The organism is Streptomyces sp. NBC_01089 (genome assembly GCF_045162975.1).
GTDB lineage: Bacteria > Actinomycetota > Actinomycetes > Streptomycetales > Streptomycetaceae > Streptomyces.
In genome coordinates this window covers 6,671,550-6,725,000 of record NZ_CP108660.1, presented here as the reverse complement: position 1 = coordinate 6,725,000, position 53,451 = coordinate 6,671,550, and the positions used below count along the sequence as shown (strand labels likewise).

Genomic DNA, 53,451 nt, shown 5'->3' with positions numbered 1-53,451 from the left:
GTCCGATGGGCCGTTCCGATAGCAGTGCCCGTGTCAAGCGGCTCGGACTACATTAGGTGTCCCGACCGGCCGAGTCAAGCCCACTTCCTGCGCGGAACATGTGCCCGGTACGGGCTGACCGTGGGATCGCCGTCGATCCAGAAACGCCATGGCTGGTGCGCCCCCTCCCCGCCAACTCCCGTGCGGGGGCCGCTGCGTACCAGGCCGGCGACGGGCGGCGTACCCGTGAGGATCGCGAGGACGGTGTCGTCGGCCGCACAGACATCGGCGCCATTCAGCGAGCGGTCGACGTCAAGACCGGTCGCGAGGCGGGCCGGGCCCTTCGCCAGTTCCCTGTCGTGGCGGGCCGCGGGGCGGCGTACACGTACCAGCTCGGCGCCCGCCGTCACCTCTCCCGCGCGGAGCAGCACTCCGCTCGCACTGCCGTCGGGGCCGCAGACCAGGTTCATGCAGTGCCACATGCCGTAGGTGAAGTAGACGTACACATGGCCGGGCGGACCGAACATGACCTCGTTGCGGGGCGTCCGCCCCCGGTAGGCGTGCGAACCCGGGTCGGCTTCCCCCGCGTACGCCTCCACTTCGGTGAGGCGCAGCTCCATCGGGCCGTCCGGCGTGCGGCGGACCAGGGTGCGGCCCAGCAGGTCCGGGGCCACCTCCAGTACGGAGCGCTCGAAGAAGTGGCGTGGCAGGGGCGTACGGTCCGGACTGGCGCTCATGGCTGACGAGCGTAACGGGGAACGGCCGGCGGGGCCGCGCGAGGACGCGTATGTAATGGGGGGGCAAGATCAAAAAGGATCGATGAGGTGAGAGGAGCGCGGTGGGCATGGGGTTCAGGAGACTGCTCGCGAGCTTGGGGGCCGGCGGTGCTTCGGTGGAGACGGAGCTGTCCGAGCCGAACGTCGTACCGGGCGGTGTGGTCCAGGGGCGGGTGAGGATCCAGGGCGGCGCGGTCGACCAGCGGATCGAGGGGCTTTCCGTGGGGCTCCAGGGGCGGGTGGAGATCGAGAGCGGCGACCACGAGGTCAAGCAGGACATCGAGTTCACCCAGCTGCGGCTGGGCGGGGATCTGGCGATCGCCGCGGGCGCCCTGCGTGTGGTGCCCTTCGGGCTCGAAATACCCTGGGAGACCCCGATCACGAACATCGCGGGTCGGCCGCTGCCCGGTATGCACATCGGGGTGACGACGGAGCTGGAGATCGCGCGGGCGCTGGACTCCGGGGACCTGGATCCCATCCAGGTGCATCCGCTCCCGGCCCAGCAGGCGGTTCTGGATGCCTTCGGTGAGCTCGGCTTCCGCTTCGTGAGCGCGGATCTGGAGCGCGGCCACATCCGCGGCACGCGCCAGCTGCTCCCCTTCTACCAGGAGATCGAGTTCTGCCCGCCGGAGCGGTACCGGGGTCTCAACCAGGTCGAGCTGACCTTCGTCACGGACGACCGTGAGATGGACGTGATACTCGAAATGGACAAGAAGCCGGGCCTCTTCAGCGAGGGCAGCGACTCGTACCGGGCGTTCCAGGTGGGTCTGCACGATTTCCGGGAGACCGACTGGACGGGATACCTCCATCAGTGGCTGGCCGATGTGGGTGGCCGGCGGAACTGGCTCTAGTGTCGGATGCGGAACTGACAGCTGATGCAGGAGGTGCCGTCGTGACCGGGCTCAGTAAGCCGCCGCTCCCCCATGACTTTCATCCGCCGGTGCCCTCGTTCACGGTGGTGAGCGAGGACATCGCGCCGGGGTCGGTATTGAAGGACGCTCAGGTGTACGCGGCGGGGAACACCTCGCCGCAGCTGCGGTGGGAGGGGTTCCCGCCGGAGACCAGGAGCTTCGCCGTGACCTGCTTCGATCCCGACGCGCCCACGGGCAGCGGGTTCTGGCACTGGTCGCTGTTCGACATCCCGGCCTCGGTGACCGGGCTTCCGGCGGGCGCGGGCAGTGGTGCGTTCAACGGGCTGCCGCCGGGCGCGGTCCAGGCCCGTAACGACTACGGTGCGAAGGAGTTCGGCGGCGCCGCGCCGCCGGCCGGTGAGAACCACCGCTATGTCTTCACCGTGTACGCGGTGGACACCCCGCAGCTCGGGATCGACTCGGACACCCCGCCTGCCGCGGTCGGCTTCAATCTGCGTTTCCATACGCTGGCACGCGCCCAGCTCATCGCCGAGTACGCGGCTCCCGCCGAAAGCTGAAGCCCGCGCGTCTGTTTGCCCTGCCCCGGTCTTGGAGAGATCAGGGCAGGGCCTTTTTTATTGCGTTGTCCATCGTGGCGTGCCCGGCCAGAGTTGATCCCAGCCCCACCGGGGGTGGGCCGGCACACGGAGGTGGGCACCATGCGGGACACACTGGTACTGAACGCCAGCTTCGAGCCGCTGTCGACGGTGACGCTCAACCGCGCGGTGGTCCTGGTGCTCCAGGACAAGGCCGTGGTCGAGCAGGCCCACCCCGGACTGCGGGTGCGGGCGGCCGCTGTCGAGCTGCCGGTGCCCCGCGTGATCAGGCTCTGCAGATATGTCCGGGTGCCGTTCCGAAGACAGGCACCGTGGTCGAGACGGGGGGTGCTGGTCCGCGACCAGCACCGATGCGCGTACTGCGGGCGGCGGGCGACCACCGTCGACCATGTGGTGCCGCGTGCCCAGGGCGGCCAGGACACCTGGCTCAATACGGTCGCCTCCTGCGCCGAGGACAATCACCGTAAGGCGGCCCGTACGCCGGAGCAGGCCGGGATGCCGCTGCTGCGCAGGCCCTTCGTGCCGACGCCTGCCGACGCGATGATGCTGGCGCTCGGGGCCGGTGACCGTCGGGCGCTGCCGGACTGGCTCCCGCAGACCGCGTAACCCCCGGCCGCCGCAGACCGCGTCAGCCCGCCCCGGAGGTCCGGAGGCGGGCTGATTCTCGTGGTGCGCGGAGGGTCCGCGGCGGTTGTTACTCGGAGGGGCGCCTGGCGGCCGGCGGGGCCGGCGACTCCTTGCCGGTGTTGAAGCCGGGGACGTTCTCGCCGAGGTTCCCGAAGGCTCCGCTGAGTCCCTTGAGTGCGTCGCCGATCTCGCTCGGCACGATCCAGAGCTTGTTGGCGTCACCCTCGGCGATCTTCGGGAGCATCTGGAGGTACTGGTAGGCGAGCAGCTTCTGGTCCGCGTCGCCCGCGTGGATCGACTCGAAGACCGTACGGATGGCCTGGGCCTCGCCCTCCGCGCGCAGCGCCGACGCCTTGGCCTCACCTTCGGCCCGGAGGATGGCCGACTGCTTCTCGCCCTCGGCGCGCAGGATTTCGGACTGCCGGACACCTTCGGCCTGGAGGATCGCGGCGCGCTTGTCCCGGTCGGCGCGCATCTGCTTCTCCATCGAGTCCTGGATGGAGGTGGGCGGCTCGATGGCCTTCAGCTCGACACGGTTGACGCGGATGCCCCACTTGCCGGTGGCTTCGTCGAGGACGCCGCGCAGTGCCGCGTTGATCTCCTCACGGGAGGTCAGGGTCCGCTCCAGGTCCATGCCGCCGATGATGTTGCGGAGGGTGGTGACGGTGAGCTGCTCGATCGCCTGGATGTAGCTGGCCACTTCATAGGTCGCGGCGCGGGCGTCGGTCACCTGGTAGTAGATGACGGTGTCGATGTTGACGACCAGGTTGTCCTGGGTGATCACCGGCTGCGGCGGGAAGGGAACGACCTGTTCCCTGAGGTCGATCCGGTTGCGGATCGAGTCGATGAACGGAACGACGATGTTCAGCCCGGCGTTGAGCGTGCGTGTGTAGCGGCCGAACCGTTCGACGATGGCGGCGCTGGCCTGTGGGATCACCTGGATCGTTTTGATCAGGGCGATGAAGACCAGCACCACCAGAATGATCAGAACGATGATGACGGATGGCATCGTGCTCCCCGTGCCCTTCGATTGCCGGCAGTTCCCGATGATCGATCTTCGCAGACCTCGGTCTGCCGTGTGTGGGGTTCTGTCACAGGACGACCGCTGTCGCTCCGTCGATCTCCACGACGTCCACCTGCTGACCTGGCTGATAACTGCTGTCGCCGTCGAGGGCCCGCGCCGACCAGACCTCTCCGGCGAGCTTGATACGGCCTCCGCTGCCGTCGACCCGTTCCAGGACGACGGCCTGACGGCCCTTCAACGCATCGATTCCGGTGGCCAGTTCGGGCCGCTGGGACCGGTGCCGGTTCGCGATGGGGCGTACGACGGCGATGAGCGCGACGGACACGATCACGAAGACGAGGACCTGGAGCACCGGTCCGGCGCCGAGCCCGGCGGCGGCCGATGCGGCGACCGCTCCCACGGCCAGCATCCCGAATTCGGGCATGGCGGTGACGACGAGCGGGATTCCCAGCCCCGCGGCCCCGATCAGCCACCACACCCATGCCTCGATGTCCACGGGGTCATGGTAGGGCTGCAGTCCCCTCCGGGGACAGGGCGCAGGGGTCTTTCGTCCGGGGGTGCGGAACCTCTCAGCCGAGCGGAAGGCCCTGCGCGGTCCAGCGGTTGCCGCGCTGTTCGACGACGAGCGGCAGCCCGAAGCAGAGCGAGAGGTTGCGGGAGCTCAGCTCGGTCTCCATCGGACCGGCGGCCAGCACCTTGCCCTGACGGATCATCAGGACGTGGGTGAAGCCCGGGGCGATCTCCTCGACGTGGTGGGTCACCATCACCATCGAGGGGGCGTACGGGTCCTTGGCCAGCCGGCCGAGACGGCGTACGAGGTCCTCGCGGCCGCCGAGGTCGAGACCGGCGGCGGGCTCGTCGAGCAGCAGCAGTTCGGGGTCGGTCATCATCGCGCGGGCGATGAGGGTGCGCTTGCGCTCACCCTCGGAGAGGGTGCCGAACTTGCGGTCGAGGAACTCGGTCATGCCCAGGCGGTCGAGGAAGGCGCGGGCGCGCTGCTCGTCGACCTCCTCGTAGTCCTCGTGCCAGGTGGCCGTCATGCCGTAGGCCGCGGTGAGGACGACCTGGAGGACGGTCTGCCGCTTGGGCATCTTCTCGGCCATGGCGGCGCCCGCCATACCGATGCGTGGGCGCAGCTCGAAGACGTCGGTGCCGGGCTTGCCGAGCTGCTCGCCGAGGATCGACGCGGTGCCCGTGGTCGGGAAGAGGTAGCTGGACGCGATGTTGAGGAGGGTGGTCTTGCCCGCGCCGTTGGGGCCGAGGATCACCCAGCGCTCCCCCTCTTTCACCGCCCAGGAGACGTCGTCCACCAGAGCACGTCCGTCGCGGACCACCGATACGTCCAGCAGCTCCAGTACATCGCTCATGAGCGCGTTGTCTCCCCATGCAGTCTCGGTTCGCGCGTGCGCCTGTGGGCGCAGCTCCCTAAGGGAAAACCTACGCCACCTGAGAAGTTCACCGGCGTCTAGGTCCGTTCCCTACGCTGGGGTCATGTTCACGGAACCACGCTCAGGACGGCTGGCCGCATGGGGAAATGCCCTGTTGGCCGGAATTGTATCGCCGGATGACGCCGCACTCGCCATCGTCGGCGGGGACGCGGTGCACCGGGTGGAGGGGCTGCCGGGCGAGGAGGGGCCGGTCGGGCTCACGCTGGCGCTGGGGCGGCTGCGGGCACTCGGTGTGACCGGCTTTCGGGTGGCGATGCCCACAGCGGGGCATCCGCTGGGCCTCAGCGGACCGCCGGAGTTCAACACGCGGGCGCTGGAGGCGGAGGAGGCGGTCACCGCCTTCGGGGTGTCGCTGGGGCTGGTGCCCGAGCTGTACGAGGCGGGCCCGGAGGGCGATCTGCACCGTGAGGTGGTCTGGCACTGTCTGCCGGTCCGTGAGGCGCCGCCGGCCGACGTACCGTCGCTCGGCGAGGCGGAACGGGAGCTGGCCGAGGCGCTGCGGGAGGCGACGGCGGTGCTGTCGGGGCTCGATGTGGCGGGTGGCGGGCCGGCCGCCGAGGCGGCGATCGACGCGTACCGGGCCCGGGCGGAAGCGGGGCCGGGTGAGCTGCTGGCGCCGGGCTATCCGGCGCGGGCCGTCCGGGTGCTGGAACTGGCCCGGCGGGTCGGGCTGCTCGTGTCGGTGGCGTACGAGCACGGGCCGGGCGGCGCGGTGAGCGCGTCGGAGATGGCGGCGCGGGGGAACGCGCTGCGGCCGGTGGAGCGGGTGGCCCGGCGGGCGCAGGTGGCCGCGTACAACGCGTATGTGGAGGAGCGGGAGCGCGGCTGACGGGATCGCTCTGCGGGGTGGAGGCGGTGCGGCGGGGCTGCGCGCTCTCCGGCAGAGCCGAGTGGGGGGGGGCAGCCTCCCGGCCCCGTGTGCCGCCGCGCCGAAGCACCGGACGGCCCCCCGGCACAGTGTCCGGGGGGCCGTCGGCCGCTGGCCGTGGTGGGTCAGCCGTTGATGCCGTGGTTGGCGAAGGCCGGGTTCAGGACGCCGATGACGGAGACGGTGTTGCCGACGGCGTTCACCGGGACGTGCACCGGGGCCTGCACCACGTTGCCGGAGACGACGCCGGGCGAGCTGGTCGCCGCGCCCGAGGCGTGCGAGGCGGCGGACGCCGCGCCGGCTCCGGCGGCGAGGACGCCACCGGCGACGAGGGTGACGGCAGCGGCCTTCTTCAGGTTCTTCATTTCAGGCTCCTCCTAGCTGGCTGCGGCCGGCGCCGCAGCACGCATGGAGAACGGCCCACACTCCATCCGGATACGCCATGTGGGTGACTTACACCCGACGGTATGAATCTCACACCGGAATATGACGGTCCGCTCGGCCCGTCGGCCCCGCTCCGCCCGCTCAGCCCGCTCAGCCCGCCGCTCCGTTCCGTACCGCCCAGAGCGCCGCCTGGGTCCGGTCCGCCAGGTCCAGCTTCATCAGGATGTTCGACACATGCGTCTTGACGGTCTTCTCGGAGAGGACCAGCGCCCGGGCGATCTCCCGGTTGGAACGTCCGTCGGCGATCAGCCCGAGGACCTCCCGTTCGCGCTCGGTGAGCACGGTGCCCCTCCCCTGCCCGCCGCCGGGCTCCTGGGAGAGCAGCGCGCCGGCCACTTCGGGCTGGAGGAGTACGTGCCCGGCGTGGACCGAGCGGATGGCGTCGGCCAGCGCGTCCGGGTCGACGTCCTTGTATACGTACCCCGAAGCCCCGGCGCGCAGGGCGGGGACGACCGTGCGCTGCTCGGTGAAGCTGGTGACCACCAGCACCCGCGCCGGATTGGCCAGCTCGCGGAGCCTGCGCAGCGCCTCGATGCCGTCCATGCCCGGCATCTTGATGTCCATCAGGACGATGTCGGGGCGCAGCTCCTCGGCGGCGGCCACCCCTTGCTCCCCGTCCGGTGCCTCGCCCACGACCTCGATGTCGTCCTGGATCTCCAGAAAGGTGCGCAGGCCCCTTCTGACCACCTGGTGGTCGTCGACGAGCAGGACGCGGATGGCCGCCTTCGGCCTGGGTGCGGTGTCAGCCACCGGGCACCTCCATCTCGATCGTGGCGCCCTCTCCGGGCGCCGATTCCACCCGGAGCCGGCCTCCGACGCCGCTCGCCCGGTCCCGCATGGAGACCAGCCCGAGGTGCCGGCCGGCCCGCCGGACGGCCGAGGGCTCGAATCCGGTGCCGTCGTCGGCGATCCGCAGGACCGCGCCCGGGCCGAGCCGCCGGCTCTCCAGTACGACATCGATCCGCCCGGCGCCCGAGTGGCGCAGGGCGTTGTGCAGTGCCTCCTGGGCCACCCGCAGCAGCGCCTCCTCCTGGGCGGCGGGCAGCGCCCGCACCTGCCCGCTGCGGAAGGTGACATGGGGGCTGTGCGCGCGGTCGAGGACCTGGATGTGCGTGCGGAGTGTGTGGACCAGGCCGTCCTCGTCGAGGGCGGCGGGGCGCAGTTCCACGACGGCGGCGCGGAGTTCGTCGGCGGCCTCAGCCGCGAGGTCGGCGACCTGCTGGAGCTCGCCCTTGGCGCGGGCCGGGTCGCGGTCCACGAGGGTGGCGGCGGCCTGGGCCGTCAGCCGCAGGGAGAAGAGTTTCTGGCTGACCGCGTCGTGGAGTTCGTGCGCGAGCCTGGAGCGTTCCTCGGCGATGGTGAGCTCGCGGCTGCGCTCGTAGAGGCGGGCGTTGGTGAGGGCGATCGCGGCGTGCTGGGCCAGTATCGTCAGCAGCTCCTCGTCCTCCTCGGTGAATCCGCAGCGGCCGGTGCGCCTGGGGCAGCGCTTGTTGGCGAGGAAGAGCGCGGCGATCGTCTCGTCGCCGTCGCGGACGGGCAGGCCCAGGAAGTCCGACATGTCGGGGTGCGTGGACGGCCAGCCGCCGAAGCGGGGGTCCTGGCGTACGTCGTCGAGGCGCTGGGGTTTCTCGTCGTGCAGCATCGCGGCGAGGATGCCGTGCTGGCGCGGGAGCGGGCCGATGGCCTTCCACTGGGCGTCGCTGACGCCGTCGACCACGAACTGGGCGAAGCCGCCGTGGTCGTCGGGGACCCCGAGCGCCGCGTACTCGGCGTCCAGCAGTTCACGTGCAGAGACCACGATCGTCTTGAGGACGTCGCGGACCTCCAGATGTCTGCTCATGGCGAGCAGCGCGGTGCTCACCGCTGACAGGCCGGACGCGGGTCGATGGGACATGGCCACACGGTACCGGCGGGTCGGCCGGGCCGTATCGGGCTGTGGACAACTCCGGCCCGGTCCTTCGGGACCAGGTCAGGAGGGGCGTGAGGACTAGGCCGAAGTGCCTTCGGGGCCGGGGCCCGCGGACGAGGTGCGGGGCGGGGGCGCGTTCCTACGTTGATGGCTCGAAGCGGGAGAACCGAAGGACCACCGACGGAAGAGGGTGTGTCATGGCCGTGGCAGTCATCACGGGCGGATCGAAGGGGCTGGGGCGGGCACTCGCGGAGGGGCTCGCCGGGCGGGGCTGGGATCTGGTGATCGGCGCGCGGACCGGTGAGGTGCTGGACGGCGCCGCGCGGGAGCTGGCGGTGCACGGCACCCGGGTCGTGGCCGTGGCGGGGGATGTCACCGACGCCGCGCACCGGGTCCGGCTGGTCGCGGCGGCGCGCGCTGGGCGGGCTCGATCTGCTGGTCAGCAATGCGAGCGCGCTGGGCGCCGAGCCGCTCGTACACCTCGACGAGCTGCCGCTCGACGGGTTGCGGGCGGCGCTGGAGACCAATGTGGTGGCAGCGCTGGGGCTGGTGCGGGAGTCGCTGCCGCTGCTGCGGGCGGCCGGTGCGGGGGCGGTGATCACGGTGAGTTCGGACGCCGCTGTCGAGGCGTACGGCACCTGGGGCGGGTACGGGGCGTCCAAGGCCGCGCTCGACCAGCTGTCGGCGGTGCTCGCGGCCGAGGAGCCGGGGCTGCGGGTGTGGACGGTGGACCCGGGTGACATGCGGACCGGTCTGTACGCGGCCGCGGTGCCGGGCGACGGGGCGGAGCGGCCGGCGCCTTCGACGGTGGTTCCGGCGTTTCTGCGGCTGCTCGACGAACGGCCGGCGAGCGGCCGGTTCACCGCGGCGGCACTGGCCGGTGAGGCGCGATGAGCGCCCGGCAGGCCCTGCGGATCCCGGACCATCCGGCCGCTTCGGTGCCCGCCGAGGAACGGGGGCGTGGGCGGGACGACGTACGGATGATGGTGTCGCGCGGCACCGCGGTCTCCCATCACACCTTCCGGGAGCTGCCCTGTCTGCTGCGGGCGGGGGACGTGCTGGTGGTGAACACCTCACGGACGCTGGCCGCCGCGGTCGACGGGACGGACGCCGCGGGGGCCCGTGTGGTGGTGCACTTCTCCGCCCCGCGGGGACGACGGCCGGTGGGCGGTGGAGCTGCGGGAGCCGGTGCGGGGCGGGACCACCCGGCGGCGCGCGGGCGGGCCTTCCGGGTCCGTGGTGCGGCTGCCCGGCGGTGTACGGCTCGTCTGGGAGGAGCCGCTGGTCGCCGGTGAGGAGCGGCTGTGGTGGGCGCGGCCGTCGGTGGCCGGTGTCGCTGAGCTGCTGCGGCGGTACGGCCGCCCGATCCGGTACGCGTACACCCGGCGTGACCAGCCGCTCTCCGCGTATCAGACGGTGTTCGCGCTGGACGCGCCGGACGGGGCGGGTTCGGCGGAGATGCCGAGTGCCGCGCGGCCCTTCACCACCGGTCTGGTCGTGGAGCTGGTGAGCCGCGGGATCCAGTTCGCGCCGGTGGTGCTGCACACCGGGGTGGCGTCGGCGGAGGCGCACGAGACGCCAGGTCCCGAGCGGTTCGAGGTGCCGGCGGCCACCGCGCGGCTGGTCAACGCGGCGCGGGCGGGCGGCGGGCGGGTCGTCGCGGTGGGGACGACGGTGGTGCGCGCCCTGGAGACCGCGGCCGGGCCGGACGGGGTGGTGCGGGCGCTGGCGGGGTGGACCGAACTGGTGATCACACCGGAGCGGGGGGTGCGGGCGGTGGACGGGCTGCTGACCGGGCTGCACGAGCCCGAAGCGTCCCATCTGCTGATGCTGGAGGCGGTCGCGGGGCGGGAGGCCCTGGAGCGCGGCTATGCGGAAGCCGTACGGGCCCTCTACCTCTGGCACGAGTTCGGGGACGTCCACCTCATACTTCCGGATGAGGAACCTGACGCTCCGCATTGCTGAAGCAACGCATGGTGAATTCGCCGCCCGAACCGTGTGACGCCGCGCATAGGACCCACGTCACTTACGAGGTTCGCTAGTTGATGCTTAAGGGGGGCCTGGGCCGGGTACGCGCGGGTGCCTCGCCCTCCAGAGCTGCCCCTACGCCACTAAGCGGGATCGTACGTCACACCTTTGCCACAATATTTTGCGGCCGCTAAGAATTGCTCCCGTCGCCGCCCCAGGGCGTTACCGCCGCCCCCGGCGCTCGCGACTTCCGCTATTCGAAGAGGTACGCACCGCATGTCAGAGAACCGCCATGGCCGTCGTCGCCTGACCAAGACTCACAAGTACTCGATCGGTGGTGTGGCCGCCGTCGGCGCCGCAGCCGTCGCTTTCACGCTTGTTCCCGGAAACGCGTCCGCCGAGACGACTCACGTCGACGCCGCTCCGGTTGCCTTCGCCTCGCAGACCAAGACGGTGGAGGCGGGCCTCAACGCCCAGCAGGTCCACGCCGACAAGGCCGCCAAGACCGCGGCCGCGAAGGCCAAGGCCGCCGCGGTCAAGGCGAAGGCCGAGGCGAAGGCGAAGGCCGAAGCCAAGGCCAAGGCCGCCGCGAAGGCCAAGGCCGCAGCCTCCGCCAAGGCCAAGGCGGCTGCTGCCGCCAAGGCGAAGGCCGCGGCCGCCGCGAAGGCGAAGGCCGCAGCCAAGGAGCGCACCGCCAAGGCGGCCGCCAGCCGCGCCGCCACCCGCACGACCGTCTACGCGAACAACCTCGACGGCTGGATCCGCCACGCGCTGGCCATCATGCAGGCCAAGAACATCCCCGGCTCGTACAACGGTCTGTACCGCAACATCATCCGTGAGTCCGGCGGCAACCCGATGGCCATCAACAACTGGGACATCAACGCCCAGAACGGCGTCCCGTCGAAGGGTCTGCTCCAGACCATCCAGCCGACCTTCGACACGTACCACGTCGCCGGCACGTCGACCAACATCTACGACCCGGTCGCCAACATCACCGCCGCCGCGAACTACGCCGCCGCGAACTACGGCTCGATCGACAACGTCAACAGCGCCTACTGATCGGCGTCCACCGATCCGGCACTGATCCACGTACTGGTCCGGCGGACCACCGGACCACGCCGAAGGGCGGCACCCACACTGCGGGTGCCGCCCTTCGGCGTCGCGCGTTCGCGGTCTACTTGCGCATGACCTCGGGCTCGTGGCGGCGCAGCAGCCGCGCCACCAGGACACCGCAGACCACGCCGATGGCGAGCAGGATCCCCATGTCCATGACCCAGGTACCGAGGGTGTGGTCCCAGAGCGGGTCCGTGCTGCCAGGGTCCTTCTTGTTGGGCAGCAGGACGTTCAGTGACGCGGTGGCGCCCGCGGCCGCGACCGCCCAGCGGGCCGGCATCAGGAACGAGAACTGGTTGATCCCCGCGGCGCCGTTCAGCGTGAAGAGGCAGCCGGTGAAGACCACCTGTGTGATGGCGAACATGACGAGGAGCGGCATGGTCTTCTCGGAGGTCTTCACCAGCGAGGAGATGATCAGGCCGATCATCATCGAGGTGAGGCCGAGCGCCATGATCGGCAGGGTCATCTCGAACCGGGTGGAGGCCGAGAAGATCAGCCCCTCGGTCGGCGCGTCCTTCATACCGAAGCCGATACCGCCGATGATGGCGCCCTGCACCAGGGTGATCAGACCGAGCACGATCACCTTGGACATCAGATAGGCGGAACGTGACAGGCCGGTGGCCCGTTCGCGTTCGTAGATCACCCGTTCCTTGATCAGTTCTCGTACGGAGTTGGCCGCTCCCGCGAAGCAGGCCCCGACCGCGAGGATCAGCAGGATCACCGCGCCGTCACCGTTGCTGAGGTGCCCCGCCGCCGGGCCGAAGCCCAGTCCGTAGTCCGCCGGGATCAGCGCGCCGACCGTGCCGAGCACCGCGGGCAGCAGCAGCGAGAGCGCCATGAAGCCCCGGTCGGAGACGATCACCGAGACATAGCGCCGCATCAGGGTGAGCAGCTGGGAGCCCCACGCCTGTGGCTTCGGCGGCTTCATCGACTGGGCGGACGGCATCTGGACCGACTGCACGGCGACCGCGTCGATGTCCGCCGCGTACATCTGGTAGTGCTGCGAACCGCGCCAGCGGCCCGCCCAGTCGTAGTCGCGGTAGTTCTCGAAGGCCGAGAAGACATCGGCCCAGCTGCTGTAGCCGAAGAAGTTGAGCGCCTCCTCGGGCGGTCCGAAGTACGCGACCGAGCCGCCGGGCGCCATCACCAGGAGCTTGTCGCAGATGGCGAGCTCGGCGACGGAGTGGGTGACGACCAGCACCGTACGGCCGTCGTCGGCGAGGCCGCGCAGCAGCTGCATGACGTCGCGGTCCATGCCCGGGTCGAGCCCGGACGTCGGCTCGTCCAGGAAGATCAGCGAGGGCTTGGTGAGCAGTTCGAGCGCGACCGAGACACGCTTGCGCTGACCGCCGGAGAGTGAGGCGACCCGCTTCTCCTTGTGGATGTCCAGCTTCAGCTCGCGCAGCACCTCGTCGATGCGCGACGAGCGCTCCGCCTCGGTGGTGTCGGCGGGGAAGCGCAGCTTGGCCGCGTACTTCATCGCCTTACGGACCGTGAGCTCCTTGTGCAGGATGTCGTCCTGCGGGACCAGTCCGATGCGCTGGCGCAGCTCGGCGAACTGCTTGTACAGATCGCGGTTGTCGTAGAGGACCTCACCGCGGTTGGCGGGCCGGTAGCCGGTGAGCGCCTTGAGCAGGGTCGACTTCCCGGAGCCCGACGGGCCGATGACCGCGATGAGCGACTTCTCGGGGACGCCGAACGAGACGTCCTTGAGGATGTCCTTGCCCCCGTCGACCGTCACCGTGAGGTGGCGGGCGGAGAAGGAGACCTCACCGGTGTCGACGAACTCCTCGAGGCGGTCGCCGACCAGGCGGAAGGTCGAGTGGCCGACGCCGACGATGTCGTTGGGGCCGATCAGGGCCGTGCCGGACTTGGCCATCGGCTGGCCGTTGATGTAGGTGCCGTTGTGGGATCCGAGATCGCGGATCTCGAAGCGGCCGTCCGGCGTCGCCACGAACTCGGCGTGGATGCGGGAGACCTGGAGGTCGGAGACGACCAGTTCGTTCTCCAGGGCACGGCCGATGCGCATGACCCGGCCGAGTGCCAGCTGGTGGAAGGTGGTCGGGCTGCGGTCGCCGTACGCCGGCGGGGCCCCCGCGGACCCGTCGGCCGGACCGCCCTGCTGGGGCACCTGGCCCTGCGGCTGCTGCCAGCCCTGCGGGGCCGCGTTCTGCGGGGGCTGCTGGGCCGGGGCCCAGCCCGCCGGAGCGCCCTGCTGCTGGGGCGGGGCGTACGCAGGTGCCTGGGCCTGCGCGGCCTGCGGTGCGGGTGCCTGCATCTGCGCCTGCATCGGGGCGGGCGCCTGGGCCTGGGCCGACGCCTGCTGCGCCGCCGCCTGCTGGGCCTGGGCGGCAGCCGCCCCTGCGGACAGGCTCAGCAGCGGACCGTCGGTCGCGTTGCCGAGGTGAACCGACGAGCCCGGTCCGATCTCCAGCTGCTGGATCCGCTGTCCCTGCACAAACGTGCCGTTGGTGGATCCGTGGTCCTCGATGACCCAACCACGGCCTCCCCAGCTGATAGTGGCGTGTCGCCACGAGACCCTGGCGTCGTCGATCGGCAGGTCCCCCTGCGGATCACGGCCCAGGGTGTACGACCTGGACGGATCGAGCGTCCAGATCCGGCCATTCAGTTCAACTACGAGTTCCGGCACTCCAGCCCCACTTATTGTCCCCCGAGGTACCCCCATTGCAGGGAGTCTAGGGATGGCGAACATCGTGGGGAACTATTTCAGGGACAACGACGCATCCGAAAGCCGGGCCGTGTGACGACCGCGTACCAATGGGGTGGAGGTGCACGGCCCGGGGTGACGTTCAGGACAAAAGGGAGCCACCGCCTCTGGCACCACGACCAGTCACGCCGCGGGCGTCCGGTCCTCGGGACAGGCTGCCTGCGGCCCGGCCGCGCCCTATACGGTGGGATCACCATGAGCGCATCGCAGCCGCCAGTCCACGCGGACTCACCGACTCTTCTCGTCAAGATCTTCGGGAAGGACCGCCCCGGTATCACCGCCGGGCTCTTCGACACCCTCGCCGCCTACGCCGTCGACGTGGTCGACATCGAACAGGTGGTCACCCGTGGCCGGATCGTGCTGTGCGTCCTCGTCACAGCTCCTGGCCCGGGCGGCAACGCCCAGGGCGAGCTGCGGGCGACCGTGCACAGTTGGGCCGAGTCCATCGGGCTGGAGGCCGAGATCATCTCCGGTACCGGTGACAACCGGCCCCGGGGCAGCGGGCGTTCCCATGTGACCGTGCTCGGCAACCCGCTCACCGCCGAGTCGACCGCCGCCATAGCGGCCAGCATCACCGCGACCGGCGGCAACATCGACCGTATCTTCCGGCTGGCCAAGTACCCGGTGACGGCCGTGGAGTTCGCGGTCTCCGGGGTCGAGACCGAGCCGCTGCGCACAGCGCTGGCCATCGAGGCGTCGGTGCTCGGGGTCGATGTGGCCGTGATCTCGGCGGGTCTGCACCGCCGCGCCCAGCGGCTCGTCGTGATGGATGTCGACTCGACCGTCATCCAGGACGAGGTGATCGAGCTCTTCGCCGCACACGCGGGGTGCGAGCAGGAGGTCGCGGAGGTGACGGCGCGCGCGATGCGCGGCGAGCTGGACTTCGAGCAGTCGCTGCACGCCCGGGTGGCGCTGCTCGCGGGCCTCGATGCCTCGGTCGTCGACAAGGTGCGCTCCGAGGTACGGCTCACGCCCGGCGCCCGCACCCTGATCCGTACGCTGAAGCGGCTCGGCTACCAAGTGGGCGTCGTCTCGGGCGGCTTCACTCAGGTCACCGACGACCTCAAGGAGCGGCTCGGCCTCGATTTCGCCTCGGCCAACACGCTGGAGATCGTCGACGGCAGGCTCACCGGGCGGGTCGTCGGGGAGATCGTGGACCGTGCGGGCAAGGCGCGGCTGCTGCGGCGGTTCGCCGGTGAGGCGGGGGTCCCGCTGTCGCAGACCGTGGCGATCGGGGACGGTGCGAACGACCTGGACATGCTGAACGCGGCCGGGCTCGGCGTCGCGTTCAACGCCAAGCCCGTGGTCCGCAAGGCCGCCGACACGGCGGTGAATGTGCCCTTCCTGGACACCGTGCTCTATCTGCTGGGCATCACGCGGGAAGAGGTCGAGGCCGCGGACGGCCTCGTCGACGACGGGATCTGACCAGCGCATCGGGGACCGGCGCCTGCTTCGAGGCCGGCCCGTCCGGGGCCGGCGTCTCCTCCGGGAGCCGGCCCCGCACGGGCTACTCGTGCGGCGCCCAGAAGGCTTTCAGTGTGCCCACGCCGTGCTCGACCGACTTCCAGGAGCCGGTGAACTCGACGACGGCCACCCCCGAGGTCGGGAAACCGCTGCGGTTCATCCTGTTCAGCGCGTCACCCTCGGCGCTGCCCGACAGTGCGTCGGCGAGGGCGTGCGTACCAGGATTGTGGCCGATGACCAGCACATCTCCGACGTCGTCCGGGACCTCGTTGAGCAGCGCGAACAGGTCGCCGAGGGACGCCTCGTACAGCCGCTCCTCGTAGACGGTCCGCGGGCGCTCCGGCAGCTCCTGGACCGCGAGCTTCCAGGTCTCGCGTGTCCTGACCGCTGTGGAGCACAGGGCGAGGTCCGGACTCGGTTCGTGGGAGGCGAGCCAGCTGCCGGCGGCCGCGGCGTCCATACGGCCGCGGTCGGCGAGCGGCCGGTCGTGGTCGGACACATCGGGCCAGTCGGCCTTCGCATGCCGGAGGAGGACGATCCGGTGGGACTCAGGGGTTCCGGGGGCTGTTCCCCCGGATGACACAACGGCGCTCATACAATCCAGCTTCGCATGGATCTGACCTTCGGGCGCAGGGTGTTGGGATGGTCCCCCGGCACGAGTGAACAGGCTTCGGCCACGGTGGCCGGGCGCGCGCATGGTGCACGGCTCCTTCAAGCCCCCATGTACCGGCCGGCCGGACCGTCCCTAGTGCGGCAGGCTCTGCTGGATCCGCTCCAGCACATGCGTGACGGTGGCCTCGCCGGTGTCCGCGTGCGCCTGGCCCGGCGCGCTGATGAGCAGCAGCAGAACGGCGAAGGCCAGCGCGGGCAGGACGACGGCCCACCAGGGCAGCCGCACGTCGATACCGCTCTGCGCGTGTCCGTGGTGCGGGCGGGTGGTGTGCGGACGGGCCGGCATGGCCGCCTCCAGGAGGTTCGCGGTGGCTGATGCACTGAACCTACGGAGTACGGGGGCGCTCTCCCATCCGGTGACCCACCCACTTCACCCTGACCCTGGCCCCCTAGGGGACGGTGGTGCTGGCACCACCGTCGGGCCGGGGGCGTCCGGCCGGGAGTGCCGGCCGGGCATCGGGATCGGGCGTCGGACGGGGCAGGTCAGGGCGAGGCGAGCGTGGCGATGATCGCGACGATCACCGTGACCCCGAGCATGGCTCCGAGCACAAGCAGGAGCTTCTTCTGACCGTTCTGGGGATTCGGTTCGAGCACTGGCATGACGTCAGTCTCGCATCTCAGGATTCGTCCTCGATCGTCCGGTCCCGCCCGGCGAGTATTCCGACGGCGATCTGCGGCACCATCAGTCCGGCCATCAGCGCGATGGGCAGCCCCCAGCCGCCGCTGTGCTGGTAGAGGACTCCGACGAGCAGCGGTCCCGGGATCGAGATCAGATAGCCGGTCGACTGGGCGAAGGCGGAGAGCCTGACCACTCCGGCGCCGCTCCTGGAGCGCATGCCGATCATCGTGAGGGCCAGCGGGAACGAGCAGTTGGAGATGCCGAGGAGCAGCGCCCAGGCCCAGGCGCCGCCCGACGGGGCCAGATAGAGACCCGCGTAGCCGATGAGCCCGCAGGCGCCGAGGGCGACGACGATGGGGCCCTGGTTCTTCATCCGGCTCGCCAGGCGCGGGATGACGAAGGCGAGCGGCACGCCCATCACCATCGTGACGGCCAGCAGCAGCCCGGCGGTACCGGCCGAGACCCCGGCGTCCCGGAAGATCTGCGGCATCCAGCCCATGGTGATGTACGCGGCGGTGGCCTGGAGGCCGAAGAAGCAGGCGAGGGCCCAGGCGGTGGGGCTGCTGGTGATCCGCCGGGCGGCCGGCGTACTGGCGGCACCGGTGGTGGCCGGTGCGTTGGCCGCTGTGGTGCTGCGGTCCTTGATGAGCGCGATCCAGGGCAGTACGGCCACGGCGGCCAGCACCGCCCAGACGCCGAGACCCAGCCGCCAGCTGCCGCCGAGCCCGTCGGTCAGCGGCACGGTGACGGCCGCCGCGAGTGCGGTGCCCAGGGCGAGGGCCATGGAGTAGAGCCCGGTCATCGTTCCGACGCGGTCCGGGAAGTACCGCTTGACGATCACCGGCATCAGCACGTTGCTCACGGCTATGCCCATCAGGGCGAGCGCGCTGGCGGCCAGGAAGCCGGCCGTGCCGCCGGCGAAGGGGCGGATCACCAGGCCGGCGGTGATCGCCACCATGCCGGCGCAGACGACGGCCCCGGGCCCGAAACGGCGGGCCAGCCGGGGGGACATGACGCCGAAGACGGCGAAGCAGATCGGCGGTACGGAGGTGAGGACACCGGCGATGCTGCCGCTCATCCCGAGGCCGTCCCGTACCTCTTCGAGGAGCGCGCCGAGGCTCGTGATGGCGGGCCGGAGGTTGACGGCGGCGAGAACGATGCCGGCCATCACGAGTTTCACGGTCCACGCGGCGGGCTGCGGGCGTGCGGATTCCACCGCGGCGGGCGGCTCGGCGGTGGCGTTCGGCCCGGCGGCGGGGTGCGACTCGGCGGTGGAAGCGAGGATCTTCGTCTCGTCGTCTGGCATAAGGGCATCATAGAATCATGGGATGATTGGTTGTCCAATTAATGTCCCCTCATGTATCCGCTGACGATTCCCGCCGCGCGACCCCAACGAGGAGCACCATGGCGCTGAACTCTCCCCGGCGTTCCGCACTCTCCGACCAGGTGATCACCGAACTGCGGAACCAGATCACCTCGGGCGAGTGGCCGGTCGGTTCACGCATCCCGACCGAGCCCGAGCTGGTCGAGCAGCTGGGCGTGGCCCGCAACACGGTCCGGGAGGCGGTGCGCGCTCTCGCGCACAACGGGCTGCTGGACATCCGCCAGGGTTCGGGCACCTATGTGATCGCCACCAGTGAGCTGGCGGGGGTGATGCACCGCAGGTTCGCGGCCGCCGACCCCCGGCATGTCGCCGAGCTGCGGTCGACCCTGGAGTCGTCGGCCGCCCGGCTGGCCGCCGAGCGATGTACCGAGCGGGATGTGAAGCAGCTGGCCGCGCTGCTGGACGAGCGGGAGCGGAGCTGGGAGTCGGGGGACGCGGAGGCGTTCGTGGCCGCCGACGCGACCCTGCATCTGGCGATCGTGAACGCCTCGCACAACGACGTACTGACCGAGCTCTACGCCGATCTGGGCGACTTGCTCCGCGACTGGCTCCGGGACGATGTGGGGCGCGAGCTGCGGCCCGAGGGGTACATGGACCACAGCCGGCTGATCGAGGCGATCCGTAACGGCGACGCGGATGTGGCGGCCGCCGAGGCGGCCGGGCACGCGTTCACCAGCTGTCTGGGCAGGACGACGACCTGACCGGAGGAGCGGGCAAGCTCCGGAGCGGGCAGCACCCGCAGAGGACAGCACCCGCGGCGGACGAACACCGGTCAGCCCGTACGCCGGTGGGTCACCCAGACCGAGCTGATCTCCTTCCAGCAGCGGCCGGTGAGCCGCACGCTCTGCGCGGGTCCGACCTCGACCGGCGCGCTGTCCGTGTCGATGTCCCACCAGCGCGCGCACTCGATGTGCAGGGCGACCCGGTCGGTCCCGACGTACCGGTTGTGACAGGTGGCCGTCGTGTGCGAGCCGCTGACGGATATGAGGCAGCCGGCGCCGAACGGGGCGGGCTCCGCCTGCACGCTCGCGGGGGCCACGAGCCCCGCCACCCCGGCCGAGGCCACGAGCAGGACCGCTGTCCGGTAGCGGATCGAACGCATACCCGTGCCTCCTCCCCAGGTGAGCCGGCGAGTGCTCCGGCCTGATCAGTCTGCGGTCGCCCGGCCTGTTGCACGAGTCGGGCGGGACAGCCGGGGAGACAGGACGGCCGGGGAGCCCGGGAGCCGGGGAAGTGACGCGAGAAGGGTTGACATGCACAGGAGTGCGAATATGTTACATGCAATATGGAGCATGCCATAGCAGCGTCAAGCCTCTGGGAGGCCCCCATGGAGTGCGATCTTCTGCTGTCGGGCGGGCGGGTGGTGACCGTGGACGGCCGGCGGTCCGTGTACGAGCCGGGCTCGGTCGCCGTCACCGGGAACCGCATCGCCGCGGTGGGCCCGGCCGCGGAGACCGACGCGGCGTGGCAGGCGGCCCGTACGGTCGACTGCCGGGACCGGGCCGTCCTGCCGGGGTTCGTCGACGGACACAGCCATCTCTTCCAGTCCCTCGCCCGCGGCCTGGGCGAAGGGCTCTCCATCTGGCCCTGGCTGTGCGAGTTCATGTGGCCGTACTCCATAGCCGTGACCCCCGACGACGCCAGGGTCGCCGCCACGCTCGGCGCGGTGGAGGCGCTGCGCTCGGGCATCACCACCGTCGTCGACAACCACTACGCGCCGACCGACCCGGAGACGGTGCTCGCGGTGGCGGGGGCTGTCGAGTCGGCGGGGCTGCGGGGCGCGGTGGCCCGCGGCATGATCGGGCACCGGACCCCGGTGGCGCTCGCGCGGGGGCTGCCTCCCGCGCTCTTCCGTTACTCGGTCGCCGAGGAGCTGGAGCTCACCCGGGAGTGCATGCGGCGCCGGCCGCCCGGGTCCACCGTGGAGATCTGGCCGGCCCCCCTCAACCTCAGTTACGTGGACCAGGACCTGGTCAGGGGCGCCGCGGCGCTGGCCGCCGACTTCGGGACGCGCTGGCACACACACTGCAGCGAGGGGGCGAAGGACCCGGAGAGCTATCTGGAGGCGTACGGCGTCAGGCCGGTCGACTGGCTGGACGCCGAGGGGCTGCTCGACGAGCGGACCACCCTGGCGCACGCCGTGTGGCTCGACGGATCCGAGATCCGCCGGATCGGCGAGCGGCGGGCCGGTGTCGCGCACAACCCGGTGTCCAACGCCTATCTGGCGTCGGGTGTGATGCGGCTGCGGGAACTGCGGGAGGCGGGCGCCGTGGTCGCGCTCGGCACCGACGGGCCCAGCGCCGGGCACCGCCAGGACATGTTCGAGGTGATGAAGCAGACGCTCTTCGGCCAGCGCCAGCACACCCTCGACCCGGCCGTGGCGCGCTGCGAGGAGGCGCTGGAGCTGGCCACCCGGGAGGGCGCCCGGTACGCGGGCACGGGGACCGGGGTCCTGACCGCGGGGGCAGCCGCGGACCTGGCCGTGGTCGCGCTGGACCGCCCGCACCAGATGCCGCTGCACCGCACGGTCTCCGCCCTCGTGTACGCGTCGCGCGGCTCCGACGTGGAGCTGACCGTCGTCGACGGGCGCGTCGTCTTCGAGGACGGCCGCTGTCCGCTGGTGGACGAGGAGGCGCTGCTGGCCGAGGCGCAGGAGCGGTCCGAACAGCTCGTGGAGCGTGCCGGGTTCGGCGGGCTGACCCGCCCCTGGAACCACTGACCCCACCACAGGCCACACGGCCACACGGCCACCCCAACGACCGACCGATTTCCCTGTCGGCTGCCCGTCCGCGGCCCCCGTACGTGCGCAGTGAACAACCCCCGCCGTCGGGCGGGTGGAGGGAGAACGCACATGTCGCGCAAGGCAGTTCAGGGCGCCGGAAACCGGCCCGACGACCCGGTCGAGGCGGTGCCGCCGCTCTGGCGGCTGGCCGTCTACGGGCTCCAGCACGTGCTGGCGTTCTACGCCGGTGCGGTCGTCATGCCGCTCCTGGTCGCCCAGGGGATCGGCATGCCGGCCGAGGACATCGGGATGCTGGTCAACGCCTCCCTGCTGGCCTGCGGTCTGGCCACGCTGCTGCAATCGGCGGGGCTGCCCGGGATCGGGATCAGGCTGCCGGTGGTACAGGGCACGTCGACGACGGCGGTGCCCTCGCTCGTGTCGGTGGGCCTCGCCGCGGGCGGGGCGAAGGCCGGGCTGCCGACCGTCTTCGGGGCGGTGATCGCCGCCGGGCTCGCGCTGTTCGTGATCGCCCCGGTCTTCAGCAGACTGGTCGCCTTCTTCCCGCCGCTGGTCACCGGCACCATCGTCACCATCGTCGGGATCACCCTGCTCGCGGTGGCGGCCCGGCAGGTGGGGGGCGGGGACCCCGCCCAGCGCACCTTCGGCTCCCCGGTGCATCTGGGGCTCGCCGGGGTCACCCTGCTGGTGATCCTGCTGCTGCACAAGTTCTCCCGGGGCTTCCTGGCCACGGTCGCGGTGCTGCTCGGTCTGGTCGTCGGCACGGTGGTGGCCGCGCTGGCCGGGGAGACCGACTTCTCGGGGGTCGGCGGTTCCGCCTGGCTGGGCATCACCGCTCCGCTGCACTACGGGGCACCGCGTTTCGAGCCGACCGCCGTGCTCTCCCTCGTACTGGTGATGATCATCATCGCGGTGGAGTCCATCGGGCAGTTCTTCGCGGTGGGCAGGATCGTCGGCCGTGAGGTGGACGGCAGGCAGGTGACCCGGGCGCTGCGCGCCGACGGTCTCGCGACGGCTGCGGCCGGTCTCCTCAACTCCTTTCCCAGCACGGTCTATTCGCAGAACATCGGGCTGATCAGGCTGACCCGGGTGAAGAGCCGGTGGATCGTCGCGGCGTCCGGCGTGATCATGATGGTGCTGGGTGTGGTGCCGAAGGTGGGCGCCGTGGTGTCCGCGATGCCGGCCTCCGTGCTGGGCGGCGCGACGATCGTGCTGTTCTCCACCATCGCCGTGGTCGGGGTGCAGATCCTCGTCCGGGCCGATCTCGCCGACCAGCGCAATACGGTCCTGGTCGCCGCGAGTGTGGGTGTGGGGTTTCTGCCGACCGCGTTCCCCCAGTTCGCCGATCAGATGCCGGGACGGCAACTGCATGCACTCTTCGAGAGCGGCATCATCCTCGGCACGCTGATGGCTGTGCTGCTCAACCTGTTCTTCCACCATCTCAAGCTGCCTGGGCACCGGAAGAGGGCTGCCCGTTCCATTGACCCGCCCGAGGATTACATGCAACATGAAGAACAGCTGGAGAACAGGATTCCCAGCACATCGGACGAGGCGTCGTCAGCGTCATGAGCACCCGTGCGTCATACGTGTCGTGAGCGCCACAGAGGGAGTTGGGGCATGTCGACGGAGAGAGCAGTGAACCCGGTCGCGGCCGGAAGCCTGCTTGCCGACCGGGCCTACGAGGAGCTCAAGGGGGCCGTGCTCGCCAACCGGCTGCGCCCCGGCGACGCACTCTCCGTGCCGGCGCTCGCCACTCAGCTGGGCATCAGCCGCAGCCCGGTCCGCGAGGCCGTGCAGCGCCTGATCCACGACGGTCTCGCCACCCATGTCGCGCACCGCGGCGCCGTGGTCGCCACAGTGGACGTCGAGGACGTACGCCAGCTGTATGTGCTCCGCGAGGTGATGGAGGGGCTGGCGGCCCGGCTCGCCACCGAGCGGCTCGACGCCACCAGGGTCTCCGAACTGCGCGAGCTGCTGGAGCGGCACGAGCAGGTCGTGGCGGCGGGCGACGACGAACAGGCGCACACCGAGATGGACATGGCGTACCACCGGCTCATCCGCGAAGTCGCGGGCAACGCCCATCTCACCGCGGCCCTGGACACCGTGCAGGGCAAGGCCCACCTCGCGCTGCACGCGCTGTGGCGCAGCCCGCAGGCGCCCCGGCTCGCCGTCGAGGAGCACCGCCGGATCTTCGAGGCGATGACGTCGGGCGACCCGGACGCGGCCGAGCTCGCGGCCCGCGACCACATCAGACGGCTGCGGATCCGGCTCTCGCAGGCGGTGGCCCCGGGCCCCGACCGTACGGAGGGCGCGCCCGTCCCCGTACGCCCGGTCGGGCCGTAGGGCCCTCCGTCCGGGCCGCACCCTGACCGATCCCCGTACGGCAGCTCCTGCAGCAGAAGGGAAGTGAGGGTCCATGAGCACCGTCACCGGCATCCGGCAGGGGGTCGGCGAGAGCGTCCTGCGGCCCGACGGCCGGCTGAAGGTCCAGGGCGCCTTCGCGTACGCGTCCGATCTGCACGACGACGCGATGGTGTGGGGCGCGACGCTGCGCAGCCCGCACCCCAGCGCGCTGATCGTCCGGCTGGACACCTCGGCCGCCCTCCGGCTGCCCGGGGTGGTCGCGGTGCTCACGCACGAGGACGTCCCGGGCTGCCCGCTCTACGGGATGAAGGTCGCGGACCAGCCGGTGCTCGCCGCCGACCGAGTGCGCTACCAGGGCGAGCCGGTGGCGCTGGTGGCGGCCGACCACCCGGAGACGGCCCGCCGCGCGCTGCGGCTGATCGATGTCGGGTACGAGGTGCTGGAACCGCTGACCGACCCCGAGCGTGCGGTCGGCGGCGGGGGCCCGCTGGTCCATGAGCGGCGGGCCGACGGGAAGGCGGGCAATGTCGTCCGTCATGTCCGTATCCGGCACGGTGACCTGGCCGCGGCCAGGCAGCGCGCCGATGTGGTCGTCTCGGGGACGTACGAGGTCGGTATGCAGGACCAGGCGTTCCTCGGCCCGGAGTCGGGCCTCGCGATACCCGCGGAGGACGGCGGCGTCGATGTCTATGTGTCGACCCAGTGGCTGCACGACGACCAGCACCAGATGTGCGCGGCGCTCGGGCTGCCGCCGGAGAAGGTGCGGCTGACGCTCTCCGGGGTCGGCGGCGCCTTCGGCGGGCGGGAGGACGTCTCGGTGCAGATCCACGCGGCGATGCTCGCGCTGCACACCGGCCGTCCGGTGAAGATGAGCTACAACCGCGAGGAGTCGTTCTACGGTCATGTGCACCGCCACCCGGCCCGGATGCGCTTCGAGCACGGGGCGACACGCGACGGGAGGCTCGTGTACGTCAAGGCGCGGCTGCTCTTCGACGGCGGCGCCTACACCTCCACGTCGCAGGTGGTCATAGCGAACGGCTCGTACTTCGCGGCGGGCGCCTACGACGTACCGCACGCCGAGATCGACGGCTACTGCGTCTACACCAACAACCCGCCGTGCGGGGCGATGCGCGGCTTCGGGGCGGTGCAGTCCTGTTACGGCGTGGAGTCCAACCTCGACCGGCTGGCCCGTGAACTGGCCATGGATCCGGTGGAGTTACGTATCCGCAACGCCATGACGACCGGCACGGTGCTGCCCACCGGGCAGGCGGTGGACGGTCCGGCGCCCGCGGCCGAACTCCTTGAGCGGCTGCGCGCCCGGCCCCTGCCGCCGCCCGGTGCGGGCGCGTTCGCCCGGCCCGGCGGGCTGAACAACACCACACACGGCGAGGGCGTCGTCCGCGGCGTCGGTTATGCCATCGGGGTCAAGGCCATCGGCTTCTCGGGCGGCGTCGACGACCGCTCGGTGGCCCGGGTCAGGCTCGCCCTGGTGAACGGGGAGCCGGTCGCCGAGATCCACACCGCGGCCGCCGAGTGCGGCCAGGGCATCGTGACCGTACAGGCCCAGATCGCCAGGACCGAACTGGGCGTCGAGCGGGTGGTGGTGCTGCCCGCCGACACCCTGGCCGGTGACGCGGGTTCGTCGTCGGCGTCCCGGATCAGCTGGATGAGCGGCGGCGCGGTGCAGGGCGCCTGCAAGGCCGTACGGGAGGAGCTGACCGCCCGCGGGGACGGGCCGCTGGAGGCGCTGCTCGCGGACGGGCCGGTGGAGGCCGAGTACGAGTACCGCCACCGCCGCACCTTTCCCATCGACCCCGAACGCGGTCAGGGCGACGCGCATATCGCCTTCGCGTTCGCCGCCCACCGGGCGGTGGTGGAGGTCGACACCGACCTCGGCCTGGTCAAAGTGGTCGAGCTGGCCACCACTCAGGATGTCGGCAAAGCGATGAATCCCCTCGCGGTCGAGGGACAGATCGAGGGCGGCAGCGCGCAGGGCCTCGGGCTCGCGCTCATGGAGGAACTGCACGTCCAGGACGGCGCGGTGCGCAATCCGTCCTTCACCGACTATCTGATCCCGACGATCGCGGACATGCCGTCGGTCCCCATCGACCTGCTCGAACTGCCGCACCCCGATTCGCCGTACGGGCTGAACGGGGTGGGCGAGCCACCGACCCTGTCGTCGACACCGGCCATCGCCAACGCGCTGCGCGACGCGACCGGCCTCGCCCTGCCCAGGGTGCCGGTGCGCCCGGACGACATCGTCGGGGCCGGTTTCCAGGACGGCACCGACCACAGCGAAGGGAGGTGATGCGGGCCCGCCCCCGGGTCCCCCGACGGTTCTGCACGCACCGCGTACGTACCACCAGAACCAGCAGGGAAGGAACAGCACCTTGATCATCGACACCCATATGCATCCCACGAACGTCGTGGACCAGGCGTGGCGGCACGACGGCGAGCCGTTCACCGGTGAGCGGACCCTGGCCATGATGGACGGTCCGTACCTGATCAACGGCAAGCCCCGCCGGATCGACTACGGCTGCATCATGCCCCCGCCCGGCAACAGCGTCTGGCAGGACGGGATGCGCAGTGGCCGTGAGGGCATCCGCGACTACATGGCGTACATCACCGAACTGGTGACGACGTACCCCGACCGCTTCATCGGGAACTTCATGTACAACCCGCGCTTCGGGCCGGAGAACGGCGCGAAGGAGCTGGAGTTCCACGTCAAGGAGTACGGCTACAAGATGCTCAAGCTGCATGCCAACATGCATGCCTACCGCCCGGACCGGGCCCTCGACTGGCTCCGGCCGGTGCTGCGGGTCTGTGACGAGCTGGGCGTCCTCGTCCTGATCCACACCGGTGACGGGCCGTACTCGATCCCGACGCAGTTCTACCCGATCATCCGCGAGTTCCCGAACGTCAACTTCATCCTCGGGCACTTCGGTGTGCAGACCGGCGGCGTGTACTGCTTCGAGGCGCTCTACATGATCCTCGACTCGCCCAATGTGTACGGCGAGTCGGGGTGGCTGCTCCAGTCGCGGATCGTGGAGTTCGCGCAGCAGATGGAGAAGCACCAGCTGGTGTTCGGCACGGACTCGCCGCCCAACGAACCGGGCATGTGGGCACGGGAGCTGGAGGTCCTCTGCGGCCCGCCGCCCCAGGGCATGAACCTCTCCGAGGAGCATCTGGAGGGGTATCTGGGCAACAACGTGGCGAAGCTGCTGGGCCTGAAGCCCACTCCCCCGCCGCGCGACCAGGAGGAGGCGCGGCTGCGCCTCACGGACACCTACGCCTCGCTGGACACGGCCGGTACGGCGCGCGCCTGAGGGTCCTTGCTCTCAGGGGCCGGCCGCTCCCGGGAGTGGCCGGCCCCTCTCCCCCGCACATCCACCATGGGCGCGGTGTCCCGGCGTCCCCGGTACGGAAGCAGGTGCCGCCGTGCGGCGCATCGGTCATCTCGTTCCCTCCCCCTCCATCGGCGTCGAGCGCTGGTCGGGCCAGATCTGCCGGTCCGTCGCCATCGAGGCCGCCCATCCGGTCGCCCGTACCGCCCTGCCCGATGTGCTGTGCGGGCCGGCGATCGCGCCCTCGCAGTCCGGTGAGCTGACCCGCTCGGCGGCGCTGCTGGCCGACGCGGGCGTGGACGCCGTGGTCTGGAGCGGCAGTTCGAGCGATCTGCACGGCGTGGCACACGGCCGGGCGGTGGCGCGCCGGATCGAGGAGGTGGCGGGGGTGCCCGCTTCGACCGTCACGCTGGGCCAGCTCGGTCTGCTCGCCCGGCGGGGGCTGACCTCGCTCGCGCTGGTCTCGCCCGGCTCCGGACAGGTCGCGGGGCGGCTCGCCGACACCTATCTGGCGGCGGGTTTCACGGTGGTCTCGGTGACCGCGCTGGGTCTCGCGACGGCGCGGGAGGCCGCCGAGCTGCCGGTGTCGCGGCTGCGGCGGATGCTGGCCGCCGCAGCGGCGCCGGACGCGCAGTGCCTGGTGGTGACGGGTACGGAACTGCCGGTGGCACCGGTGGCGGCGCTGCTGGAGCGGGAGCTGGGCAAGCCGGTGTACGACGGGGCCCGGGTGGCGATCAGGACCGGACTCGATCTGCTGGGTCTGACGGTGGACGCCCCCGAGTGGGGCGAGCTGTTCTCGGTCCAGCGGCACGCGGGGGTCTGCTGTGACCACTGAGGCGGCGCCGCCCCCGGCCTCCCAGGATCTGCGGGACTTCCTCGCCCGGTACACGGCCGAGCACCCCGACGACGTCCTGACCGTCGACGAGCGGATCGAGGGCGAGGACGTGGCCGCGCTCGTCCTGGAGCTGGCCGCCCGCGGCCGGGACGAGCTGGTGATCTGCCGGAACGTGGCGGGGCTCGGCACTCCCCTGGTCACCAACGTGTTCGCCTCGCGGCGCCGGATAGCCCGGCTGCTCGGCACCGGGACGGCCGGGCTGCACCGGGCGTACCAGGAGGCGTCGGCCCGGCTGTGCGAGCCGCGGGTGGTGGCGGCGGGCCCGGTGCTCGACACGGTGGCCGGGCCCGACCTGAGCACGCTCCCGGTGATCCGGCACTTCGCGTCCGACCGGGGCCCGTACATCACGAACGGCATCATCGCGGCGGAGGCACCCGCGTACGCCGAAGGGCGCTCGGGCAATCTCAGCTACCACCGCGCGATGGTGCACAGCCGGAACGAACTGGCCACCAGCCTGCATTCGCGCGGCCATCTGTGGCAGCTGCTGCGGCTGGCGCAGGAGCGCGGCGAGCGGCTGCCGGTGGCCATGGTCATCGGCGCGCACCCGCTGTTCATGCTGGCGGCCTCGGCCCGGGTGGGCGCGGACACCGACGAACGGAGGGTGGCGGGCGGCCTGTTCGGGGCGCCGCTGGACGTGGTGCGCACCCCGACGTACGGGATACGGGTGCCGGCGAGCGCCGAGACGGTCCTTGAGGGGTTCATCGATCCGGCCCGCCGTGCGGACGAGGGCCCCTTCGGCGAGTTCTCCGGGTACTCGTCGGACCGCTCGACCCACAACGTACTGACCGTCGAGACGGTTCTGCGCCGCCGGGACGCGCTGCTCCTGGACGTGGTGGGCGGCAGCTCGGCCGAGCATCTCAATCTGGCGCGTGTGCCACGCGAGTCGGAGATGGCGCAGAAGCTGATGGAGCGCTTCCCCGAGGTGACCGCGCTGCACTATCCGACGTCGGGTACGCACTTCCACGCGTATGTGGCAATACGCGCGGGCCGGCCCGGGCAGGCCAGGCAGATCATGCTGGGGCTGCTCGGCTGGGACCCGTATCTCAAGACGGTGGTCGCGGTCGACGAGGACGTGGACATCACCCGGGACTCGCAGGTGCTGTGGGCGATGGCCGCCCATCTCCAGCCGCACCGGGACGTCTTCCAGGTGGACGGCCTGCCGGGCAGCCCCCTCGACCCGTCGTCCACCGCGGACGGTACGACGTCCCGGATGGCCCTGGACGCGACCCGCGGCCCGGACTTCGACGGGGTACGGATCCGGGTCGGCCCCGGACGCGCGGAGGCCGCGCGCCGTCTGCTCGACGGTCGCGCGGCCTCCTGAGCTGCGTGCTCAGCTCTGCGTGCTCAGCTCTGTTCTGAGCTGTGTCCTGCGCTGTGTGCTGAGCGATACGGGCGGTCAGGCCCCCATCATGTGCACGCCGCCGTCGACGTGGATGATCTCGCCGGTCGTCTTCGGGAAGAAGTCCGAGAGCAGCGCCACGATGCCGCGGCCGGCCGGCTCGGGGTCGGCCATGTCCCAGGCGAGCGGGGAGCGGGTGTTCCAGACCTCCGCCAGTTCCCCGAAGCCCGGGATGGACTTCGCGGCCATCGAGCCGATGGGGCCGGCGGAGATCAGGTTGCAGCGGATGGACTGCTTGCCCAGGTCACGGGCGAGGTAGCGGGAGGTCGCCTCCAGCGCGGCCTTGGCGGGGCCCATCCAGTCGTACTGCGGCCAGGCGAACTGGGCGTCGAAGGTGAGCCCGACGACCGAGCCGCCCTCGCTCATCAGCGGCAGGCAGGCCATGGTCAGCGACTTCAGCGAGAACGCCGAGACGTGCATGGCCGTGGAGACCGACTCGAACGGGGTGTTGAGGAAGTTGCCGCCGAGCGCGTCCTGCGGCGCGAAGCCGATGGAGTGCACGACCCCGTCGAGCGAGCCCAGCTCGTCCCTGACCAGGTCCGCGAGCCGGTCGAGGTGCTCGGTGCTGGTGACATCCAGCTCGATGACCTTGGCAGGCTTGGGCAGCTTCTTGGCGATGCGCTCGGTGAGGGTGGGCCGCGGGAAGGCGGTCAGAATGACCTCGGCACCCTGCTCCTGGGCCACCTTGGCGGCGTGGAAGGCGATGGAGGACTCCATCAGCACACCCGTGATGAGGATGCGCTTGCCGTCGAGAATTCCGCTCATGTGATCAGTGACCCATGCCCAATCCGCCGTCAACGGGGATGACGGCTCCAGTGATGTACGACGCGTCGTCGGAGGCGAGGAACCGCACCGTCGCGGCGATCTCCTCCGGCTGCGCGTACCGGCCGAGCGGCACCTGCGAGACGATCCCCGCGCGCTGCTCGTCGGTGAGCACCTTGGTCATGTCGGTGTCGACGAAACCGGGTGCGACTACGTTGAAAGTGATGTTGCGGGAGCCGAGCTCACGGGCGAGTGAGCGCGCGAAGCCGACCAGGCCGGCCTTGGACGCGGCGTAGTTGGCCTGACCCGCGGAGCCGAGCAGGCCGACGACCGAGGAGATGAGGACGACGCGGCCCTTCTTGGCACGCAGCATCGCCCGGTTGGCCCGCTTCACGACACGGAAGGTGCCGGTGAGGTTGGTGTCGAGTACGGCCGTGAAGTCGTCCTCGGACATCCGCATCAGCAACTGGTCCCTGGTGACGCCGGCGTTGGCCACCAGCACCTCGACGGGACCGTGCTTCTCCTCGATCTCCTTGTAAGCCTGCTCCACCTGCTCGGTGTCGGTGATGTCGCACTTGACGGCCAGGAACCCCTGGTCGGCAAGGGCTGCCGGCTCACCGGAGCGGTACGTGATGGCGACCTTGTCGCCTGCGTCTGCGAAAGCGCGGGCGATGGCAAGGCCGATGCCCCGGTTTCCTCCGGTGACGAGAACCGAGCGGCTCAACGGATCACCCTTTCGATAGCTGTGTGGTACCCACGCAAACTATCGGTCCCGAGCCACTTCGGAGGAATCGGCCTCCGACAGCGCGGCGTGACGGTCCCTGTCGGGTCCCTACAGAACGCATCTGGCAGCGGGGCACGTCCGCGCGACATGATGCGAGCGACCGGTCGTGACGACAGGAGAACTCCGTGCCACATTCGATCGACGCAGCCTTCACGGCTCTGCCGCTGCGCGCCCTCGCCGACGCGGCGCTGGCCAGGGCCCGCGCACTCGGCGCCGACCACGCCGACTTCCGCTTCGAACGCGTCCGCAGCGCCACCTGGCGGCTGCGGGACGCCAGACCGGCCGGCTCGACGGACACCACGGATCTCGGGTACGCCGTGCGGGTCGTGCACGGCGGCAGCTGGGGGTTCGCCTCCGGTGTCGATCTGTCGATGGACGCGGCGGCCCGGGTGGCGGGACAGGCGGTCGCGATGGCGAAGCTCTCCGCCAAGGTCATCGGGGCCGCCGGGTCGGATGAGAAGGTGGAGCTGGCGGACGAGCCGGTGCACGCGGACCGTACCTGGGTCTCCTCGTACGTGACCGACCCCTTCTCCGTACCCGCCGACGAGAAGACCGCGCTGCTGGCCGACTGGTCGGCGCGGCTGCTGCGGGCGGACGGCGTCGCACACGCGGACGCCTCGCTGATGACGGTCCTGGAGAACAAGTTCTACGCGGACACCGCCGGCACCGTCACCACCCAGCAGCGGGTCAGGCTGCATCCGCAGCTGACCGCGGTGGCGGTGGACCCGGACACCGGCGAGTTCGACTCGATGCGCACCCTCGCGCCGCCGGCCGGGCGCGGCTGGGAGTATCTGACCGGCACGGGCTGGGACTGGGACGGCGAGCTGGAGCGGATCCCGGAGCTGCTCGCCGAGAAGATGCGGGCGCCGGGCGTCGAGGCGGGGGCCTACGACCTGGTCGTGGACCCGTCGAACCTCTGGCTGACCATCCATGAGTCGATCGGGCACGCCACCGAGCTGGACCGGGCGCTGGGGTACGAGGCGGCGTACGCGGGGACCTCCTTCGCGACGTTCGACCAGCTGGGGACGTTGGCGTACGGCTCGCCCGTGATGAATGTGACGGGCGACAGGACCGCCGAACACGGCCTGGCCACCATCGGGTTCGACGACGAGGGCGTCGAGGCGCAGTCCTGGGACCTGATCAAGGACGGCACGCTGGTCGGGTACCAGCTGGACCGCAGGATCGCGAAGCTGACGGGGCTCGGCCGGTCCAACGGGTGCGCGTACGCGGATTCGCCGGGGCATGTGCCGGTGCAGCGGATGGCCAATGTGTCGCTGCAGCCGGATCCGGGCGGGCTGTCGACGGAGGATCTGATCGGGGGCGTCGAGCGCGGGATCTATGTGATGGGCGACCGGTCATGGTCGATCGACATGCAGCGCTACAACTTCCAGTTCACCGGGCAGCGGTTCTACCGGATCGAGAACGGCCGTCTGGCCGGTCAGCTGCGGGATGTCGCCTACCAGGCGACCACCACGGACTTCTGGGGCTCGATGGAGAAGGTGGGCGGCCCGCAGACGTATGTGCTGGGCGGCGCCTTCAACTGCGGCAAGGCCCAGCCGGGCCAGGTCGCGTCGGTCTCGCACGGCTGCCCGTCCGCCCTCTTCCGGGGCGTGAACATTCTCAACACCACGCAGGAGGCCGGGCGATGAGCCCCTCGAACCGCACCAGCAGGCCGCACGAGATCGTCGAGCGGGCCCTCGCCCTGTCGACCGCGGACGGCTGCGCCGTCATCGCCGACGAGCATTCGAGCGCCAATCTGCGCTGGGCCGGGAACGCGCTGACGACCAACGGTGTGACCCGCGGCCGGACCCTGACCGTCATCGCGACGGTCGACGGCAAGGACGGCACCGCGTCCGGTGTCGTCTCACGCTCGGCGGTGACGGCGGCCGATCTCGAACCGCTGGTCCGGGCCGCCGAGGCGGCGGCCAGGGACGGCGCGTCGGCCGAGGACGCCCGGCCGCTGGTCGGCGGAGTGCCCGAGTCCGCCGGATTCACCGAGGCGCCGGCCGAGACGACGCCCGCGGTGTTCGACGCCTTCGCCCCGGCGCTGGGCGAGTCCTTCGCCCGTGCGCGGTCCGGCGGGCGGGAGCTGTACGGCTTCGCCAGCCACGAGATGACCTCCAGCTACCTCGGTACGTCCACCGGTCTGCGGCTGCGCCACGACCAGCCGAACGGCACGCTCGAACTGAACGCCAAGTCCCCCGACCGGTCACGCTCCGCCTGGGCGGGCCGGGCCACGCGTGACTTCACCGATGTCGACCCGGCCGCGCTGGACGCCGAGCTGGCACAGCGGCTGCGCTGGGCCGAGCGCAGGGTCGCGCTGCCCGCCGGGCGGTACGAGACGCTGCTGCCGCCGACCGCGGTGGCCGATCTGCTGATCTACCAGTTCTGGTCGTCGGCCGCGCGGGACGCCGCCGAGGGCCGTACGGTCTTCTCCCGGCCGGGCGGCGGGACCCGGCTCGGCGATCTGCTCTCCCCGCTGCCGCTGACCCTGCGCAGCGACCCGGCCGAGCCCGGTCTCGAATCGGCGCCCTTCGTCCTCGCGCACGCCTCGGGCGACGACTCGTCGGTCTTCGACAACGGGCTGCCGCTCTCCCGTACCGACTGGGTCCGCGAGGGCCGGCTGGAGCGGCTGGTCACCACCCGGCACAGCGCGGAGCTGACGGGCCTCCCGGTGGCGCCCGCCATCAGCAATCTGATCCTGGAGGGCGGCGGGGACCGCTCCCTGGAGGAGATGGTGGCGGCGTCGGGCCACGACGGGCCCGCCCTGCTGCTGACCTGCCTCTGGTACATCAGGGAGGTCGACCCGGCCACCCTGCTGCTGACCGGGCTGACCAGGGACGGTGTCTATCTCGTGGAGAACGGCGAGGTCACCGGCGAGGTGAACAACTTCCGCTTCAACGAGTCGCCGGTCGATCTGCTCTCCCGGGCCACCGAGGCCGGGCGTACGGAGCGGACGCTGCCGCGTGAGTGGGGCGACTGGTTCACCCGGGCCGCGATGCCCGCCCTGCGCATCCCGGATTTCAATATGAGTTCCGTCAGCCAGGGCGTATAACCTCTGGGACGTACTTCCAGCCACACCGAAGGAGACGCGAGACCCGTGACGGACATCGTCGACGAGCTGAAGTGGCGGGGGCTCTTCGCCCTCTCCACTGACGAGGACGCATTGCGCAAGGCGCTCGCGGACGGTCCCGTCACGTTCTATTGCGGCTTCGACCCGACGGCGGCGAGCCTGCACGTGGGCCACCTCGTGCAGGTCCTCACCGTGCGCAGGCTCCAGCAGGCCGGGCACCGGCCGCTGGCGCTGGTGGGCGGGGCCACCGGCCAGATCGGCGACCCGCGGCCGACCGCGGAGCGGACCCTGAACGACCCGGAGACGGTCGCGAACTGGGTGGGCAGGCTGCGCGGCCAGATCGAGCCGTTCCTCTCCTTCGAGGGCGAGAACGCGGCGGTCATGGTCAACAACCTGGACTGGACCGCGGGCCTGTCCGCGATCGAGTTCCTGCGGGACATCGGCAAGCACTTCCGGGTGAACAAGATGCTCACCAAGGAGTCGGTCGCCCGCCGTCTGGAGTCCGAACAGGGCATCAGCTACACGGAGTTCAGCTACCAGCTGCTCCAGGGCATGGACTTCCTCGAGCTGTACCGGCGGTACGGCTGCACGCTCCAGCAGGGCGGCAGCGACCAGTGGGGCAATCTCACGGCGGGGATCGACCTGATCCACCGCCTGGAGCCGGACGCGTCCGTGCACGCGCTGGGCACCCCGCTGATGGTGAAGGCGGACGGCAGCAAGTTCGGCAAGTCGGAGGGCGGCGCCGTCTGGCTCGACGCGGAGATGACCACGCCGTACGCGTTCTACCAGTTCTGGCTGAACGTGGACGACCGTGACGTCTCCACGTACAACCGCATCCTGAGCTTCAAGAGCCGCGCGGAGCTGGAGGAGCTGGAGCAGCTGACCGAGGAGCGGCCGCAGGCGCGGGCCGCCCAGCGCTCGCTGGCCGAGGAGCTGACGACGCTGGTGCACGGCGCCGGCCAGTGCGCGGCGGTCGTCGCCGCTTCCCGGGCGCTGTTCGGCCAGGGCGAACTGACGGAACTGGACGAGGCGACGCTGAGCGCCGCGCTCTCCGAGCTGCCGCACACCAAGGTCGACGGGTTCGTACCGGTCGTGGAGCTGCTCGCCGACACGGGTCTGGTACCGAGCAGGTCGGCGGCGCGCCGCGCGGTCAAGGAGGGCGGGGCCTACGTGAACAACACGAAGGTCGCGGGTGAGGACGCGGTGCCCGCGGCCGGGGATCTGCTGCACGGGCGCTGGCTCGTGCTGCGCCGCGGCAAGAAGAACCTGGCGGCGGTCGAGGTCACGGGCGTCTGACACCGGAGGTGCCGGTACATGCGTGAGGGGCGGCCGTGCCGAACCGGCCGCCCCTCGGGCGCACGTGGTGTTCAGGCGGTGGTCAGGTGGTGCGGCTTCTGCCCCGGATCGCGTTCCAGAGCTTGTCGCCGACACCGACGACGATCACGGCGCCGATCAGCTGGAGCAGATGCCTGATCCAGTCGATGCCCCGGGTGTCGTTGACCCCGAGGCCGGTGGCCGCCCAGTTGCCCAGCACACTGCCCAGGATGCCGAAGATCACGGTCAGCCACAGCGGGATCTGCTGCTTGCCCGGGATGATCGCCTTGGCGATCAGGCCGAGCACCAGCCCCACGATGATGGCCCACAACCAATTCATGTCGCCTCCTGATGCGGCTGCTGTCTGCGCGTGGGCCTCAGTCTCGGCCCATCCTCCATACGGCGCATGTCGGACGGCTCCATCTGCGCCGGGGTGGGCGCCGGTACGGGCGGTACGGGCGCGCCCCGCTCTTATCGGCCGCGGGGCGTCGGCGTAACGTGGTGCCGTCCGGTCCGGGGAGAGTCCGGCGCGGGAATCGGGTGGTGGAGCGTGATGCGGAAGCAGAGCAGCGGTGAGGTCTTCCGGATCACGGGCGCCCGGACGGGTCTTGACGAAGACGTACGCGGCCGGCAGCGCCGGTACATCATCTCGATGACGGTGCGCACCGTCGCGGTCATCCTGACCGCGGCTCTCTGGAATGTGGCACGGCCGGTGGCGATCGGCACCCTGATACTGGGCGCCTTCCTTCCGTACGTCGCCGTGGTGATCGCGAACGCGGGCCGGGAGAACGCTCCGGGGCTGCCCACCACCTTCGTTCCCGCTCCGTACCGGCCGGCGCTGGAGCCGTCGTCGGTGGTGACGGGGACGGAGTCCGCGGACGATGCGGCCGCCACGGAGCGTGAGCACCGGGGACCCGAACAGGACTGAGCCGAGGCCGAATCCCTACGGGGACCAAAGCTCAAGAAAAGCTCAGATCAATCATGAAGTTCCGGTGCCGCACCCGCATGGGCCCGTGACATACTTTGCAGGCGCTCCGCATCCCCCGTCGGAGCGACGGACCGACGCCGGGCAGCTCCCCCCGTGGCTGCTCGGCGTCGCCTTTTTCCGCGCCCTTTCCGGGCTCTCCCCCGGTCCTTGACGGCGGTGCGTTGGCCTAGGGTTGAGGTGTGAACTCCCCTGATACGACCGGTTCAGGACCGGTGCCGCCCGCCCCGGTCTGCTCGGCCAAGGGCTGCCGGGCCGACGCCGTCTGGGTGCTGGCCTGGAACAACCCGAAACTGCACACCCCGGAGCGCCGCAAGACCTGGCTGGCCTGTGCGGACCACCGGGAGCATCTGTCGCAGTTCCTGGGGGTGCGCGGTTTCCTCAAGGACGTGGTGGCCCTGGCCGACTGGGAGCAGGGCGACCACACCGACGGGGCGCGGTAGGCGCGTCAGCCGCCGATCGCCGACATGGGGCGGTCGGGCTGGAGGAACGACGGGTCGTCCAGACCGGATCCGGCCTTCTTTCCCCACATCGCCAGCTTCCAGCGCCGGGCGATCTCCTCGTCGGGCTCGCCCGACCGGAGCGCGGCCCGCAGGTCCGACTCCTCGCGGGCGAAGAGGCAGGTACGCACCTGCCCGTCCGCGGTCAGCCGGGTGCGGTCGCAGGCGGCGCAGAACGGGCGGGTGACCGAGGCGATGACGCCGACCCGGTGCGGTCCGCCGTCCACCACCCAGCGCTCGGCGGGCGCCGAACCGCGCTCCTCACTGCCCTCATCGGTCAGCGTGAAGCGGGTCCGCAGCGAGGCGAGGATGTCACTCGCCGTGATCATGCCATCGCGCTGCCAGCCGTGCTGGGCGTCGAGCGGCATCTGCTCGATGAAGCGCAGCTCGTACCCGTGTTCCACGGCCCAGGCGAGCAGGTCGGGTGCCTCGTCGTCGTTGAGCCCGGGCATCAGCACGGTGTTGACCTTGACCGGGGTGAGCCCGGCGGCGGCGGCCGCCGCCATGCCGTCGAGCACATCGTGGTGCCGGTCCCGGCGGGTGAGCGTCTTGAAGACGTCGGGGCGCAGGGTGTCGAGCGAGACATTGACCCGGTCGAGGCCGGCGGCGGCCAGGGCCTGAGCGGTGCGCTTGAGGCCGATGCCGTTGGTCGTGAGGGACATCCGGGGGCGCGGCTCCAGGGCGGCGACCCGCTCGACGATGCCGACCAGGCCGGGCCTCAGCAGCGGTTCGCCGCCGGTGAAGCGGACCTCGGTGATGCCGAGGTCGGTGACGGCGATGCGGATCAGCCGGACGATCTCGTCGTCCGTGAGCAGATCCGGCTTGCCGAGCCACTGCAGGCCCTCTTCCGGCATGCAGTACGTGCAGCGCAGATTGCAGCGGTCGGTGAGTGACACCCGCAGGTCAGTGGCCACTCGGCCAAAAGTGTCGATAAGCACGGTGGGCCCCCTCCCCGATAACGGAAACGCGTACGCAACCGAGCGTACGCGACACCTGTGACAGTGGCAGGGGCCGATTACCACGAGGTGGGAAGGGACCCGGTCGTAGGGATCTACGACCGGGCCCCGGCGCCGCCACCTCGTCCGACCTGCGCGAACGGGCGGTCAGCGGGCGGTCACAGCGCGGTCGGTGCGCGGTCGGTGCGCGGTCAGTGCGCGCCGAATCCGGTGAGGGACCTGACCTCCAGTTCGGCGTACTTGCCCTCGTCGGGTTCGTCGGACGAGAGCAGGGAGCCCAGCCAGCCGAGCAGGAATCCGAGCGGGATGGAGATCAGGCCGGGGTTCTCCAGCGGGAACCAGGCGAAGTCGACGCCCTTGAACATCGAGGTGGGCTTCCCGGAGACGACCGGTGAGAAGAGGACCAGCACCACCGAGGAGACGAGCCCTCCGTAGATGGACCAGAGGGCGCCCCGGGTGGTGAACCTCTTCCAGAAGAGGCTGTAGAGCAGGGTCGGCAGATTGGCGGACGCGGCGACCGCGAAGGCCAGTGCCACCAGCCCGGCCACGTTCAGGTCCCGGGCGAAGGCGCCCAGCACGATGGCGACCGCGCCGATCGCGACCGTCGCCCAGCGGGCCGCGCGCATCTCCTCCTTCTCGGTGGCTTTCCCCTTGCGGATGACGTTGGCGTAGATGTCGTGCGCGAACGACGACGAGGAGGCCAGGGTCAGCCCGGCGACCACGGCGAGGATGGTGGCGAAGGCGACCGCCGAGATCACCGCGAGCAGCACCGATCCCCCGGTGGAGTCGGCGCCGCCGCCGATCTCCAGGGCGGCCAGCGGGGCCGCCGTGTTGCCCGCCGGGTTGGAGGCGATGATGTCGGCGGGCTTGAGCAGGGCCGCGGCGCCGAAACCGAGGACGATCGTCATCAGATAGAAGGCGCCGATGATGCCGATCGCCCAGTTCACCGACTTGCGGGCGGCCTTGGCCGTCGGCACGGTGTAGAAGCGGATCAGGATGTGCGGCAGGCCCGCGGTGCCGAGCACCAGGGCGATGCCGAGCGAGATGAAGTCCAGCTTGGAGGTGCCCGACGTGCCGTACTTGAGGCCGGGCTCCAGGAATGCCTTCCCCTTGCCGCTGTTCGTCGCGGCCGAGCCCAGCAGGTCGGAGACGTTGAAGTGGAACTTCAGCAGGATCAGGAACGTGATGAGGATGGTCCCGGCGATCAGCAGGACGGCCTTGACCATCTGGACCCACGTGGTGCCCTTCATCCCGCCGATCGTGACGTACACGATCATCAGGAGGCCGACGAGCGCGACGATGGCGATCTTCCCTGCGTCGCTGGTGATGCCGAGCAGCAGGGAGACCAGCACCCCCGCGCCCGCCATCTGCGCCAGCAGGTAGAAGATCGAGACGACGATGGTGGACGCGCCGGCCGCGGTGCGGACGGGGCGCTGGCGCATCCGGTAGGCGAGGACGTCGCCCATCGTGTAGCGGCCGGAGTTGCGCAGCGGCTCGGCGACGAGCAGCAGGGCGACCAGCCAGGCGACGAGGAAGCCGATCGAGTAGAGGAAGCCGTCGTAGCCGAAGAGCGCGATGGCGCCCGCGATACCGAGGAACGACGCGGCCGACATGTAGTCGCCGGAGACCGCGAGCCCGTTCTGGAGTGCGGAGAACTGCCGCCCGCCCGCGTAGAAGTCGGCGGCGCTCCTGGTCCGGCGGCCGGCCCAGACGGTGATGACGAGGGTGGCGACGACGAACACCGCGAAGAGCGTGATGATCAGGGGCCGGTGCTGGGTGGTGGCCGATGCGGCGAGCTGGACGGCGGGGCTCATGCGCTGCCCTCCATCCGGGACTTGATCGCGGCGCCCTTCGGGTCGAGCCGGGTGGCGGCGTGCCGCGAGTAGAACCAGGCGATGAGGAACGTGGTGAGGAACTGGCCGAGGCCGAGGACCAGGGCCACATTGATGTTGCCGAAGAGCCTGGTGCCCATGAAGCCGCCCGCATAGCTGGACAGCAGGACGTACAGCAGATACCAGGCGACGAAGCCGACGGTGAGCGGGAAGGCGAAGGAGCGGTGGGAGCGGCGCAGTTCGGCGAACTCCGCGCTCTGCTGCACCTCGGCGAACGACTCGGTCGTGGGCCGGCCGGGCCTGGCGCCCGTACCGCCCGGGGGCTGGAGTTCTTCGGTGGCCACGGATTCTCCTCGCGACGTGCGTACGTGGGTGGACTGCCGGAGGGCCTGCTGTTCCGGACCTCCCACAAGGGCACGGGGCGCCGGGCGTCATGGTTCAACGCCCTTCCATTCCGGCCGGATTGATTGCCGCGCAGGAACGGGCGGCGTTGGTTTCACTGAGCAGGTAACCCCCAACTGCGGCCCGCAGCAGGGTGGTTGGTACGGATGATGCGGAGATTCCATGACTCATCAGAGATCCGGGCGGTGGCGCGCACTCGCGCTGCCCGCCGGGCTGGCGCTCGTCGCCTCGCTCGGCCTCCTGCCGGGCACGGCGACGGCGGAGCAGGGCGGCGGCCCCGCGCCCTCGCCGGCTCCCGCGGCGGGGCCCGGCATGTCGTACGTCGTCAACACCGGGACCGACCGTCGCACCATGGCCTCGGTCGAGCAGGCCGTCTCCCGGGCGGGCGGCTCGGTGGTCATGGCGTACGACGAGGTGGGCGTGATCGTCGCGCACTCGTCGAACCCGGACTTCGCGAAGGTACTCCGCGGGACCAGGGGGGTCGCTTCGGCCGGCGCCACCCGCACCGCACCGCTGCCCGCCAAGAACGCCGAGCCCGGCAAGTCCCCCGGGTCCGGCCGGTCCGCCAAGTCCGCCAAGTCCGCCAAGTCCGCCAAGGAAACCGCCTCGCCGCTCAGGCTCACGGCCCGGCAGCAGAAGGCGCTGGCGGCGAAGGCGGCGCCGGGCCAGGACCCCATGGAACCGCTCCAGTGGGACATGCGGGCCATCAAGGCGGACCAGGCCCACCGGAAGACGCTCGGCAGCCGCGATGTCACGGTCGCGGTGATCGACACGGGGGTCGACGACACCCACCCGGACATCGCCCCCAACTTCGACCGAAGGGGCTCGGCGAACTGCTCGACGGGCAAGCCCGACACCACGGACGGCGCCTGGCGGCCGGGCGCCGGGGGGAATCCGCACGGCACCCATGTGGCCGGCGAGATCGCGGGCGCGAAGAACGGCGTCGGCATGACGGGTGTCGCGCCCGGCGTGAAGGTCTCGGGCATCAAGGTCGGCACGGCCGACAGCTTCTTCTACACGGAGGCCGTCGTCTGCGCCTTCGTGTGGGCCGCCGACCACGGCGCCGATGTGACCAACAACAGCTATTTCACGGACCCGTGGTACTTCGACTGCTCCGACGACCCGGACCAGAAGGCCCTGGCCGACGCCGTCACCCGGGCCACGCGGTACGCGGAGCGCAAGGGCACGGTCAATGTCGCGGCCGCGGCCAACGAGGGGTTCGACCTCGCCTCGCACAAGGTCACCGACGCGACGAGCCCGGACGACGGCACAGCGGTCCCGCGCACGGTCGACCCGGCCACGTGCCCGGAGCTGCCCGCCCAGCTGCCGGGTGTCGTCACGGTGTCGGCGACCGGCGCCAAGAACCTCAAGTCGTCCTACTCCAACTACGGTCTCGGAGTCGTCGACATCGCGGCCCCTGGCGGCGACTCGGCCACGTACCAGCCCCCCGAGGCGCCGGCGACCAGCAGCGCGGTCCTCGGCCCCGTGCCGGGTGGCGGCTATGCCTACATGGCCGGTACGTCGATGGCGTCACCGCATGTCGCCGGAGTGGTGGCCCTGATCAAGTCCCGCCATCCGCACGCATCGCCGGCCCAGGTCAAGGCGCTGCTGTACGCCGGGGCCGACCGGCTCGGCTGCCCTGAGCCGTACCCGATCGACGCCGACGGCGACGGGAAGCCCGACGCGGTCTGCCGGGGCGGCGCGGGCCACAACAGCTTCTACGGGGCGGGCCTCGCGGACGCGCTGCACGCGGTCACCCGGTAGCGCGCTCCTACTTCACCAGCACCTTGAGGGCGGTGCGCTCGTCCATCGCCCGGTAGCCGTCCGGCACCTCGTCCAGGGCGACGGTCCGGTCGAAGACCGGTGACGGGTCGATGGTGCCGTCCAGTACGTCGGCGAGCAGTTCGGGTATGTAGGTGCGGACCGGGGCGACACCGCCGCGCAGGGAGATGTTGCGGTCGAACATGTCGCTGAGGTCGAGCCCCGTGCCGCTGCCGTGCGGGACGCCGACGTAGCCGATGGCCCCGCCGTCGCGGGTGACGGCGACGGCGGTGGCCATGGACTGCTCCGTGCCAACGGCCTCGATCACGGCGTGCGCGCCCTGGCCGCCGGTCAGCTCCCGTACCGCTGCGACGGCTTCGTCGCCGCGGACCGCGACGATGTCCGTGGCGCCGAAGGTCAGGGCGATGTCGGTGCGGGCCCGGTGCCGGCCGAGGGCGATGATGCGCTCGGCGCCGAGCCGCCGTGCGGCGAGGACGCCGCAGAGCCCGACCGCTCCGTCACCGACGACGGCGACGGTGCTGCCCGGCCGCACGCCCGCGCCGAGGGCGGCGTGGTGGCCGGTGCCCATGACGTCGGAGAGCGCGAGCAGCGCGGTGAGCAGATGGTCGTCGGACGCCGCGTCGGCCGGGAGCTTGACCAGTGTGCCGTCCGCGAACGGCACCCGGACCGCTTCGCCCTGGCCGCCGTCGGACCCGACCGAGCCCCAGAAGCCGCCCTGCGGGCAGGAGGTGGTCAGACCGTCGGCGCAGTACTCGCAGGTGCCGTCGGACCAGACGAAGGGCGCGACGACGAGGTCACCGGCGGCGAAGCCCCGTACGCCGGGGCCCGCCTCCTCGACGAGGCCGAGGAACTCATGGCCGATGCGCTGCCCGGGGACGCGTGCGGCCACTCCCCGGTAGGCCCAGAGGTCGCTGCCGCAGATGCAGGCGCGCAGGACGCGGACGACGGCATCGGTGGGGTGCTGGACGGCGGGGTCCGGCACCTCCTCCACCCGGACGTCGTGCGGGGCGTGAATGACGGTGGCGCGCATGGGGCAGATCCTTGCTGGTCAGACAGGTGTGGACGTATCACGGTACGCGGGAGCCGGAGCGCCCTGGCACCGGAGCACCCCGGCGGCCAGCAGGGACTGGGCCACGAGATAGGTCACCATCACCCAGAAGTCGGGGACGGGCGGCTGTGGCAGGTCCGCGATCCCGGTGGCGATCAGTGTGTCGGAGACCAGGAAGAGCGCCCCGCCGAGCCCGGCCCGCACGCCGAGTCCGCTCGCCCGGTACGCCATGGCGGTGAGCAGCAGCGAGTAGCCCGCCACCGGGATCCGCAGCCCGCCGGGGAGTGCGGGCAGCAGCAGGGCCGCCGTGGCGGCCAGGGCGGCCGCGTACCCCGCGCCGAGGTACGGATCGGTCCGGCCGCGGCCGAAGAGCACCAGGTAGCAGACGTGTCCTGCGGCGAAGAGCGCCATCCCGGCGAGGAAGGCCGGCTCCGCGTCGATCAGGAGCAGCGTGTCGCCGCCCCAGCCGCACAGCAGCGCGGCGGTCAGCAGCCGGGGCGCGCCGCCCCTGGCGTACACCTGGGCCGCGAGCAGCGGCATCAGCAGCGGCTTGGCGACGGTGTGGAGGGTCTGGGCGGTGTGTCCGTGCGCGAGGAGCGCGGTGAGGTCGGTCAGGGCGGCGATGACGTAGGCGAGGAGCAGCAGCCGTGCGGCCCGGTGCCGCTCCGGCCTCACGCGATGTGCTCGGACGGGGTCTCCCGGACGGCGGGAGCGGCGACCGCCTGTGGTGCCGGCTGGGCGGAGGCGGCCGCGGCGGCGGCCTGTGGTGCCGGCTGCCAGCCGGGGCCGCCGAAGACCCGCCCGGCGCGCTCGCGCCAGTTCGCCGCCGCCCGTACGTCCCGGGCGATGGCCGCGTACTCGTGGGTCGCGACCCGCAGCGGGTTGAAGGTGTCGATGTTCTTGGTCAGCCCGAAGACGGGCTGCACGGTCTCCGGTGTGAAGGACCCGAACAGCCGGTCCCAGACGATGAGGATCCCGCCGAAGTTGCGGTCCAGGTAGCCGCCTTGTGAGGCGTGGTGCACCCGGTGGTGGGAGGGCGTGTTGAGCACGTACTCGAAGGGGCGCGGCAGCTTGCCGACCCGCTCGGTGTGCACCCAGAACTGGTAGACGAGGTTGGCGGACGAGCAGAAGGCGAGCGCGGCCGGGTGGACGCCGAGGGCGATCAGCGGGACGTAGAAGGGCCAGACGGTGAGCGACGTCCAGGGCTGGCGCAGCGCGGTCGTGAGGTTGAACTTGCGGCTGGAGTGGTGCACGACGTGGCAGGCCCACAGGATGCGGACGATGTGGTGGCCGCGGTGCGACCAGTAGTAGAAGAAGTCCTGGCCGAGCAGCATCAGCGGGACCGTCCACCACAGGACGGGGATGCGCAGCGGCGTGAGTTCGTACACCGCGGTGTAGATCGCGACGATCGGGATCTTCCACAGGAAGTCGAAGACCAGGCTGCCCAGGCCCATGCCGATGCTGGTGACCGCGTCCTTGGTCTCGTACCCCTCGGAGTCCTCGTCGGGATGGAACCGGTAGCTCGCCATCTCCACGACGGTGAGCAGGACGAAGGCCGGTATGGACCACAGCACGACATCGGGCAGGTTCGGCATGCCAGGCACGCTACGGCCACCGGGACGGCCCCGGCTAGATGTTGTTACTGACAAGTATGCGAGACATTTTGTCAGCACCTTTTGGTGAGTTCCGCCAACAGGCGCCGCCGTAGCGGCTCTTGAGCGCCCCCGGCCAGGGCTCCGCGGCTCCGGCCAGGGCCCTCGCGGCTCCGGGGGGTTCGGGCCGCCGCGGCTCCCGGGCTCAGGCCCCCGCGGCGCCCAGCAGCGCCCCGGCCGCGTAGGTCACCGCCATGGCCAGCGCGCCCCCTGCCATGTTCCGCACCACGGCCGGCCGCACCGGTGCGGCGCCCGACCTGGCGCTCCACCACCCCGCCAGGGCCAGCGCGGCCAGCACCGAGAGCACCGTGACGTACAGCCGGACCGACGCGGGCGGCAGCACGATGGCCAGCAGCGGCAGCAGCGCGCCCGCCGTGAAGGCGGCGAAGCTGGCGACCGCCGCGTGCCAGGGACTGGTGAGGTCGTCGGGGTCGATGCCCAGCTCGACCTCGGCGTGGGCGCGCAGGGCGTCGCGCTCGGTGAGCTGTTCGGCGGCCTCGCGGGCCAGTTCGGCGGAGAGCCCCTTGCCCTCCAGGAGCCCGGTCAGCTCGTCGAGTTCGGCCTCGGGCGTCTCGCGCAGCTCGCGCTTCTCCACGGCGAGCGCGGCCTTCTCGGAGTCGCGCTGGGTGGAAACGGAGACGTACTCCCCCGCCGCCATCGACATCGAGCCCGCGAGCAGCCCGGAGAGGCCGGCGGTGAGCAGCGCGGTACGCGAGTCGGTGGCGCCGGCGACACCGACGACGATGCCCGCGGTCGAGACGACGCCGTCATTGGCACCGAGCACCGCGGCCCTGAGCCAGTTGAGGCGCGCTCCGAGGGCGCTGTGATGGGGTTCGTCGTGGGAGGAGTCCGTCATCGGCCCAGAGTCTCATCCGGCGGCACGGCGCGGGGCCGACGCACCGTCACATCGGTTGCCGTGCAACGGAGGCCGCGCGGTACGGCCCCGGACGCTGCTGCCGGGCCCTCGGGGCGGCCGGACGGGACCGCCCCCGCGATTGCCTTGTTGTCGGTGGGGGCCCGTATTCTCTGTGACCATGCTCGACGACCGCCAGACAGCAGCGACAGCGTGGCCGGCCGCGTATCCCCAGGGGTACGCGGTCGTCGACGTGGAGACCACCGGCCTCGCACGCGACGACCGGATAATCTCCGCTGCCGTCTACCGGCTGGACGCCAGAGGTGACGTCGAGGACCACTGGTACACGCTGGTCAATCCGGAGCGGGATCCGGGGCCCGTCTGGATCCACGGGCTGACCAGTGACGTCCTGGCGGGCGCCCCGCTCTTCCCGGAGATCGCGGCGGAGTTCGCCGAACGGCTCGACGGGCGCGTCCTGGTGGCGCACAACGCGATCTTCGACTGGCAGATGATCGCCAGGGAGTACGCCCGCGCGCAGCGCACCGCCCCGGTCCGTCAGCGGCTGTGCACCATCGCGCTCTCCAAGGAGCTCGCCCTGCCGCTGCCCAACCACAAGCTGGAGTCGCTCGCCGCGCACTTCGGCGTCGTACAGGAACACGCCCACCACGCGCTGGACGACGCCCGGGTGCTGGCCGAGGCGTTCCGCCCGAGCCTGCACGCCGCCGCCCGGGACGGCGTGCGGCTGCCGCTCCTCGAATGCCGGCCGCTCACCGAGTGGTCGGACGCCCCGGCCGCGCCACGCGTCGGCTATCAGGCTTCGTACCGGCAGAGCGGCTGGCGCCCGGCCAGGAAGCGGCCCGCCTGCCCCTATCCGAATCCGGGGCGGTACGAGCCGGGGAAGCCGCTGGTGCAGGGGATGCGGGTGGCGTTCTCCGGTGACACATCGGTCGACCGCGAGCTGCTGGAGGACCGGGCCGCCGAAGCCGGGCTCCATGTGGCGACGAGCCTGTCCCGGCTCACCAGCCTGCTCGTCACGAACGACCCGGAATCGGCCACGTCCAAGACGGTCAAGGCCAAGTCCTTCGGCACCCCCGTCATCGACGAGGCCGCCTTCACCCAACTGCTCCGCGACGTCGCCCCGGCCCCGGCAGACGGGTGATTGGCGGGCGACTCGCCCGCCGTCCGCTCGCCCGCCGGCGCCCCCGCGTCCCACCCTGTGGCGCATGGCACGTTGCGAGGTATGCGGAAACGACTACGGCATGTCCTTCGAGGTGCACGCGCAGGGCGCGGTGCACGTCTTCGACTGCTTCTCCTGCGCCATTCACCGCATGGCGCCCATCTGCAGGCACTGCCGTGTCCAGGTCATCGGTCAGGGCGTGGAGGCGGACGGCGAGTGGTACTGCGGCGGGCACTGCGCCCGCGCGGAGGGGAAGGAGGGCATCGTCGACAAGGTCTGATTCTGCCCGGTTCTGTCCCTCCGGCGGGACCCCCCGTCCGGGGGGACCTCTTCGTGCGAGTACCTTCTGAGACGTGTACCGCTTCCTGTTGACACGGCAGTGGGTGATTCTCGCCCTCGTCTCACTCGTCCTGATGCCGACGATGATCAAGCTGGGCTTCTGGCAGCTGCACCGTCATGAGCACAAGGTCGCGCAGAACACGCTCATCGGCAAGAACCTCAAGTCGAAACCCGTACCGGTCGGGGACCTCACCTCCCCCGGGCACACCGTGCCGTACGACCAGTACTGGCGCCAGGTGACCGCGACCGGCCATTACGACACCGCGGACCAGGTCGTCGTACGGCGCAGAACCTCGGCCGACGGCACCGTCGGCTACCACGTCCTGACGCCCTTCGTCCTGGACGGCGGCAAGACCGTCCTCATCAACCGCGGCTGGGTCGCGGACAACGGCAGCCAGCTCACGCTCCCCAAGATCCCCGCCACCCCCAAGGGCAGGGTCACGGTGGCCGGCCGGCTGATGGCCGATGAGACGACCGGGGCCAGCGGGATCAAGAACGAGAAGGGGCTGCCGCCCCATCAGGTGATGCTGATCAACAGCGTCGAAGAGGCGAAGGCCCTGGGCAGGACGGTGCTCGGCGGCTACATCGAGCAGACCGCGCCCCAGCCCAAGGGCGACTCGCCCCAGCTGATCCCGGCGCCGGAGCACTCCGACATCGGCCCGCACATGGCGTACGCCGTCCAGTGGTGGCTGTTCACCGCCGGTGTCCCCATCGGATTCGTCGTCCTCGCGCGCCGTGAGAAGCGCGAACGGGCGGCCGCCGGGTCGGAGAGCTCACCCGAACCCGTACCCGCCGCTGCTTAACGCGGCACACTCCCGGGAAGACGGCACACCGTGACGCAACGTATCGAGGACTACGCCCTCATCGGCGATCTGCAGACCGCGGCCCTGGTCGGCAGGGACGGCTCCATCGACTGGCTGTGCCTGCCGCGCTTCGACTCGGGGGCGTGTTTCGCCGCCCTGCTCGGCGACGACGAGAACGGCCACTGGCGCATCGCCCCGGCCGGGGCCGGCGACTGCACCAGGCGGAGCTACCGGGGCGAGTCGCTCGTCCTCGAATCGGTCTGGGAGACACCGTCCGGCACGGTCAAGGTCACCGACTTCATGCCGCAGCGCGACACCGCGCCGGACATCGTGCGGATCGTCGAGGGCGTCACCGGCCAGGTCGAGATGGCGGGCACACTGCGGCTGCGCTTCGACTACGGCTCGGTCGTCCCGTGGATGCGCCGCTCGGACGGGCACCGGGTCGCGGTGGCAGGACCGGACTCGGTGTGGCTGCGCAGCGAGCCCGAGGTGAAGACCTGGGGCCAGCACTTCTCCACCTGCTCGTCGTTCACGGTGGCCGCGGGCGAGAAGGTGGCGTTCGTCCTCACCTGGCACCCGTCGGAGGACCCGCGCCCGGCGCTGGTGGACCCGCACGAGGCGCTGGTGAACGCGCTGGAGGACTGGCACGCCTGGTCGGCGCGCTGCCGCTACCAGGGCCCGTACCGCGAGGCCGTGATCCGCTCGCTGATCACCCTGAAGGCGCTCACCTTCGGCCCGACCGGCGGCATCGTCGCGGCCCCGACCACCTCGCTCCCCGAGGAGATCGGCGGCGTACGCAACTGGGACTACCGGTTCTGCTGGCTGCGCGACTCCACGCTCACCCTCGGCGCTCTGCTGGCCTGCGGCTATCTGGACGAGGCCGCGGCATGGCGGGACTGGCTGCTGCGCGCCGTCGCGGGCAGCCCGGGCGACCTGCAGATCATGTACGGGCTGGCGGGCGAGCGGCGGCTGCCGGAGACGGAGCTGGGGTGGCTGCGCGGCCACGAGGGCTCCGTACCGGTGCGCACCGGCAACGGAGCGGTGACCCAGCTGCAGCTCGACGTGTACGGCGAGGTCATCGACTCGCTCCATCTGGCCCGCACATCGGGGCTGTCCAACGAGCCGCACGCCTGGAGTCTCCAGCTGGCCCTGCTCGGCTTCCTGGAGTCACGCTGGCGCGAGCCGGACGAGGGCCTGTGGGAAGTACGCGGGCCGCGCCGCCACTTCGTGCACTCCAAGGTGATGGCGTGGGTGGCCGCCGACCGGGCCGTACGCACCCTGGAGGCGGAGCCGAAGCTGCGCGGGGACGTCGAGCAGTGGCGGCGGATGCGCGACGAGGTGCACCAGGAGGTGTGCGAGAAGGGCTTCGACCCGGAGCGCAACACCTTCACCCAGTCGTACGGCTCGACGGAGCTGGACGCGGCGACCCTGCTCATCCCCCAGGTCGGCTTCCTGCCGCCGGACGACCCGCGGGTGGTCGGGACGGTGGACGCGGTACGCGACGAGCTGTGCCACGGCGGGCTGGTGCGCCGCTACAGCATGGAGGGGCCGTCGGTCGACGGTCTGCCGGGCGGTGAGGGGACGTTCCTGGTCTGCTCGTTCTGGCTGGCCGACGCGCTGCGGCTGACCGGGCGCGTCAAGGAGGCCGAGGCGCTCTTCGAGAAGCTGCTCTCGCTCCGCAACGACGTCGGGCTGCTGGCCGAGGAGTACGACCCGGTGGCCGGGCGCCAGCTCGGCAACTTCCCGCAGGCGTTCAGCCACATCGGTCTGGTGAACACCGCTCTGGCGCTGGCCCGCGCGCTGGAGGCGCCAGGGCAGGATGCAGGATAGGGCCATGGATCTTGGACTGAAGGACCGCGTCTACATCGTCACCGGGGCCACCAAGGGGCTGGGGTTCGCCTCCGCCCGCGAGCTGGCGGCCGACGGCGCGAAGGTGATCGTCACCGGGCGCGAGGAGGAGTCGGCGCGCGCGGCGGCGGCCGAGCTGGGCCACGGCGCGGTCGGGGTCGCGGCGGACAACAGCGACCCGGCGGCCGCCGAGCGGCTCATCGCCGCCGCGCGGGAGCACTTCGGGCGCTTCGACGGCATCCTCATCAGCGTCGGCGGCCCGGCCCCCGGCTCCGCCGCCGACAACTCCGACGAGCAGTGGCGGACGGCCTTCGAGTCCGTCTTCCTGGGCGCGGTGCGGCTCGCGCGCACCGCGGCGGCCGAGCTGTCCGACGGCGGGGTGATCGGCCTGGTGCTCTCGGCTTCGGTGCATGAGCCCATCGGCGGCCTGACGATCTCCAACGGGCTCCGCCCCGGCCTGGCCGGCTTCGCCAAGTCGCTGGCCGACGAGGTGGGTCCGCGCGGGATCCGGGTGGTCGGACTGCTGCCCGGCCGTATCGACACGGACCGGGTGCGGCAGCTGGACAGGCTCGGCGGCGACCCGGAGGCGGCGCGCGCGAAGTCCGAGGCGCGGGTCCCGCTGCGGCGTTACGGGCGGCCCGAGGAGTTCGGCAGGACCGCGGCGTTCGTGCTGTCCCCCGCGGCCTCGTATCTCACCGGGGTCATGCTGCCGGTCGACGGCGGCTCACGGCGCGGGTTCTGACCACAGCGGCCGCCGCGCGGACGCCGGGCCCCGGACCAGTCACGGGCCGGGGCCCGTTCAGCTCAGTTCCACCGCCGTGACCAGCACGGCCACCGACCGGTCCGCACCGGTCGCGGCGGCCACCGCCGCACGTACCGCCCCCGCCACATCCAGCGCCCGCCACCCGGCGGCCACCGCGAACTCCACCCGCACATGGTCATCGGTGCGGTGCACGGCCGCCCCCAGCACACCGGTCAGCCGGGCGACGCCGGGGACGGCAGCCGCCGCCTCCGCCTCGGGGCCCCGCACCGCCGCGGCTCCCCTGTCCGGACCAACGACCGGCGACGGATTCGGCGGTGCCTCCAACAGCCCTGTCACCCGTACGTCCACCTCGGTCACGTCGAGCCCCAGCGCCTGGGCGCAGGCGCCGAACAGCGCGTCCCGCAGCCGCTCGACGGCCGCCGGGATCGGCTCCGCGCCGGCCACCCCCTCGGCCTCGGCCCCGACCCGCAGGGGCCCGGGCGGCAGGGCGCTCGGTGGCGCCGGAACCCCCGCACGGGCGGGCGCGTCAGCCGTCGCCCGGTCCACGCGCACCTTGCCGAGCACCGCTCCCGGCACCCCGGCCGCCGCGCTCCGCAGCACCGCGACAGCGGCCTCCTCCGTGATCCAGGCCCCGTCCCGCGCCCCGCCGAGCGGCAGCAGCCTGCCGAGGCCGAGCCTGCTGCGGACGGCCTGCGCCAACCCGTCATGCCCCCACGATCCGTCACCCGTCATGCCCCCACCCTGCCGCATTCCCGGCGCGTAACCGGGAAAGCGCACCTACCGTGGGCACAGAATCCACTACCGCTCGGAGAGGGACATACGGCGATGAGTGAGACCCCGCAGCAGCACCAGTCCGACATCTCTGGCAAGGGCCCGGCGGGCCAGGAGCCCCGGAAGACCGATGTGACCAAGCGCGGCGGCGGCGCTCCCGGCTCCCGCGGCCGCACCACCATCGCGGACGGCGTGGTCGAGAAGATCGCCGGTCTCGCGGCGCGCGACGTGCCGGGCGTGCACGCGATGGGCAGTGGCATCTCCCGGACGTTCGGTGCGGTGCGCGACCGGGTGCCCGGTGGCGGCAAGTCCGTGTCGCGCGGGGTGAAGGCCGAGGTCGGCGAGGTCCAGACCGCTCTCGATCTGGAGATCGTCGTCGAGTACGGCGTGTCGATCGCGGAGGTCGCCCGCGATGTGCGGGAGAACGTCATCTCGGCGGTGGAACGTATGACGGGGCTCGAGGTCGTCGAGGTCAATATCGCGGTCAGTGATGTGAAGCTGCCCGACGAGGAAGACGATGAAGAGCCGGAGTCCCGACTTCAGTAACCCCGTACCTTCGGCTTAGGAGCGCACGATGAGTATGGCTGTGGTCGGCCTGTTGGCCGGTATGGCACTTGGCTTCGCCGGCTACTTCGGCGGCTTCGGAGCCTTTCTGCTGGTGGCCGCACTGGGTGCGGTCGGCTTCGTCGCGGGCAAGTTCGTCGACGGCGACCTGGAAGCCGGCGACTTCTTCCGCGGCCGCGACCACGGCGACGGGCGGCGATGAGCCCTCAGGTGGCGCCGGCCGAACGCGGTTCGACCCGTATCGCCGACCGGGTCGTGTCGAAGATCGCGGCGCAGGCGGCGCGTGAGGCGATCGGCACGGTGCCCGACGGCGGCACCGCCCCGAACGCGACGGTCACGGTGCAGGACTCCCGTGCGCGGGTGCGGGTGAGTCTGGATCTCGGCTATCCGTCCGACATCGGCGCCCAGTGCGGGGCGGTCCGCCGCCGGGTGGCCCAGCGGGTCGAGTCGCTGGCGGGCATGGAGGTGCCCGAGGTGGCGGTACAGGTCGAGCGGCTGCACTCCGAACAGACCCGCGGCTCCGACCGGGGAAGGGCGCGATGAGCGAAGCGGACGACAGCACACGACGGCTGCCCGTCATGGAGAAGGCCCCGGCCGAGCCCAGCAGTCCCGGTTCCGCCACCGCGTACGTACCGGCGCCCGGTTCGGGTGGCCGGGCGAGGCGTTTCTGGTCGGGGCGCAGAACACCGGCCGGCCTGCTCGCGCTGGTGGTGCTCGCCGCGGCCGGGGTGCTGCTGTACGACGTGTCGGCGGTACGGGCGGGGCGGCCGGCGATGCACTGGCGCCGGGTGGTCGCCGACGACCTGGCGACGCGCCCCCTCGACAACATCTGGATCAAGGTCTGTGCCGGCGTGGTGATGGCCATCGGCCTCTGGCTGCTCATCCTGGCGCTCACCCCCGGGCTGCGCTCACTGCTGCCGATGCGGCGCGACAGCCCGCAGGTCAAGGCGGCTCTCGAACGGGACGCGGCGGCGCTGGTGCTGCGGGACCGGGCCATGGAGGTGGCCGGTGTGCAGTCCGTGCGTATCCGGATGAAGCGCTCCAAGGTCAAGGTGCGCGCCCGCTCGCACTTCGGCGAACTCGACGACGTACGGTCCGACTTGACCGACGCGATGGCGACGGGGATCACCGCACTGGGGCTCGGGTCGCGGCCCCGGCTCTCCGTGCGGGTCGGCCGTCCCGCCGGAAAGGGGTGATGTGGCGATGCTGAAGACGGTCAACCGGGTCCTGCTCACCCTCGCCGGACTGGTGCTGCTCTGCCTGGGTGGAGCGGTGCTGGCGGCGGGGCTCAATCTCTCCGTCCCGTCGTGGTGGCCCTGGAGCGGGCCGCACGACGTCCTGCTCAGCACCGCCCGCCGTACCAAGTGGCGCGGCGACAGCTGGTGGTGGCCGGTGGTCATCGCCGCGCTCGCCGTCATCGTGCTGCTCGCGCTCTGGTGGCTCCTCGCGCAACTGCGCCGCGCGCGTCTGTCCGAGGTGCTCGTGGACAGCCGCGACGGTGACGGAGCGCGGCTCAGGGGCCGGGCGGTGGAGAACGTACTGGCGGCCGAGGCCGAGTCGCTGCCCGGCGTCGACCGTGCGGCGGTCAGGCTGACCGGCCGGCGCACCTCCCCTTCGGCCCGGATCGGGATGGCGCTCTCGGCGCACTCCGAACCGGTTTCGACGCTCTCGGGTCTCACCACCGGGGCCCTGGCACACGCCCGTGAATCGGCGGGGCTTGCCGAACTTCCCGCCGAGGTCCGGCTGCGCGCGGTGAAACACCGCGCACGCCGGGTGTCCTGAGCGCAGGCCCCACGCGGCCGGGCCGCCGTCAGGGCGTCGGGCACTGAGGCAGTCAGGCAGGCAGACAGACAGTCAGTCGGACAGGCCCGCCAGGTCACGCAGCCTGCGGGCCTGTCCGGCGCGCTCGGCGGTGCGCTGTTCCTCGTACGTACGGTCCGCCGCCCCGAGCAGCAGCGCCTTGGTCTCGATGACCGCGTCGCGGGGGGCGGCGAGCAGGGCGGACGCCAG

General features: G+C 71.3%; 55 protein-coding genes and 2 pseudogenes (1 of these 57 cut by a window edge). 32 read left to right on the top strand and 25 right to left on the bottom strand.

The genetic code is table 11. From position 1 onward, the window contains the following. Positions 1–74: 74 nt before the first annotated feature. Positions 75–716 carry a DNA-3-methyladenine glycosylase gene (locus OG510_RS30230; RefSeq protein WP_406140962.1) on the bottom strand — a complete coding sequence of 214 codons (642 nt, stop codon included), beginning with the start codon at positions 714–716 and terminating at the stop codon, positions 75–77. A gap of 107 nt (positions 717–823) precedes the next feature. On the opposite strand from OG510_RS30230, the gene OG510_RS30225 reads away from it, so the two are divergent. The 3 genes from OG510_RS30225 (at position 824) to OG510_RS30215 (ending at position 2,829) form a co-directional block, all read left to right on the top strand. Next, positions 824–1,606, top strand: coding sequence for a sporulation protein (locus OG510_RS30225; protein ID WP_406140960.1), 783 nt, complete (start codon positions 824–826; stop codon positions 1,604–1,606). Between the two features lie 41 nt (positions 1,607–1,647). Then, positions 1,648–2,184, top strand: coding sequence for a YbhB/YbcL family Raf kinase inhibitor-like protein (locus OG510_RS30220; RefSeq protein ID WP_164267485.1), 537 nt, complete (start codon positions 1,648–1,650; stop codon positions 2,182–2,184). A 141-nt stretch (positions 2,185–2,325) separates the two neighbouring features. Then, positions 2,326–2,829 carry an HNH endonuclease gene (locus OG510_RS30215; RefSeq protein WP_406140958.1) on the top strand — a complete coding sequence of 168 codons (504 nt, stop codon included), beginning with the start codon at positions 2,326–2,328 and terminating at the stop codon, positions 2,827–2,829. Positions 2,830–2,917: 88 nt separating this feature from the next. Here OG510_RS30215 and OG510_RS30210 read toward each other — a convergent pair whose 3' ends face one another. The 3 genes from OG510_RS30210 to OG510_RS30200 form a co-directional block, all read right to left on the bottom strand. Then, positions 2,918–3,859: an SPFH domain-containing protein gene (locus OG510_RS30210; protein ID WP_164267481.1), complete on the bottom strand. Its 942-nt coding sequence runs from the start codon at positions 3,857–3,859 to the stop codon at positions 2,918–2,920. 82 nt (positions 3,860–3,941) lie between these two features. Further along, the gene (locus OG510_RS30205; RefSeq protein WP_406140955.1) at positions 3,942–4,370 is read right to left on the bottom strand and encodes an NfeD family protein; all 429 of its coding nucleotides are present in this window, start codon (positions 4,368–4,370) and stop codon (positions 3,942–3,944) included. A 73-nt stretch (positions 4,371–4,443) separates the two neighbouring features. After that, entirely contained in the window at positions 4,444–5,241 is a 798-nt protein-coding gene (locus OG510_RS30200; RefSeq protein ID WP_164267483.1) for an ABC transporter ATP-binding protein, read from the bottom strand. A 124-nt stretch (positions 5,242–5,365) separates the two neighbouring features. On the opposite strand from OG510_RS30200, the gene OG510_RS30195 reads away from it, so the two are divergent. Then, positions 5,366–6,151 carry a hypothetical protein gene (locus tag OG510_RS30195; RefSeq protein WP_406140953.1) on the top strand — a complete coding sequence of 262 codons (786 nt, stop codon included), beginning with the start codon at positions 5,366–5,368 and terminating at the stop codon, positions 6,149–6,151. A gap of 164 nt (positions 6,152–6,315) precedes the next feature. Here OG510_RS30195 and OG510_RS30190 read toward each other — a convergent pair whose 3' ends face one another. The 3 genes from OG510_RS30190 to OG510_RS30180 form a co-directional block, all read right to left on the bottom strand. Next, a complete protein-coding gene (locus OG510_RS30190; RefSeq protein WP_406140951.1) occupies positions 6,316–6,555 on the bottom strand; it encodes a chaplin in 240 nt (79 codons plus the stop codon). 169 nt (positions 6,556–6,724) lie between these two features. Then, positions 6,725–7,384 carry a response regulator gene (locus tag OG510_RS30185; protein WP_406140950.1) on the bottom strand — a complete coding sequence of 220 codons (660 nt, stop codon included), beginning with the start codon at positions 7,382–7,384 and terminating at the stop codon, positions 6,725–6,727. Beyond that, positions 7,377–8,528, bottom strand: coding sequence for a GAF domain-containing sensor histidine kinase (locus OG510_RS30180; protein ID WP_406140949.1), 1,152 nt, complete (start codon positions 8,526–8,528; stop codon positions 7,377–7,379). The genes OG510_RS30185 and OG510_RS30180 overlap by 8 nt, the downstream gene beginning before the upstream one ends. 212 nt (positions 8,529–8,740) lie before the next feature. On the opposite strand from OG510_RS30180, the pseudogene OG510_RS30175 reads away from it, so the two are divergent. The 3 genes and pseudogenes from OG510_RS30175 (at position 8,741) to OG510_RS30165 (ending at position 11,570) form a co-directional block, all read left to right on the top strand. Then, a pseudogene (locus OG510_RS30175) lies at positions 8,741–9,437 on the top strand (SDR family NAD(P)-dependent oxidoreductase). Further along, positions 9,434–10,508, top strand: a pseudogene (locus OG510_RS30170) (S-adenosylmethionine:tRNA ribosyltransferase-isomerase). Before OG510_RS30175 ends, OG510_RS30170 begins: the two co-directional pseudogenes overlap by 4 nt. Positions 10,509–10,787: 279 nt before the next feature. Further along, positions 10,788–11,570: a lytic transglycosylase gene (locus tag OG510_RS30165; RefSeq protein ID WP_406140947.1), complete on the top strand. Its 783-nt coding sequence runs from the start codon at positions 10,788–10,790 to the stop codon at positions 11,568–11,570. 115 nt (positions 11,571–11,685) lie between these two features. Here the strand turns inward: OG510_RS30165 and OG510_RS30160 are convergent, their stop codons facing one another. Beyond that, entirely contained in the window at positions 11,686–14,274 is a 2,589-nt protein-coding gene (locus OG510_RS30160; RefSeq protein WP_406140946.1) for an FHA domain-containing protein, read from the bottom strand. A 273-nt stretch (positions 14,275–14,547) separates the two neighbouring features. Here OG510_RS30160 and serB point away from each other — a divergent pair, with 273 nt between their 5' ends. Continuing rightward, on the top strand, positions 14,548–15,777 hold the full coding sequence (gene serB / locus OG510_RS30155; RefSeq protein ID WP_406140944.1) for a phosphoserine phosphatase SerB: 1,230 nt from the start codon (positions 14,548–14,550) through the stop codon (positions 15,775–15,777). 82 nt (positions 15,778–15,859) lie between these two features. Here serB and OG510_RS30150 read toward each other — a convergent pair whose 3' ends face one another. The 4 genes from OG510_RS30150 to OG510_RS30135 form a co-directional block, all read right to left on the bottom strand. After that, complete coding sequence (locus OG510_RS30150) at positions 15,860–16,411, bottom strand: SixA phosphatase family protein (protein WP_406140942.1); 552 nt, start codon at positions 16,409–16,411, stop codon at positions 15,860–15,862. A 150-nt stretch (positions 16,412–16,561) separates the two neighbouring features. After that, positions 16,562–16,774 carry a hypothetical protein gene (locus tag OG510_RS30145; protein WP_164263321.1) on the bottom strand — a complete coding sequence of 71 codons (213 nt, stop codon included), beginning with the start codon at positions 16,772–16,774 and terminating at the stop codon, positions 16,562–16,564. Between the two features lie 197 nt (positions 16,775–16,971). After that, the gene (locus OG510_RS30140) at positions 16,972–17,088 is read right to left on the bottom strand and encodes an SGM_5486 family transporter-associated protein (RefSeq protein WP_406140941.1); all 117 of its coding nucleotides are present in this window, start codon (positions 17,086–17,088) and stop codon (positions 16,972–16,974) included. Between the two features lie 17 nt (positions 17,089–17,105). Further along, on the bottom strand, positions 17,106–18,413 hold the full coding sequence (locus OG510_RS30135; protein WP_406140940.1) for a CynX/NimT family MFS transporter: 1,308 nt from the start codon (positions 18,411–18,413) through the stop codon (positions 17,106–17,108). Positions 18,414–18,511: 98 nt separating this feature from the next. Here OG510_RS30135 and OG510_RS30130 point away from each other — a divergent pair, with 98 nt between their 5' ends. Next, a complete protein-coding gene (locus tag OG510_RS30130; protein ID WP_406140939.1) occupies positions 18,512–19,192 on the top strand; it encodes a FadR/GntR family transcriptional regulator in 681 nt (226 codons plus the stop codon). Positions 19,193–19,263: 71 nt separating this feature from the next. On the opposite strand, the gene OG510_RS30125 is transcribed toward OG510_RS30130, so the two are convergent. Next, positions 19,264–19,593, bottom strand: a complete 330-nt coding sequence (locus tag OG510_RS30125) for a hypothetical protein (RefSeq protein ID WP_406140937.1) — start codon at positions 19,591–19,593, stop codon at positions 19,264–19,266. A 225-nt stretch (positions 19,594–19,818) separates the two neighbouring features. Between OG510_RS30125 and OG510_RS30120 the strand changes: the two genes are divergently transcribed. The 7 genes from OG510_RS30120 (at position 19,819) to OG510_RS30090 (ending at position 29,155) form a co-directional block, all read left to right on the top strand. Then, complete coding sequence (locus OG510_RS30120; RefSeq protein ID WP_406140936.1) at positions 19,819–21,210, top strand: amidohydrolase family protein; 1,392 nt, start codon at positions 19,819–19,821, stop codon at positions 21,208–21,210. Positions 21,211–21,342: 132 nt separating this feature from the next. Then, a complete protein-coding gene (locus OG510_RS30115; RefSeq protein ID WP_406140935.1) occupies positions 21,343–22,800 on the top strand; it encodes a nucleobase:cation symporter-2 family protein in 1,458 nt (485 codons plus the stop codon). Between the two features lie 48 nt (positions 22,801–22,848). Next, positions 22,849–23,574 carry a GntR family transcriptional regulator gene (locus OG510_RS30110; RefSeq protein WP_406140934.1) on the top strand — a complete coding sequence of 242 codons (726 nt, stop codon included), beginning with the start codon at positions 22,849–22,851 and terminating at the stop codon, positions 23,572–23,574. 73 nt (positions 23,575–23,647) lie between these two features. Beyond that, complete coding sequence (locus tag OG510_RS30105; RefSeq protein ID WP_406140933.1) at positions 23,648–25,903, top strand: molybdopterin cofactor-binding domain-containing protein; 2,256 nt, start codon at positions 23,648–23,650, stop codon at positions 25,901–25,903. Between the two features lie 82 nt (positions 25,904–25,985). Further along, complete coding sequence (locus tag OG510_RS30100; protein ID WP_406140932.1) at positions 25,986–26,921, top strand: amidohydrolase family protein; 936 nt, start codon at positions 25,986–25,988, stop codon at positions 26,919–26,921. A gap of 112 nt (positions 26,922–27,033) precedes the next feature. Then, positions 27,034–27,774, top strand: coding sequence for a hypothetical protein (locus OG510_RS30095; protein WP_406140931.1), 741 nt, complete (start codon positions 27,034–27,036; stop codon positions 27,772–27,774). Further along, on the top strand, positions 27,764–29,155 hold the full coding sequence (locus OG510_RS30090; RefSeq protein WP_406140929.1) for a UbiD family decarboxylase: 1,392 nt from the start codon (positions 27,764–27,766) through the stop codon (positions 29,153–29,155). The genes OG510_RS30095 and OG510_RS30090 overlap by 11 nt, the downstream gene beginning before the upstream one ends. Positions 29,156–29,230: 75 nt before the next feature. On the opposite strand, the gene fabI is transcribed toward OG510_RS30090, so the two are convergent. After that, positions 29,231–29,998 (bottom strand): enoyl-ACP reductase FabI, encoded by a 768-nt coding sequence (gene fabI / locus OG510_RS30085; RefSeq protein WP_406140928.1) that lies wholly within the window; start codon positions 29,996–29,998, stop codon positions 29,231–29,233. A gap of 4 nt (positions 29,999–30,002) precedes the next feature. Continuing rightward, positions 30,003–30,719 (bottom strand): 3-oxoacyl-[acyl-carrier-protein] reductase, encoded by a 717-nt coding sequence (fabG, locus tag OG510_RS30080; protein WP_164263343.1) that lies wholly within the window; start codon positions 30,717–30,719, stop codon positions 30,003–30,005. A 185-nt stretch (positions 30,720–30,904) separates the two neighbouring features. Between fabG and OG510_RS30075 the strand changes: the two genes are divergently transcribed. The 3 genes from OG510_RS30075 to tyrS are packed head-to-tail and all read left to right on the top strand — an operon-like array spanning position 30,905 to position 35,148. Further along, positions 30,905–32,428, top strand: coding sequence for a TldD/PmbA family protein (locus OG510_RS30075; protein WP_406140926.1), 1,524 nt, complete (start codon positions 30,905–30,907; stop codon positions 32,426–32,428). After that, the gene (locus OG510_RS30070) at positions 32,425–33,834 is read left to right on the top strand and encodes a metallopeptidase TldD-related protein (protein ID WP_406140924.1); all 1,410 of its coding nucleotides are present in this window, start codon (positions 32,425–32,427) and stop codon (positions 33,832–33,834) included. Before OG510_RS30075 ends, OG510_RS30070 begins: the two co-directional genes overlap by 4 nt. A 45-nt stretch (positions 33,835–33,879) precedes the next feature. Beyond that, complete coding sequence (gene tyrS, locus OG510_RS30065; protein WP_406140923.1) at positions 33,880–35,148, top strand: tyrosine--tRNA ligase; 1,269 nt, start codon at positions 33,880–33,882, stop codon at positions 35,146–35,148. Positions 35,149–35,230: 82 nt separating this feature from the next. Here the strand turns inward: tyrS and OG510_RS30060 are convergent, their stop codons facing one another. Beyond that, complete coding sequence (locus tag OG510_RS30060; RefSeq protein ID WP_164263352.1) at positions 35,231–35,506, bottom strand: GlsB/YeaQ/YmgE family stress response membrane protein; 276 nt, start codon at positions 35,504–35,506, stop codon at positions 35,231–35,233. Positions 35,507–35,719: 213 nt separating this feature from the next. Between OG510_RS30060 and OG510_RS30055 the strand changes: the two genes are divergently transcribed. Next, positions 35,720–36,094 carry a DUF3099 domain-containing protein gene (locus OG510_RS30055; protein ID WP_406140922.1) on the top strand — a complete coding sequence of 125 codons (375 nt, stop codon included), beginning with the start codon at positions 35,720–35,722 and terminating at the stop codon, positions 36,092–36,094. A 239-nt stretch (positions 36,095–36,333) separates the two neighbouring features. Next, positions 36,334–36,594 carry a hypothetical protein gene (locus OG510_RS30050; protein ID WP_406140921.1) on the top strand — a complete coding sequence of 87 codons (261 nt, stop codon included), beginning with the start codon at positions 36,334–36,336 and terminating at the stop codon, positions 36,592–36,594. A 5-nt stretch (positions 36,595–36,599) separates the two neighbouring features. Here the strand turns inward: OG510_RS30050 and moaA are convergent, their stop codons facing one another. The 3 genes from moaA to OG510_RS30035 all read right to left on the bottom strand — a co-directional run bounded on the left by moaA (position 36,600) and on the right by OG510_RS30035 (position 39,783). Beyond that, complete coding sequence (gene moaA / locus OG510_RS30045) at positions 36,600–37,589, bottom strand: GTP 3',8-cyclase MoaA (RefSeq protein WP_406140919.1); 990 nt, start codon at positions 37,587–37,589, stop codon at positions 36,600–36,602. A gap of 209 nt (positions 37,590–37,798) precedes the next feature. Continuing rightward, positions 37,799–39,421, bottom strand: coding sequence for a cation acetate symporter (locus OG510_RS30040; protein WP_406140917.1), 1,623 nt, complete (start codon positions 39,419–39,421; stop codon positions 37,799–37,801). Next, a complete protein-coding gene (locus OG510_RS30035) occupies positions 39,418–39,783 on the bottom strand; it encodes a DUF485 domain-containing protein (protein WP_164263363.1) in 366 nt (121 codons plus the stop codon). The genes OG510_RS30040 and OG510_RS30035 overlap by 4 nt, the downstream gene beginning before the upstream one ends. A 220-nt stretch (positions 39,784–40,003) precedes the next feature. Between OG510_RS30035 and OG510_RS30030 the strand changes: the two genes are divergently transcribed. After that, complete coding sequence (locus OG510_RS30030; RefSeq protein ID WP_406140915.1) at positions 40,004–41,605, top strand: S8 family peptidase; 1,602 nt, start codon at positions 40,004–40,006, stop codon at positions 41,603–41,605. Between the two features lie 7 nt (positions 41,606–41,612). Here OG510_RS30030 and OG510_RS30025 read toward each other — a convergent pair whose 3' ends face one another. The 4 genes from OG510_RS30025 to OG510_RS30010 form a co-directional block, all read right to left on the bottom strand. Then, positions 41,613–42,653 carry a zinc-dependent alcohol dehydrogenase family protein gene (locus OG510_RS30025; RefSeq protein ID WP_406140914.1) on the bottom strand — a complete coding sequence of 347 codons (1,041 nt, stop codon included), beginning with the start codon at positions 42,651–42,653 and terminating at the stop codon, positions 41,613–41,615. 18 nt (positions 42,654–42,671) lie between these two features. Next, a complete protein-coding gene (locus OG510_RS30020; RefSeq protein WP_406140912.1) occupies positions 42,672–43,346 on the bottom strand; it encodes a lysoplasmalogenase in 675 nt (224 codons plus the stop codon). Continuing rightward, a complete protein-coding gene (locus OG510_RS30015; protein ID WP_406140910.1) occupies positions 43,343–44,266 on the bottom strand; it encodes a sterol desaturase family protein in 924 nt (307 codons plus the stop codon). The genes OG510_RS30020 and OG510_RS30015 overlap by 4 nt, the downstream gene beginning before the upstream one ends. 202 nt (positions 44,267–44,468) lie before the next feature. After that, entirely contained in the window at positions 44,469–45,179 is a 711-nt protein-coding gene (locus OG510_RS30010; RefSeq protein ID WP_164263372.1) for a VIT family protein, read from the bottom strand. A gap of 172 nt (positions 45,180–45,351) precedes the next feature. Between OG510_RS30010 and OG510_RS30005 the strand changes: the two genes are divergently transcribed. The 5 genes from OG510_RS30005 to OG510_RS29985 all read left to right on the top strand — a co-directional run bounded on the left by OG510_RS30005 (position 45,352) and on the right by OG510_RS29985 (position 50,085). Further along, complete coding sequence (locus OG510_RS30005; protein ID WP_406140908.1) at positions 45,352–46,335, top strand: DEDDh family exonuclease; 984 nt, start codon at positions 45,352–45,354, stop codon at positions 46,333–46,335. Positions 46,336–46,399: 64 nt separating this feature from the next. After that, the gene (locus OG510_RS30000) at positions 46,400–46,633 is read left to right on the top strand and encodes a hypothetical protein (protein ID WP_164263376.1); all 234 of its coding nucleotides are present in this window, start codon (positions 46,400–46,402) and stop codon (positions 46,631–46,633) included. A gap of 73 nt (positions 46,634–46,706) precedes the next feature. Then, positions 46,707–47,495: an SURF1 family protein gene (locus OG510_RS29995; RefSeq protein ID WP_406140907.1), complete on the top strand. Its 789-nt coding sequence runs from the start codon at positions 46,707–46,709 to the stop codon at positions 47,493–47,495. Positions 47,496–47,525: 30 nt separating this feature from the next. Continuing rightward, positions 47,526–49,325 carry a glycoside hydrolase family 15 protein gene (locus tag OG510_RS29990; protein WP_406140906.1) on the top strand — a complete coding sequence of 600 codons (1,800 nt, stop codon included), beginning with the start codon at positions 47,526–47,528 and terminating at the stop codon, positions 49,323–49,325. Positions 49,326–49,329: 4 nt separating this feature from the next. Continuing rightward, complete coding sequence (locus OG510_RS29985; RefSeq protein WP_406140904.1) at positions 49,330–50,085, top strand: SDR family oxidoreductase; 756 nt, start codon at positions 49,330–49,332, stop codon at positions 50,083–50,085. 57 nt (positions 50,086–50,142) lie between these two features. Here OG510_RS29985 and OG510_RS29980 read toward each other — a convergent pair whose 3' ends face one another. Next, positions 50,143–50,838 (bottom strand): hypothetical protein, encoded by a 696-nt coding sequence (locus tag OG510_RS29980; RefSeq protein ID WP_406140902.1) that lies wholly within the window; start codon positions 50,836–50,838, stop codon positions 50,143–50,145. Between the two features lie 93 nt (positions 50,839–50,931). On the opposite strand from OG510_RS29980, the gene OG510_RS29975 reads away from it, so the two are divergent. The 5 genes from OG510_RS29975 to amaP are packed head-to-tail and all read left to right on the top strand — an operon-like array spanning position 50,932 to position 53,223. Next, positions 50,932–51,423, top strand: a complete 492-nt coding sequence (locus OG510_RS29975) for an Asp23/Gls24 family envelope stress response protein (protein ID WP_164267365.1) — start codon at positions 50,932–50,934, stop codon at positions 51,421–51,423. 28 nt (positions 51,424–51,451) lie between these two features. Continuing rightward, positions 51,452–51,643, top strand: a complete 192-nt coding sequence (locus tag OG510_RS29970) for a hypothetical protein (RefSeq protein WP_164267364.1) — start codon at positions 51,452–51,454, stop codon at positions 51,641–51,643. Continuing rightward, complete coding sequence (locus OG510_RS29965; RefSeq protein ID WP_406140900.1) at positions 51,640–51,984, top strand: Asp23/Gls24 family envelope stress response protein; 345 nt, start codon at positions 51,640–51,642, stop codon at positions 51,982–51,984. Before OG510_RS29970 ends, OG510_RS29965 begins: the two co-directional genes overlap by 4 nt. Then, positions 51,981–52,637 carry a DUF6286 domain-containing protein gene (locus OG510_RS29960; protein ID WP_406140899.1) on the top strand — a complete coding sequence of 219 codons (657 nt, stop codon included), beginning with the start codon at positions 51,981–51,983 and terminating at the stop codon, positions 52,635–52,637. Before OG510_RS29965 ends, OG510_RS29960 begins: the two co-directional genes overlap by 4 nt. Before the next feature lie 7 nt (positions 52,638–52,644). Further along, a complete protein-coding gene (gene amaP, locus OG510_RS29955; protein WP_406140898.1) occupies positions 52,645–53,223 on the top strand; it encodes an alkaline shock response membrane anchor protein AmaP in 579 nt (192 codons plus the stop codon). Between the two features lie 72 nt (positions 53,224–53,295). Here the strand turns inward: amaP and OG510_RS29950 are convergent, their stop codons facing one another. After that, positions 53,296–53,451 carry the 3' end of an enoyl-CoA hydratase/isomerase family protein gene (locus tag OG510_RS29950; protein WP_406140896.1) on the bottom strand. Its footprint extends 636 nt past the window's final position, so the window shows 156 of its 792 coding nt (coding positions 637–792); the start codon falls outside the window, past its right edge; it ends in the stop codon at positions 53,296–53,298.

Excerpts from the sequence above, each read along its gene's own strand:
- OG510_RS30230 (WP_406140962.1), bottom strand. The coding sequence starts at position 716 with ATGAGCGCCAGTCCGGACCGTACGCCCCTGCCACGCCACTTCTTCGAG.
- OG510_RS30225 (WP_406140960.1), top strand. The coding sequence starts at position 824 with ATGGGGTTCAGGAGACTGCTCGCGAGCTTGGGGGCCGGCGGTGCTTCG.
- OG510_RS30215 (WP_406140958.1), top strand. The coding sequence starts at position 2,326 with ATGCGGGACACACTGGTACTGAACGCCAGCTTCGAGCCGCTGTCGACG.
- OG510_RS30210 (WP_164267481.1), bottom strand. The coding sequence starts at position 3,859 with ATGCCATCCGTCATCATCGTTCTGATCATTCTGGTGGTGCTGGTCTTC.
- OG510_RS30200 (WP_164267483.1), bottom strand. The coding sequence starts at position 5,241 with ATGAGCGATGTACTGGAGCTGCTGGACGTATCGGTGGTCCGCGACGGA.
- OG510_RS30195 (WP_406140953.1), top strand. The coding sequence starts at position 5,366 with ATGTTCACGGAACCACGCTCAGGACGGCTGGCCGCATGGGGAAATGCC.
- OG510_RS30190 (WP_406140951.1), bottom strand. The coding sequence starts at position 6,555 with ATGAAGAACCTGAAGAAGGCCGCTGCCGTCACCCTCGTCGCCGGTGGC.
- OG510_RS30180 (WP_406140949.1), bottom strand. The coding sequence starts at position 8,528 with ATGTCCCATCGACCCGCGTCCGGCCTGTCAGCGGTGAGCACCGCGCTG.
- OG510_RS30165 (WP_406140947.1), top strand. The coding sequence starts at position 10,788 with ATGTCAGAGAACCGCCATGGCCGTCGTCGCCTGACCAAGACTCACAAG.
- serB (WP_406140944.1), top strand. The coding sequence starts at position 14,548 with ATGAGCGCATCGCAGCCGCCAGTCCACGCGGACTCACCGACTCTTCTC.
- OG510_RS30150 (WP_406140942.1), bottom strand. The coding sequence starts at position 16,411 with ATGAGCGCCGTTGTGTCATCCGGGGGAACAGCCCCCGGAACCCCTGAG.
- OG510_RS30145 (WP_164263321.1), bottom strand. The coding sequence starts at position 16,774 with ATGCCGGCCCGTCCGCACACCACCCGCCCGCACCACGGACACGCGCAG.
- OG510_RS30140 (WP_406140941.1), bottom strand. The coding sequence starts at position 17,088 with ATGCCAGTGCTCGAACCGAATCCCCAGAACGGTCAGAAGAAGCTCCTG.
- OG510_RS30135 (WP_406140940.1), bottom strand. The coding sequence starts at position 18,413 with ATGCCAGACGACGAGACGAAGATCCTCGCTTCCACCGCCGAGTCGCAC.
- OG510_RS30130 (WP_406140939.1), top strand. The coding sequence starts at position 18,512 with ATGGCGCTGAACTCTCCCCGGCGTTCCGCACTCTCCGACCAGGTGATC.
- OG510_RS30125 (WP_406140937.1), bottom strand. The coding sequence starts at position 19,593 with ATGCGTTCGATCCGCTACCGGACAGCGGTCCTGCTCGTGGCCTCGGCC.
- OG510_RS30120 (WP_406140936.1), top strand. The coding sequence starts at position 19,819 with ATGGAGTGCGATCTTCTGCTGTCGGGCGGGCGGGTGGTGACCGTGGAC.
- OG510_RS30115 (WP_406140935.1), top strand. The coding sequence starts at position 21,343 with ATGTCGCGCAAGGCAGTTCAGGGCGCCGGAAACCGGCCCGACGACCCG.
- OG510_RS30110 (WP_406140934.1), top strand. The coding sequence starts at position 22,849 with ATGTCGACGGAGAGAGCAGTGAACCCGGTCGCGGCCGGAAGCCTGCTT.
- OG510_RS30105 (WP_406140933.1), top strand. The coding sequence starts at position 23,648 with ATGAGCACCGTCACCGGCATCCGGCAGGGGGTCGGCGAGAGCGTCCTG.
- fabI (WP_406140928.1), bottom strand. The coding sequence starts at position 29,998 with ATGAGCGGAATTCTCGACGGCAAGCGCATCCTCATCACGGGTGTGCTG.
- OG510_RS30070 (WP_406140924.1), top strand. The coding sequence starts at position 32,425 with ATGAGCCCCTCGAACCGCACCAGCAGGCCGCACGAGATCGTCGAGCGG.
- OG510_RS30060 (WP_164263352.1), bottom strand. The coding sequence starts at position 35,506 with ATGAATTGGTTGTGGGCCATCATCGTGGGGCTGGTGCTCGGCCTGATC.
- OG510_RS30055 (WP_406140922.1), top strand. The coding sequence starts at position 35,720 with ATGCGGAAGCAGAGCAGCGGTGAGGTCTTCCGGATCACGGGCGCCCGG.
- OG510_RS30040 (WP_406140917.1), bottom strand. The coding sequence starts at position 39,421 with ATGAGCCCCGCCGTCCAGCTCGCCGCATCGGCCACCACCCAGCACCGG.
- OG510_RS30030 (WP_406140915.1), top strand. The coding sequence starts at position 40,004 with ATGACTCATCAGAGATCCGGGCGGTGGCGCGCACTCGCGCTGCCCGCC.
- OG510_RS30025 (WP_406140914.1), bottom strand. The coding sequence starts at position 42,653 with ATGCGCGCCACCGTCATTCACGCCCCGCACGACGTCCGGGTGGAGGAG.
- OG510_RS30015 (WP_406140910.1), bottom strand. The coding sequence starts at position 44,266 with ATGCCGAACCTGCCCGATGTCGTGCTGTGGTCCATACCGGCCTTCGTC.
- OG510_RS30010 (WP_164263372.1), bottom strand. The coding sequence starts at position 45,179 with ATGACGGACTCCTCCCACGACGAACCCCATCACAGCGCCCTCGGAGCG.
- OG510_RS30000 (WP_164263376.1), top strand. The coding sequence starts at position 46,400 with ATGGCACGTTGCGAGGTATGCGGAAACGACTACGGCATGTCCTTCGAG.
- OG510_RS29985 (WP_406140904.1), top strand. The coding sequence starts at position 49,330 with ATGGATCTTGGACTGAAGGACCGCGTCTACATCGTCACCGGGGCCACC.
- OG510_RS29980 (WP_406140902.1), bottom strand. The coding sequence starts at position 50,838 with ATGACGGGTGACGGATCGTGGGGGCATGACGGGTTGGCGCAGGCCGTC.
- OG510_RS29975 (WP_164267365.1), top strand. The coding sequence starts at position 50,932 with ATGAGTGAGACCCCGCAGCAGCACCAGTCCGACATCTCTGGCAAGGGC.
- OG510_RS29970 (WP_164267364.1), top strand. The coding sequence starts at position 51,452 with ATGAGTATGGCTGTGGTCGGCCTGTTGGCCGGTATGGCACTTGGCTTC.
- OG510_RS29965 (WP_406140900.1), top strand. The coding sequence starts at position 51,640 with ATGAGCCCTCAGGTGGCGCCGGCCGAACGCGGTTCGACCCGTATCGCC.
- OG510_RS29960 (WP_406140899.1), top strand. The coding sequence starts at position 51,981 with ATGAGCGAAGCGGACGACAGCACACGACGGCTGCCCGTCATGGAGAAG.
- amaP (WP_406140898.1), top strand. The coding sequence starts at position 52,645 with ATGCTGAAGACGGTCAACCGGGTCCTGCTCACCCTCGCCGGACTGGTG.